General features: G+C 45.5%; 44 protein-coding genes and 1 tRNA gene (2 of these 45 running past the window's edge). 14 read left to right on the forward strand and 31 right to left on the reverse strand.

From position 1 onward, the window contains the following. The 7 genes from ACHKAR_RS07015 to ACHKAR_RS07045 form a co-directional block, all read right to left on the reverse strand. Window positions 1–376, reverse strand: partial view of a GNAT family N-acetyltransferase gene (locus ACHKAR_RS07015; protein ID WP_395416748.1) — the 5' portion only. It extends 212 nt beyond the left edge of the window; the window shows 376 of its 588 coding nt (coding positions 1–376); its start codon is at window positions 374–376; its stop codon lies beyond the left edge, outside the window. 11 nt (window positions 377–387) lie between these two features. After that, entirely contained in the window at window positions 388–1,554 is a 1,167-nt protein-coding gene (locus ACHKAR_RS07020; protein ID WP_395416749.1) for an AIR synthase related protein, read from the reverse strand. A gap of 28 nt (window positions 1,555–1,582) precedes the next feature. Next, window positions 1,583–2,734: an MFS transporter gene (locus ACHKAR_RS07025; protein WP_395416750.1), complete on the reverse strand. Its 1,152-nt coding sequence runs from the start codon at window positions 2,732–2,734 to the stop codon at window positions 1,583–1,585. Window positions 2,735–2,765: 31 nt separating this feature from the next. Continuing rightward, the gene (locus ACHKAR_RS07030) at window positions 2,766–4,754 is read right to left on the reverse strand and encodes an OmpA family protein (protein WP_395416751.1); all 1,989 of its coding nucleotides are present in this window, start codon (window positions 4,752–4,754) and stop codon (window positions 2,766–2,768) included. An 89-nt stretch (window positions 4,755–4,843) separates the two neighbouring features. After that, window positions 4,844–5,326: a hypothetical protein gene (locus ACHKAR_RS07035; RefSeq protein WP_159585493.1), complete on the reverse strand. Its 483-nt coding sequence runs from the start codon at window positions 5,324–5,326 to the stop codon at window positions 4,844–4,846. 12 nt (window positions 5,327–5,338) lie between these two features. Continuing rightward, window positions 5,339–6,139, reverse strand: coding sequence for a (Fe-S)-binding protein (locus ACHKAR_RS07040; RefSeq protein ID WP_395416752.1), 801 nt, complete (start codon window positions 6,137–6,139; stop codon window positions 5,339–5,341). A 30-nt stretch (window positions 6,140–6,169) separates the two neighbouring features. Further along, the gene (locus ACHKAR_RS07045) at window positions 6,170–7,495 is read right to left on the reverse strand and encodes a 4Fe-4S dicluster domain-containing protein (protein ID WP_395416753.1); all 1,326 of its coding nucleotides are present in this window, start codon (window positions 7,493–7,495) and stop codon (window positions 6,170–6,172) included. Window positions 7,496–7,576: 81 nt separating this feature from the next. Here ACHKAR_RS07045 and ACHKAR_RS07050 point away from each other — a divergent pair. From ACHKAR_RS07050 to ACHKAR_RS07065, 4 genes are all read left to right on the forward strand, one after another. Beyond that, window positions 7,577–7,649: transfer RNA gene (locus ACHKAR_RS07050), tRNA-Phe, on the forward strand. 254 nt (window positions 7,650–7,903) lie between these two features. Then, complete coding sequence (locus ACHKAR_RS07055) at window positions 7,904–11,938, forward strand: tetratricopeptide repeat protein (protein ID WP_395416754.1); 4,035 nt, start codon at window positions 7,904–7,906, stop codon at window positions 11,936–11,938. A gap of 13 nt (window positions 11,939–11,951) precedes the next feature. Next, complete coding sequence (locus tag ACHKAR_RS07060; protein WP_395416755.1) at window positions 11,952–14,075, forward strand: OmpA family protein; 2,124 nt, start codon at window positions 11,952–11,954, stop codon at window positions 14,073–14,075. An 11-nt stretch (window positions 14,076–14,086) separates the two neighbouring features. After that, complete coding sequence (locus ACHKAR_RS07065) at window positions 14,087–16,318, forward strand: hypothetical protein (RefSeq protein WP_395416756.1); 2,232 nt, start codon at window positions 14,087–14,089, stop codon at window positions 16,316–16,318. Window positions 16,319–16,331: 13 nt separating this feature from the next. Here the strand turns inward: ACHKAR_RS07065 and ACHKAR_RS07070 are convergent, their stop codons facing one another. The 3 genes from ACHKAR_RS07070 to ACHKAR_RS07080 are packed head-to-tail and all read right to left on the reverse strand — an operon-like array spanning window position 16,332 to window position 18,060. Beyond that, window positions 16,332–17,120, reverse strand: coding sequence for a pseudouridine synthase (locus ACHKAR_RS07070; protein WP_395416757.1), 789 nt, complete (start codon window positions 17,118–17,120; stop codon window positions 16,332–16,334). Then, the gene (gene scpB / locus ACHKAR_RS07075) at window positions 17,117–17,680 is read right to left on the reverse strand and encodes an SMC-Scp complex subunit ScpB (protein WP_159585479.1); all 564 of its coding nucleotides are present in this window, start codon (window positions 17,678–17,680) and stop codon (window positions 17,117–17,119) included. The genes ACHKAR_RS07070 and scpB overlap by 4 nt, the downstream gene beginning before the upstream one ends. Continuing rightward, window positions 17,680–18,060, reverse strand: coding sequence for a TraR/DksA family transcriptional regulator (locus ACHKAR_RS07080; protein WP_159585477.1), 381 nt, complete (start codon window positions 18,058–18,060; stop codon window positions 17,680–17,682). The genes scpB and ACHKAR_RS07080 overlap by 1 nt, the downstream gene beginning before the upstream one ends. Before the next feature lie 69 nt (window positions 18,061–18,129). On the opposite strand from ACHKAR_RS07080, the gene ACHKAR_RS07085 reads away from it, so the two are divergent. The 3 genes from ACHKAR_RS07085 (at window position 18,130) to ACHKAR_RS07095 (ending at window position 22,383) form a co-directional block, all read left to right on the forward strand. Beyond that, entirely contained in the window at window positions 18,130–19,140 is a 1,011-nt protein-coding gene (locus ACHKAR_RS07085; protein WP_395416758.1) for an isoaspartyl peptidase/L-asparaginase family protein, read from the forward strand. A gap of 48 nt (window positions 19,141–19,188) precedes the next feature. Then, complete coding sequence (locus ACHKAR_RS07090; RefSeq protein ID WP_395416759.1) at window positions 19,189–20,817, forward strand: hypothetical protein; 1,629 nt, start codon at window positions 19,189–19,191, stop codon at window positions 20,815–20,817. Window positions 20,818–20,907: 90 nt separating this feature from the next. Beyond that, complete coding sequence (locus tag ACHKAR_RS07095; protein WP_395416760.1) at window positions 20,908–22,383, forward strand: M28 family peptidase; 1,476 nt, start codon at window positions 20,908–20,910, stop codon at window positions 22,381–22,383. A 361-nt stretch (window positions 22,384–22,744) separates the two neighbouring features. On the opposite strand, the gene ACHKAR_RS07100 is transcribed toward ACHKAR_RS07095, so the two are convergent. Next, a complete protein-coding gene (locus tag ACHKAR_RS07100) occupies window positions 22,745–23,041 on the reverse strand; it encodes a GNAT family N-acetyltransferase (protein WP_159585469.1) in 297 nt (98 codons plus the stop codon). A 117-nt stretch (window positions 23,042–23,158) separates the two neighbouring features. Between ACHKAR_RS07100 and ACHKAR_RS07105 the strand changes: the two genes are divergently transcribed. Continuing rightward, window positions 23,159–24,049, forward strand: a complete 891-nt coding sequence (locus ACHKAR_RS07105) for a hypothetical protein (protein WP_395416761.1) — start codon at window positions 23,159–23,161, stop codon at window positions 24,047–24,049. Between the two features lie 9 nt (window positions 24,050–24,058). Continuing rightward, on the forward strand, window positions 24,059–24,457 hold the full coding sequence (locus ACHKAR_RS07110) for a hypothetical protein (RefSeq protein WP_395416762.1): 399 nt from the start codon (window positions 24,059–24,061) through the stop codon (window positions 24,455–24,457). Between the two features lie 16 nt (window positions 24,458–24,473). Here the strand turns inward: ACHKAR_RS07110 and ACHKAR_RS07115 are convergent, their stop codons facing one another. Next, entirely contained in the window at window positions 24,474–32,933 is an 8,460-nt protein-coding gene (locus ACHKAR_RS07115) for a lamin tail domain-containing protein (protein WP_395416763.1), read from the reverse strand. Between the two features lie 75 nt (window positions 32,934–33,008). Here ACHKAR_RS07115 and ACHKAR_RS07120 point away from each other — a divergent pair, with 75 nt between their 5' ends. Both ACHKAR_RS07120 and ACHKAR_RS07125 read left to right on the forward strand, forming a co-directional pair. Then, the gene (locus tag ACHKAR_RS07120) at window positions 33,009–34,001 is read left to right on the forward strand and encodes an aspartate-semialdehyde dehydrogenase (protein WP_395416764.1); all 993 of its coding nucleotides are present in this window, start codon (window positions 33,009–33,011) and stop codon (window positions 33,999–34,001) included. 80 nt (window positions 34,002–34,081) lie between these two features. Then, entirely contained in the window at window positions 34,082–35,266 is a 1,185-nt protein-coding gene (locus ACHKAR_RS07125) for a THUMP-like domain-containing protein (protein WP_395416765.1), read from the forward strand. Here ACHKAR_RS07125 and ACHKAR_RS07130 read toward each other — a convergent pair. The 12 genes from ACHKAR_RS07130 to ACHKAR_RS07185 are packed head-to-tail and all read right to left on the reverse strand — an operon-like array spanning window position 35,259 to window position 43,481. Further along, complete coding sequence (locus tag ACHKAR_RS07130) at window positions 35,259–35,864, reverse strand: class I SAM-dependent methyltransferase (protein WP_395416766.1); 606 nt, start codon at window positions 35,862–35,864, stop codon at window positions 35,259–35,261. The genes ACHKAR_RS07125 and ACHKAR_RS07130 overlap by 8 nt on opposite strands. Beyond that, on the reverse strand, window positions 35,861–36,664 hold the full coding sequence (locus ACHKAR_RS07135; RefSeq protein ID WP_395416767.1) for a hypothetical protein: 804 nt from the start codon (window positions 36,662–36,664) through the stop codon (window positions 35,861–35,863). The genes ACHKAR_RS07130 and ACHKAR_RS07135 overlap by 4 nt, the downstream gene beginning before the upstream one ends. 23 nt (window positions 36,665–36,687) lie before the next feature. Continuing rightward, complete coding sequence (gene atpG, locus ACHKAR_RS07140; protein ID WP_159585457.1) at window positions 36,688–37,581, reverse strand: ATP synthase F1 subunit gamma; 894 nt, start codon at window positions 37,579–37,581, stop codon at window positions 36,688–36,690. Between the two features lie 13 nt (window positions 37,582–37,594). Continuing rightward, complete coding sequence (gene atpA, locus ACHKAR_RS07145; protein WP_395416768.1) at window positions 37,595–39,172, reverse strand: F0F1 ATP synthase subunit alpha; 1,578 nt, start codon at window positions 39,170–39,172, stop codon at window positions 37,595–37,597. A gap of 37 nt (window positions 39,173–39,209) precedes the next feature. Next, complete coding sequence (atpH, locus tag ACHKAR_RS07150) at window positions 39,210–39,755, reverse strand: ATP synthase F1 subunit delta (protein ID WP_395416769.1); 546 nt, start codon at window positions 39,753–39,755, stop codon at window positions 39,210–39,212. Between the two features lies 1 nt (window position 39,756). After that, window positions 39,757–40,308 (reverse strand): F0F1 ATP synthase subunit B, encoded by a 552-nt coding sequence (gene atpF, locus ACHKAR_RS07155; protein WP_395416770.1) that lies wholly within the window; start codon window positions 40,306–40,308, stop codon window positions 39,757–39,759. Window positions 40,309–40,329: 21 nt separating this feature from the next. Then, a complete protein-coding gene (gene atpE / locus ACHKAR_RS07160; RefSeq protein ID WP_159585451.1) occupies window positions 40,330–40,530 on the reverse strand; it encodes an ATP synthase F0 subunit C in 201 nt (66 codons plus the stop codon). A 33-nt stretch (window positions 40,531–40,563) separates the two neighbouring features. Further along, window positions 40,564–41,604 carry a F0F1 ATP synthase subunit A gene (atpB, locus tag ACHKAR_RS07165; protein WP_159585449.1) on the reverse strand — a complete coding sequence of 347 codons (1,041 nt, stop codon included), beginning with the start codon at window positions 41,602–41,604 and terminating at the stop codon, window positions 40,564–40,566. A gap of 19 nt (window positions 41,605–41,623) precedes the next feature. Then, a complete protein-coding gene (locus tag ACHKAR_RS07170; protein WP_159585447.1) occupies window positions 41,624–41,992 on the reverse strand; it encodes a hypothetical protein in 369 nt (122 codons plus the stop codon). Beyond that, the gene (locus ACHKAR_RS07175; RefSeq protein WP_159585445.1) at window positions 41,989–42,222 is read right to left on the reverse strand and encodes an AtpZ/AtpI family protein; all 234 of its coding nucleotides are present in this window, start codon (window positions 42,220–42,222) and stop codon (window positions 41,989–41,991) included. The genes ACHKAR_RS07170 and ACHKAR_RS07175 overlap by 4 nt, the downstream gene beginning before the upstream one ends. Then, window positions 42,179–42,595: a bactofilin family protein gene (locus tag ACHKAR_RS07180; RefSeq protein ID WP_159585443.1), complete on the reverse strand. Its 417-nt coding sequence runs from the start codon at window positions 42,593–42,595 to the stop codon at window positions 42,179–42,181. The genes ACHKAR_RS07175 and ACHKAR_RS07180 overlap by 44 nt, the downstream gene beginning before the upstream one ends. A gap of 19 nt (window positions 42,596–42,614) precedes the next feature. After that, window positions 42,615–43,481, reverse strand: a complete 867-nt coding sequence (locus ACHKAR_RS07185) for a M23 family metallopeptidase (protein WP_255465623.1) — start codon at window positions 43,479–43,481, stop codon at window positions 42,615–42,617. A 97-nt stretch (window positions 43,482–43,578) separates the two neighbouring features. Between ACHKAR_RS07185 and porW the strand changes: the two genes are divergently transcribed. Genes porW through uvrC form a run of 3 tightly spaced genes read left to right on the forward strand, consistent with a single transcriptional unit; the run spans window position 43,579 to window position 50,221 of the window. Next, on the forward strand, window positions 43,579–46,137 hold the full coding sequence (gene porW, locus ACHKAR_RS07190; RefSeq protein WP_395416771.1) for a type IX secretion system periplasmic lipoprotein PorW/SprE: 2,559 nt from the start codon (window positions 43,579–43,581) through the stop codon (window positions 46,135–46,137). Continuing rightward, window positions 46,134–48,413: a transglycosylase domain-containing protein gene (locus tag ACHKAR_RS07195; RefSeq protein WP_395416773.1), complete on the forward strand. Its 2,280-nt coding sequence runs from the start codon at window positions 46,134–46,136 to the stop codon at window positions 48,411–48,413. The genes porW and ACHKAR_RS07195 overlap by 4 nt, the downstream gene beginning before the upstream one ends. 5 nt (window positions 48,414–48,418) lie before the next feature. Further along, window positions 48,419–50,221, forward strand: coding sequence for an excinuclease ABC subunit UvrC (uvrC, locus tag ACHKAR_RS07200; protein WP_395416774.1), 1,803 nt, complete (start codon window positions 48,419–48,421; stop codon window positions 50,219–50,221). A gap of 35 nt (window positions 50,222–50,256) precedes the next feature. Here the strand turns inward: uvrC and porN are convergent, their stop codons facing one another. The 7 genes from porN to ACHKAR_RS07235 all read right to left on the reverse strand — a co-directional run. Further along, window positions 50,257–51,093, reverse strand: coding sequence for a type IX secretion system ring subunit PorN/GldN (gene porN / locus ACHKAR_RS07205; protein WP_395416775.1), 837 nt, complete (start codon window positions 51,091–51,093; stop codon window positions 50,257–50,259). A 12-nt stretch (window positions 51,094–51,105) separates the two neighbouring features. After that, window positions 51,106–52,755 (reverse strand): type IX secretion system motor protein PorM/GldM, encoded by a 1,650-nt coding sequence (gene porM / locus ACHKAR_RS07210; protein WP_395416776.1) that lies wholly within the window; start codon window positions 52,753–52,755, stop codon window positions 51,106–51,108. 31 nt (window positions 52,756–52,786) lie between these two features. Next, window positions 52,787–53,599 carry a type IX secretion system motor protein PorL/GldL gene (gene porL / locus ACHKAR_RS07215; RefSeq protein ID WP_159585431.1) on the reverse strand — a complete coding sequence of 271 codons (813 nt, stop codon included), beginning with the start codon at window positions 53,597–53,599 and terminating at the stop codon, window positions 52,787–52,789. Between the two features lie 37 nt (window positions 53,600–53,636). Next, window positions 53,637–54,671, reverse strand: coding sequence for a T9SS ring complex lipoprotein PorK/GldK (gene porK / locus ACHKAR_RS07220; protein ID WP_159585429.1), 1,035 nt, complete (start codon window positions 54,669–54,671; stop codon window positions 53,637–53,639). A gap of 161 nt (window positions 54,672–54,832) precedes the next feature. Then, a complete protein-coding gene (locus tag ACHKAR_RS07225) occupies window positions 54,833–55,786 on the reverse strand; it encodes a PorP/SprF family type IX secretion system membrane protein (protein ID WP_395416777.1) in 954 nt (317 codons plus the stop codon). A 57-nt stretch (window positions 55,787–55,843) separates the two neighbouring features. After that, a complete protein-coding gene (locus ACHKAR_RS07230; RefSeq protein ID WP_159585425.1) occupies window positions 55,844–56,629 on the reverse strand; it encodes a uroporphyrinogen-III synthase in 786 nt (261 codons plus the stop codon). Between the two features lie 29 nt (window positions 56,630–56,658). Continuing rightward, a protein-coding gene (locus ACHKAR_RS07235) for a DUF4271 domain-containing protein (protein ID WP_395416778.1) crosses the window boundary here: on the reverse strand, window positions 56,659–57,671 show its 3' portion. The gene runs 70 nt beyond the window's last position; 1,013 of the gene's 1,083 nt are visible here — the last part of the coding sequence; its start codon lies off the right edge, out of view — the gene reads right to left on this strand; it ends in the stop codon at window positions 56,659–56,661.

Raw genomic sequence — 57,671 nt, forward strand, 5'->3', positions numbered from 1 at the left:
CCAGGGTTTCGAAAGCGTGGGTCATCATTAGAAGCTTGCAGTTGGGGTTTACCTCGGTACCATGAAATTCCGATCCATACCAGGTACCTCCCACTTCGATGACCTTGTTGGGTTCATCTATGCTGAGATAACAAGTCAGTCCTGCATATTTTCCGCTTGGCTTGTGATAGACTACATGCGGTAGCCACTTGCCCTCATTCATAAGGGTAATCCTGCTTTCCATCCAGCTTTCAAAGACAGATTCCTCAGCCAGATCATACGGAAAATAGGTCCAAAGTGAGGAGTCAGAAACCAGATGGGTTAACTTCTTCAAGTCTCCACTTTCAAGCGGGCTCAATCGGATTACATCATTTTCAAGGGTAGAAAGGGGTAACATCGATGACAAGTTTAGTGATATGTATAACTTCCTTCCGGGGATTGGATCAAAACTTCTTTCTGCTCAGCAGCCTCTACTCTTCCCACTATTTGTGCATCCACATGGAAAGACTTGGAGATGTCAATTACTTCCTGAGCATACTCCTGGGGGAGGTATACCTCATATCTGTGGCCCATGTTGAAAACCTGGTACATTTCTTTCCAGTCGGTGCCGCTTTCCTCCTGTATCAGTCTGAATAGTGGCGGAATTTCAAAGAGGGTGTCTTTGATAATTTTCAGCCCTTTCACAAAATGAAGTACCTTGGTCTGGGCTCCGCCGCTACAGTGTACCATGCCGTGTACTTTACCCGGTAGTTCGGTCAATATTTTCTTCACGATAGGGGCGTAGGTTCTGGTAGGGCTAAGCACCAGTTTCCCGGCATTCAATGGACTGCCCTCCACAGAATCAGTGAGTTTCTTACTTCCTGAAAATACAAGCTCCTGATCCACAGCGGGATCATATGCCTCACGGTACTTATCTCTGTAAACCTTATCAAAAACATCATGCCTGGCGGAAGTCAGGCCATTACTGCCCATCCCGCCATTGTATTCAGACTCATAACTCGCCTGACCATAGGACGACAAGCCTACGATCACGTCACCCGGTCGGATGCCGTCATTGCTGATGACTGCACTGCGTTTCATCCGGGCCGTAACTGTGCTGTCCACTATGATGGTACGCACCAAATCTCCTACATCTGCGGTTTCTCCACCGGTAGAAATAATATCGATCCCCTGGTCGCGGAGCATCTGGAGCACCTCCTCGGTACCATTGATGATCGCGGAAATGACCTCTCCGGGGATCAGGTTCTTATTACGCCCGATCGTGGATGAAAGCAGGATATTTTCCACACACCCGACGCAGAGCAGATCATCGGTATTCATGATCACAGCATCCTGAGCAATCCCCTTCCAAACCGAAAGGTCGCCGGTTTCCTTCCAGTACATATAGGCCAATGAAGATTTAGTACCTGCTCCGTCGGCATGCATGATGGCGCAGTAGTCTTCGTCTTTGGTGAGGAGATCCGGTACTATTTTGCAGAAAGCCTGAGGGAAAAGCCCCTTGTCTACATTTTTGATGGCCGCATGTACATCATCTTTGGTGGCAGAAACTCCCCTTTTAGCGTATCGATCAGACATGAAAATTTTTTTGGCAAAGAAAAACAAATCATCTGAACTTAATGGTAAGTGAAAGCAACGTTACCATCAAAGTACAAAAAAGCACGAACAACATCCCCACAGTAAGACTGTACGCTTCGGCCAGAAGGCCTATCAGCGGGGGGCCTACCAAGAACCCGGCATAACCCAGGGTAGTCACCGCTGCAATACCAGTACCAGCCGTATACCCTGGCTGATTGGCGCCTGAAATGAAAAGGACCGGCACTATGCAGGAGTACCCAAGCCCCGTAATGGAAAACCCGACAATCACCAAAACCTGCGACTCAAAAAAAATCGCAACGCAAAGGCCGATCACCGACAGAAGTGAACCATAAAACACTACGGACTTCTTTCCCAACCCGGGAATGATCGAATCCCCCGTTAACCGACCAATGGCCATCAGCATGGAGAATCCGGCATAAGCCATCCCCACGAGGTAAGCATCAGCCAGCACCACATCCCGCATGTATACCGCACTCCAGTCTGCTATGGCGCCTTCACTTAGTAGGATGCAAAACGCCATGAAAGCAAGCATCAAAAGTGGGCCTCTGGGCCAGGCAAACACCTTATCCCCTGCATTCCGGGATTCTTTCATATGGTATAAGGTGTCTGACAACAGCAGGATCATAACGAAAACAATACCTCCCACAAGCCCGAGATGCGGCAGAGTGCTTGTACCAAGCCCTGCAACAATGCTACCCACAGCAGCTCCGGCCATTCCACCCAGGCTCCACATTCCATGACAGGTAGACATAATGGCTCGTTTGTGCTTCCGCTCGATCACAGCAGCCGTTGCGTTCATGGAAATATCCATAATGGCATTGGTGAATCCAAAAAAGAACAGCGCAATGGCCAGCCCCCAAAACGAACCCGAAAGGGCCAGTAGTGGCAAAGAAATCACGTGTGCCAAGCCACTGATCACTAAGGTTCTGCCCAGGTCAAATCTGGCAATCACCCATCCGGATATGGGCATAATGCACATTGCCCCGATGGGTGCGCCCAACAACGCAAGGCCAAGCTCACCATCAGTAAGACCAATGGTATCCTTCATGTCAGGAATTCTGGTAATCCAATTACCAAATAGCAGGCTGTTGCAGGTAAAAATCAGTCCCAGATGAAGACTTTCCCGGGTAGCGAAAAAAAATCTGAGATGGCTCGACACAGAGCTAAATTAGAGGTTAAACCTTAAAATATCAGTCTCCTTCAGAATCATCAAAGAACCGATCATACTCATCCTGATTCTCTACAGGTGGCAGATTGTCCTCATTCTTCTTAGGATTATACCTCAAGACTTTGAACTCAGTCCTACGGTTTTGCTGATGCTGCTCTTCTGTGACAGCATTGGGGATGAGTAATTTGCTCTCACCATACCCCTTGGCCACTATCCGATCTGCAGATATTCCCTGCCGAATAATGTATTCCACAGCAGACTTTGCTCGCCTTTGCGACAAGTCCATATTGTAATCGTCCTCTGCCCTGGCATCCGTATGGGAGCCCAATTCTATGAAAATGTCAGGGTTATCATTCATTATCTGAACCAGGCTATCCAGCACCAGGGCAGCATCCGGTCGTATATTGGCCTTATCCAGGTCATAGTAGATGTTGTTGAGCACAATGGACTTTTCCAAAACAATTCGATCCATCATGATCTCCGTCTGAAAAGTCACATTGGTAATGAATTCCGTCAGAGAAGCCTTTTCCACCGATTTTCCCACCGTGGAAAATTCCTTCCTTGTGGTGAAATAATCCGTTTTTTCACCCAAAAGATTATAGCGCTCCTCAGCATATACCCGGAATTTGAACTTTCCATCCTCCCCTGTAAAGGCCTCACTGAGAAGCTCTCCATTTTCTGCCTGAAGTGCAACCTTGGTATTTGGAAGCACGATTTTATGCTTGCCATCATCATTGGTATAGGTAGTGCCTACGAGAAAATAATTCACGACCCTAAGGTCGGGATCCTCATTGATGAATGTGTAGATATCATCGTCACCTTTTCCGCCCGGCCTGTTGGATGAGAAAAACCCTCTGGTCAGGTCAAACTGGTGGAGGCCAAAGTCATCTGCAGCGGAGTTCATAGGTTCCCCAAGGTTTTCGATGGTAATATTTCCGCGAACTCTGGTTGCCACAAATAGGTCAAGGTTACCAAATCCGGGGTGCCCATTGGAAGAAAAGTAGAGTCTACCATCCTCTGACACAAACGGAAACATTTCATCCCCGGGAGTATTGATCGCGGGGCCGAGGTTTTGTACATCCACCCATCTACCGCGCCTGTTCAGCTGTGCCGAGTAGATGTCCGCCCCGCCAAATCCTCCAGGACGGGTACTTGAAAAATACAGTGTGGTGCCATCAGGAGTGAGTGCAGGGGTGGAATCCCAGGCATCCGGATCGTTGACGCTGATAGGTCTGGGCTCTGACCAGTTTGAGTTTCTGTACCTTGTGAAAAATAAGTTGACCTCCGTGTTTCCGGTGGCCTTGCCAGTATTCCCTTTGGCAAAGATGATGGAGGTTCCGTCTGATGAAATGGCAATGGATCCTTCATTGGTGTCTGAGTGATTGATCACCGGATCCAGGGCTTTCAAAGTCCTTATGTTAATGTTGGCGCCCTTGGATTGCACCCGATAGATGTCCGTAAAAGGAGTGCCTGTGGCCCCGTAGATCTTGCCGCCTTCCCTGTTGGAGGTGAAGTATAAAAAGCCATTGTGGTAGACCGGCGAGTACTCTGCAAACTTTGTATTGAGCTCATCCAGGTTTTTGATTCTGAAATAATTGGTCTCAGCTTGCAGGACGTCTATTTTCGTCAGATTATCCAACTCCACCTGCGCCAAGGCCTTAAAATTGGAATCACCTCCTGCTTTGGTCAAAAAATCACGAAGGATTTTCTCAGCTTCCTCATATTGCTTATTGGCCTTGAGAGACCTGGCCAGATAATAGGGCAATCCGGGCTCCCTGGACCCGGCCCTCCGAGCAGCAGAATAATAAGGCGCTGCTTCCTGAAGTCTGTTGGATTTGCGGTATGACTCACCCAGCATGAAATTTTGATGAGCATCCTGGGGATCAAGGCTCTTCTTGTAAAGCTCTATTGCCCGATCATAATATCCTTTTTCAAAACTCTTTTGAGCCACCCGCTGCGTACAGGACTGCGCCATTATAAGGAGGATCAATGCATAGAAAACTTGCTTCATACGTACACCACTTGGATCATTCGTTAAACTAACGAAAAATTTGCGCAAAATAATCTTTCCCCTCTACAACAAAGTATTTCGCCAAAGCCCTAAGAAAAATATCGACTCAACCAGGACGCCTGCGCAGGTACTGCCCACTGAGTCCTCCATTCGCTTGCGTTTTGTACCGTATTATTGAAAACAGTGGTTTCCTTTCGGATCTCGCCGGCCTCTACCGCCGCTTTCAGTTGATTAAAAGGTTTGATTTTTACCTTGCCTTCTTCCAGAAAAGCCACCTTGGTTCGGTCCAGCAGACTCAACCCTGTATGCTGTTCGATCTGCCGGATCACCTGCACTGAAGCATCTATACTACAGCCACTGGCCTGATTGTAAGACTCATCTACCGCTAGTACGATAAATTGATTGTGTTGTATCCCGTAAGTAGCCATCAGCTTGTTGCCATGGGCTGCCCATTGACCTGTGAAAGCTTCAAAACTCCTGTCAATCAATACCCGCTCTTCTTCACTAAATGGTCTGTCCGCCTGGTATACCCAGATCCTGGCGTGATCTGGCATCTCGTCTATTGCTATCATAATTCCACAAACTTAGCCATTTAAACCCTCTGCCTCTGCAATGAGTTCCGCCAAATCCTGAACTTTCACCTCAGACTCGCGCTCTTTGTCTTTCACTCCATCAGACATCATGGTCATACAAAACGGACAAGCTACGGCGATAGTAGTAGCTCCGGTTTCAAGCGCCTCCTCGGTTCGCTCTATATTGATCTCCTTTTTGCCTGGCTCGGCATCTTTAAACATTTGGGCACCCCCGGCTCCACAGCAGAGCCCTTTGGTTTTGCATCGCTTCATTTCTACCAGCTCGGCGTCCAGAGCCTCCAGCACTTTTCTGGGTGCTTCATAAACTTTATTGGCCCGGCCCAGAAAACAAGAATCATGGTAGGTGATTTTGCGGCCTTTAAACTCTCCGCCACCTTTTAGTGTGACCTTCCCACTATTGATCAGCTCCTGTAGGTATTGGGAATGATGAATGACGTCATAGTTTCCGCCAAGGTCGGGGTACTCATTCTTAAGGGTATTGAAGCAATGAGGGCAGGCCGTTACTATTTTCTTCACCTCATATCCATCCAGCACCTGAATGTTGGCCATGGCCTGCATCTGAAACAAAAACTCATTCCCGGCACGTCTGGCCGGATCTCCTGTGCAAGTCTCCTCAGGGCCCAAAACGGCAAATTTCACCCCTACTTTATTGAGAATCTTCACAAATGCCAGGGTGACGCTTTTGTACCGGTCGTCGAAGGAGCCGGCGCAGCCTACCCAAAAAAGCACTTCAGGAGATTCTCCCTTTGCGACCATCTCGGCCATTGTTGGTATGTTGATTTCTTCAGTCATTGGTCAATGTCAGTTATTCTTTCTGGTCGTTTATTTTTCTTTCAGGTCTTCAGCCCACTTAAACCGATCGGTTGGAGGAAATTTCCATGGCGCAAAATTGGTCTCCACATTTTGAAACATCATATTCCAGGACTGGGGTGCTCCGGATTCTTCCATGGCCACATACCTCCGCAATTGTAAAATGATGTCCAGTGGGTTAATGGTAATAGGACAAGCTTCCACGCAGGCATTGCAGTTGGTGCAGGCATTGATCTCTTCTTTAGTGATGTAGTCTCCCAGCAGGGATTTACCATCGTTCAGACCTTCACCTCCCTTTTGCAAAGACAAGCCCACATCCTCCAGGCGATCACGGGTATCCATCATGATTTTTCGGGGCGAGAGCTTCTTGCCGGTCAGATTGGCCGGACACTCTGAGGTACATCTGCCGCACTCTGTACAGGCATAGGCGTCCATCAGGCTCTTCCAGCTCAGGTCATTTACATCTTTGGCTCCAAATTTCATCCCCTCAGGTGGTGGGGCAGCCTCCGCTCCAGTACTCATGCCTAGCATGATTTTCACCTCGTTGGTGATCTCCTCCATGTTGTTCATCTTACCTTTTGCAGTGAGTTTGCTGTAGTAGGTATTGGGGAAGGCCATGAAAATGTGCAGATGCTTGGAGTAGGTCACATACACAGCAAAAGCCAGTATGCCCACAATATGGAACCACCAGGCTGATCGCTCCACCATGATCAGGCCGCCATCCGACAGTCCATCAAAAATGGGCATCATCATGCTACTCACTACAAAGGAGCCGGTGACGGTATAATGATCCACTCCCCGGGCCTGCAATACCTGATCGGCTGCATTCATAGATAAAATGGCCACCATAAGGACAACCTCAATGACCAAAATCAGGTTGGCATCCAATGTGGGCCACCCCTTCATTTCTATTTTGTGGAACCGATTGATTTTCAGAATATTTCTCCTGATCAGAAAAACCACACAGGCAAAGATCACGAGTACAGCGAGCACCTCGAAAAACGAAATCAAAAATGTATAAAAATCGCCGACAAACGGAGCAAACAATCGATGCGTCCCCAGGAGCCCATCTAAAATAATCTCCAGTACTTCAATATTGATAAGGATGAATCCTACATAAATGAGCAGGTGAAGGAACGCAGGAAGCAACCGCTTGAACATTTTCTTCTGGCCAAAGGCCACAAGGAGCAGGGTTTTCAGACGGGCGCCTTTTTGATCGTTTATTGTTTCCGGTCTGCCCAGAAGGATGTTTTTCCTGATTCGAGCTATGCGCCGAAACAGGAAAAATCCGAAGAATAAAAGGACAGCCACAAAGGCCAGTTGTGGAATCATTTGCATGGGGTTAAAATCTGTTGCTATTTAAATAAAAATATTTTTGCTCGTTTTAAAAGATTCTCTAGCTTTGCAGCTCTTTAAAGCGGTGCTGTAGCTCAGCTGGTAGAGCATCGGACTGAAAATCCGTGAGTCGGTGGTTCGAGCCCACTCAGCACCACTTAAAAACCCTGGCCTTCAAGTCAGGGTTTTTTTGTTTCCTCGAAGATAATAAAAGGTTCTTAATTTAGTATGCATGCATACTAAATTCTTTGATGCTTAGCCTACCGGCATCCTCTTTCACCGGTTTCGCCTTAAAATTCTCTTTTCTGATACCTCAAAGGAGGTATTTCACTAAATCATCTCCTCAATGACTCACCAGAAGACTTAGATTTTTCTATCTTCATACTGAGAATTACCAACCTGACTCCAATTTTGAAAAGACTATCCCTTGGCCTGATATTTTTTCTGACCACATCGCTGTGCTTTGCCCAAGACTGGGCGGCATCCTACCAGCAGTCTGTGGACTTTTACAACAACTACCAATCTGCTGAAGCACGTCTGGCTGCCGAAAGAGCTCTCGAGCAAATCAAATCCTCCGAAACCAAGGCTTCGAAAAACCAAACCGTCATTCTGCGGCAACTCTCAATCGTCTGTTATGACCTGGGAGAAGATGCAGCAGCCCTCTCATACGCCAAAGAAGAAGTGGAGTTGTTGATCGCGTTGGGAGAAAACAGGGATATGAATTATGCCAATGCTCTTCAAAACCTGGCAGTGATCCGTATGGCACGCAGTGAGTACGGAGCTGCGGACCCGCTGCTTTCAGAAGCTCTTGACCTCACCCTCGAATATAACAGCGAAGACAGCTACGAAGTAGCAGCTGCAAAGGGCAATCTGGCCATTGCCAAGTTTCAACTGAAGGAAGATGAAGCGGCAAGAACGCTTTTTGAAAGCTCACAGCGGGTCATGAATACTTATGAAGAAGTGGGACCGGAGTATTTCAACATCATTTACAACTATGGCTCATTGCTTTCAGAAAACGGAGAGTATGAAAAAGCCCTTGCACTCTTTGTGGAACTGGTGGACTATTACAATGAAGGCACCCCCAACTTCGAATATGGCAGTATGCTAATCAAAGTGGGAGATGCTCTGGACCAGCTCGGAAGATTCTCTGAGGCCGTTGGTCAGTACGAGTTGGCCATTGAGAATTTCACCGATCTGGGTGAACAAAATAGCGAGGAATACTCCATCGCACTCAATAACCTCACGATTGACCTTCAGAAAACCGGGCAGTTTGGTAGAGCTACAGAACTAATCGAGGAGCTGGTATTACAAAAAGAAGCGGAGCAGGAAACCAACCCGGCATCCTACGCCAGCACATTGACCAACTACAGCAACCTGCTCATCAGGAACGGCGAACTGGCCACGGCAAAGGAAAAACTCGAATTGGTCATGGAACTTTATACTTCTCGGCTGCCTGGTGACCTCACTTATGTAAATGCCCTGGAAAGCCTGAGTGGTCTTTTGCTCACAGATGGAGACATCACCGGAGCTACCCAAAAAATAGACCTGGCGCTGGAAGTAGCTCGCGAAAAGGGAATGAAAAGTCGTCTTTACGCCCTATATAACCAGAAGGCGAAAATCTTAACCTCAGAAGCAAAGTATACCGAAGCCCGAAACATCGCCGAAGAGGCTCTCCAGGAGAGCATTACACTTTTCGGGTCGGATGCCCTGCAAACGGCTTTTGTGAAAAACACGCTCGCAGGAGTATATACCCAGCTGGGAGCGTATCAGCAAGCAGGCAAACTCTATCTGGAAGTGCTCCCAATCTTCAGGCAGACCTATGGCGAGAGTCACCCCGAATATGCTACTGTAGCCGCCAACTATTCGTCCCTGCTCCAGCTTGAAGGCAGCTACTACACTGCAGAGTATTATCTGAAAATCGCCGAAGAGATCAAGCGCCAGGCCTATGGCAAGGAAAATAGGGACTATCTCACCACCTATGAAAACCTGGGGCTACTGTACCTCAATACTGCCCGATATACCGAAGCAGGACAGGTACTGAGTGAAATCAAGTCAATCAAAGAAAAAATTCTGCCTACAAGAGATCCTTCGCTGGCCTATACCCTGGCCAATCTGGGTACGGTGAAAAAACAACTGGCCGAATACGGTGACGCTGAAAAATACTTAAAGGAAGCCAGGAGTATTTATGAAACCAGCTATGGTACGCAACATATCTTCTATGCCTCTGTCATTAATAACCTTGCCCTGCTTTACCAGAAAATGGGCAACCTTGACGCAGCTAAGCCACTGTTTGAGCAATCTCTGGAAACCTACCAAACTCAAATAGGGAAGATGAATCCAGAGTATGCTACCGCTCTGGAGAATCTGGCAACCCTCTATCAGATGGAGGAAGACTATGACAGGGCCAAAGCTCTACTGGAAGAAGTACTCGTGATTGATGAAGCCATTTTGGGAACCAATCATCCTTTGTATTCCAAGACCCTGCACAACCTGGCCTCTATTTACAAGGAAAATGAGGAATATGACCAGGCCAAAACACTCTACCAAAAAGCATTGGATATAGATGAGAAGGTTTTCGGGACCAACCATCCGTCTTATGCCAGTACCCTTTATAACCTGGCCACGCTGGAGCAGGAACTGGAGCATTATGACCAGGCACTCACCTATTATCAGCAGGTAGTGGATATACGTCTGTCGATTCTCGGCCCCAATCATCCCGACTATGCCTACTCCCTGTATGGGCTGGCCTCCATAAAGCACAAAACCGGGGACTTTGAGGGGGCTCGGCCGCTCTATCTCCGGGTGACCGAACGGTATCTTGATTTTATCAATCAATACTTCCCCGCACTGAGCGAAAGTGAAAAGAGTGCTTTCTATGGGAAAATAAAGCCCGTATTTGATAGCTATCTGGACTATGCGGTGGAGTTCTGTCTGTTGAACAAAGGGACTCAAAGTGATCAGGACACCCTCATTGGCAGCATGTACAACCTTCAGCTTTCCACTAAAGCACTTCTGCTCAACGCCACCAATAAGGTGCGAAACACCATACTGTCCAGTGGAGATACTGACCTCATTACCCTGTTCAACGACTGGGTAGGTCTGAAAGAAAATATTGTCAAGGCTTACAGCATGAGTAAAGAAGAGCTTGAACTGAGCAATATCAAAATTGCGGACATGGAGGCGGAATCCAATGAAAAGGAAAAGCAGCTTTCACTCAAATCCTCCTCATTTGCGGGGGCCTTTGAAACAGAAGCTCCAACATGGAAGCGCATTCAGGAGCAACTATCATCAGACGAAGCTGCCATAGAGATGATCCGAATCAAGAAGAAGATGAAGCAAGACTCAGTGCTATACATCGGGCTAATTCTCCGCAGTGATGAGGGGGCCATCCCCGAGCTGGTGGTGAGTGCCAATGGCCTTCAAATGGAAGACAAAGGCTTCAAAACCTATAAGAATTCGATTATTTATAAAATACAGGATGAACGCTCTTATGCCACTTTCTGGAAACCCTTTGATGACAAAATAGACAGCTCCGTAAAAAGAGTCTTCCTCTCCGCTGATGGGGTGATCAATAAAGTAAACATTGCCACCCTGTACAATCCGGAAAAGAAAGAGTATCTCATAGACCGCTACAAGGTGCGCCTGCTCAGCAACACCCGTGAGCTGCTGGAAATGACCTCTACGGAGGGGACGAAGAATGATGCCGTCATGTTTGGTTTCCCAAAATATTACATTTCCAGTCAGGCCAAAAACAATAGTGGAGGCCTGCTCAGTCCTAAGGATATGGAGCGTAGCTTTGGATCCACTATCTCTGAACTCCCAGGCACGCTGAAGGAGATAGAGGAGATTGGCCAAATTGTGGAAACCAGCAGCTGGACTTTTGAATCTTTTTTGGCGGAAGCTGCCACCGAGGATCAAATCAAAAAAATATCGAGTCCCAAGATTTTACACATCGCTACACATGGTTTCTTTCTGGAGGACATTAAGGTGGATGACGAAGCGGGCGGGCTTACCAGCAGAAATGCCAAATTCAATCCGCTGCTCAGGTCGGGGTTGCTCCTGGCTGGAGCTCAAAACACGGTAAAAAATGAAGACCTGCCAGGCGAAGAAGATGGAATCCTGACGGCATATGAAGTGATGAACCTCAACCTGGACAACACCCAGCTGGTGGTAATGTCAGCCTGTGAGACAGGACTGGGCGAAGTGAAAAATGGTGAGGGTGTTTATGGCCTTCAACGGTCATTCATCGTAGCTGGTGCAGATAATCTGGTGATGAGCTTATGGAAAGTGAACGATCAGACTACCCAGCTTCTGATGAGTGCTTTCTATCGAAATTGGTTCGGAGGGCAGACCAAACTGGAGGCCTTCAATGCGGCAATAGCCGAAGTACGAAAAGAATTCAAAGAGCCTTACTATTGGGGCGCTTTTGTCATGTTAGGAAAATAAAAATGAAACAACTATGCTGAAGATAAGGCATTCATTATTTGTGCTGCTTTTGTTAATCACATGGGCTGCTCAGGCTCAAGTCCCTGACACGCTCAAGACCTATGCCGATACCATTAACTACTATAGGAGTACGGCAAAGGCCATTCCGGAACTGAACAGCAATAAAATAGAATATGCTCCCTCCATTTCGGCGGATGGGCGTACCATGATTTTGGAATCTAACCGAAGGGGGAAATATGAACTCTTCGACTCCCGGCTGGTCAATGGCAAATGGTCGGACCCAAAGCCCATAGATCCGATCAATAACTTTGGAGACTCCACTGACCTCATCGGTGGTCCCAGTATCTCCTTTGATGGAAACATGCTTTTCTTCTTTGCTTCATTCAGGGGTGGGTTCGGCAGTGAGGACATCTACTACTCTATTCGTGATGGGGAAACCTGGACCGAGCCAAAAAACATAGGTGAACCGATCAATTCCTCAGGGTATGAAGGTTTCCCCTCCATTTCTGCCGATGGAAAAACCATGTACTTTGTGCGACAAAATTATAATGTCTTACAAGACAAAGACCTGGCTAAGCTCTGGGAAAATAAAGCATGCTTCAGCCTCTACCTTTCCAAGAAAAAGAAGGATGGTACCTGGGGGCAGCCGGAACTCCTTCCTTACCCTATCAACAAAGACTGTGAGAAGGCCCCACGGATTATGGCTGACAACAAGACCCTGATCTTTGCCTCCAACCGACTCGGTGGACGCGGGGATTTTGACCTCTACCAGACTCAGCTCACTCCCATAGGTGACTGGAAACCTCCGGTGGCACTGGAGTTTGTAAATACCAAAGTAGCCGATCAGTTTTCTTCCATTTCAGCCCAGGGGGACCTGTTGTACTATGTGTATGATGCCAGTGAGATCAATTCTGTGGAAATACCACCACAGCTCAGGCAGTTCAAAAACATCATTATCCAGGGCTACATCACAGACGGAAAGAATGGTGCCGGTATAGCCGCGGAAATCGTGGTGTCGGATGCATTTACCTCCGGGGAGATCATGACCCTGTCCAACAACCCCAATGACGGGCGCTATACCGTAGTACTGGCCGTAGGCAGCAACTATAACATAGAAATCAAAAAGAAAGGCTACACCTCCAAGTCGCTGTTCTTTGACCTGAGCAACGAACATGAATACAAGGAAATTGATCAGGATATACAACTGTACAACACCGCCAACCTGAACCTCAATATTTATGATGGTGATCTTTTTGAACCCATTCAGGCCAACATCAAAGTAAAGGAACCAGGAGCAGCAAACTTCCTGATGCAGCTGGAAAATAACCCTGATGGCCGTATTACGCTGGATCTGCCACTTGGTAAGGTCTATGAAATCATTGTGGACAAAGAGAATTTTGACAGCAAATTTTTTACCCTCGATGTATCCGATCTGGTAGTCTACCCTGAGTTTATCAGAGATGTGGAGATGCTTCCGCACAAACGCAACATAGAAATCAACGTGGCAGACCTGGTCAACAATGGAAAGATACGCTCGAAAGTACGGATCAGAAACCGCAACCGGGATGAAGTGATCGAGGTGAGTGGTAATGAAACCGTGGCCCTCCGTGTGGGAGACAGGTATGAAATAGAGGCCACAAGCGATCAGGGCTATGCATTCAACAGTACGGTGATAGATGTGAAGCCCGGCGGAACAGAAATCTCCTCTGGAGATGATGCCGTAGGGGGCGTATCGGTGATCGGAGAAGGTGGCTCTGCCAAAATCCAAATGAACCTCCAGCCGCTATTGGTTGGCGCTAATCTCACACTAAAAGAAATACTTTTTGAGTCGAATTCTGATCAGCTCAATGAAGTCTCCTTTGCGGAACTGGAGCGGGTAGTAGAGCTCATGAAACAAAACCCCGGGATGAAAGTGGAAATAGCCGCACATACCGATGATGTGGGCTCGGCCGCTTATAACGCCGCCTTGTCCAACAGAAGGGCTCAGAGTGCCGTGAAGTTTCTGATAGAAAAGAATATCCCCAGCGATCGGTTTGTTGCCAAGGGCTACGGCGAAAGCCAGCCCATAGTGCCCAACGACACTGAGGAAAACAAAGCTCAAAACAGACGTTTAGTATTGAAAATCCTAGCCATATAATGAGAATGACCATGAAGAAATTAGCATTCATCCTCTTCCTAGCAGGTGCCGCCCTTCCGGGGCTTTCACAAAAACTGGAGAAATATGAAGAAGTACTCCCCAGAATATTAGCCCTGCCACCCAGTGGTGCACTGGCTCAGCTAAAAATCTATCTGGCCGAACAACCAGACAACTCAAGTATCTACCTCCAGATGGCTGTGATTTACGAGAAAAGATACAGGGAGAGTGATCCCATCAAGGACTTTGCCTATAAAGTAGGCAATGCCCGGGAGGCACTTAAGGCCTATCAGCGTACAGAACAGTTTATCAGTGAAAAAGAGGTCCGCAAGAATCAGGAGTACTTTTTCAACTTTGGCAAGCTCGATGACAAAGGGAGAGTCACAGTGGGTTTTGACACCATTAGTAACCATATGGCCAGGGTAAAAGTGGAACTTCAGTCCTTTATAGACAATGTGCCAGTCATCTATGACAAGTTTACGCGAAGCTTCAGTAGTTATGACCGGGCGCACAAAGCTTTTACCGGCATTTTAGGTAAATATCCCACCTTCAAAGACCTGTACCTCCTCTATGATGCTGAGGTAGACAAGACCTTCGGAGATATCAAAAAGGATTACCTGGAGTGTCTACAATACTGGGAGGAATACAAAGCCGCCACGGCCAGTTTTGATGTGGGGTATAATCAGACCATGACAGCCAAGCCCATCAAGGTCTATCGTCTGGATGGTTTGGAATCTAAAATCAACTTTCTGCAACCAAAAATTCAGGTTTGGGACTATGCCTCGTGGGTGGACACCACACGGGAGATTATTCATGCAGAAATAGACAAGCTCAGAGAAGACCTGATGGCTGAAAACCTCAGACTCAACAAACGAATCGAAGAGGCTAAACCAGACTTTATCAGGGAGGAATTTGAGCCCCTCAAAGTATCCAAAGAAGTGCTTTTTACCCTCAGGAAATACGACCTCTCCTCGGTGATCGAGCCCATCTTTATCTTCAAAGAAAAAAAGCATGACCTCATCTACCAGCAGCTGCTCAGCGAAAAACTCGGGGCGGACACGGAAGTGGATGTAGAGCGCAAGCTCTATCTCTACGGCCAAATGGTGAACAGAATTAAAGAAGCAGATAGTGTGCTCAGCGACATCAGAAGGACCAATACCGCTGCCTCTTTGAGTAAATACTCCGACTTTATCAAGACCAACTACAATGGTCCTTCGGGAATTACTCAGCTCATCACTACCGAGCGCCAAAACAATAAAAATGATGTGAGCAACTATGTGGCCAATATCCAAAACGAGCTCTATGCCATACTCAAAACGGATTCGGTGATCAAGAAAGTGAAGTACAAAAAATTGGACATCCCACTTTTCAGAAGCGTCCCGGTGGATAATGATCTTCTTACCGCGGCCCCTATCACCTCTCATCGCATAGAGAACTTTGATGGGTCCGCCTTTATAGCGGGAATCTTCAAGAACACTAAGGAAAATAAAACACAGGCCTTTGTGGCAGGCATCACCAAAGAGCAGACTGTAGGCTGGTACAATGACTATCTGTTAAAAATTGACAGTGCTGCCGGGTTAGATGCCAATACCCGCATAGGAGCCATCCAAAGCGTGCCCGGAGGACTGGCCGTGATCCTGAACGGCGTGGATACCAGCGGCATCCGGATCAACCACTTGCTGATGCTGGATGAGAAGGGAGTGATCACACACAGCCGAAGACTTATTCTCAATCAATTCCCGAGGACTATTTCTTACAATGAGCGTACCAACACCCTTTTTGTAACCTATAAAGGGAATGACTATCTGGACGACCCGTTGGTCGAATCCGAGATGATCATGGCCAACTACAGCATCTATGGAGATCTGCAATGGCAGCAGCGAATGTCCTACAAAGGGGACATCACTGATGTGGTGAGTGTGGATCAGGCCTATATCATCGTGGGCAACTACAACGAGATCAAGGGACTAGATGGACGTGTGAACAGAGCAGGAAAAAACAACACCGACACAAAAGCTTTTGCTGTGAAAATCAATTTGGCGGGAGAGCTATTGGACCTGAAGACCATCGACTATTCGTCATCTTACTTTGCCAACAAAACTTATAAAGTGAGTGATGACTGTATCAACTTCTTTGGGTCAATGGGCGCGTATACCAAAACGGTCATGCTCGATTCGAGACCCGAAAGCGCCGTGCATGTCATCATGAATAAAGATCTGGAAATACTGGCCTCTACCCTGAAATAAGGGTAGAGCCTTTTTATTTTCTTCCTCCGGAGAGGTTTTTGAGCTGAACCACCTCTCGGGGGTCAAGGTGGCGATATTTTCCACGGGTCAGGTTCTTTTTGGTCAGCGTACCGAACATTACCCGATCCAGCTTCACCACTTTATAGCCCTTGTGTTCGAAGATTCTCCTCACTATACGGTTTTTGCCAATGTGGATTTCTATACCCAGCACCATGCGATCATCAGTAACCACGGCCATCTCATCCGGCACCGCCAGTCCATCCTCCAGCTTCACCCCTTTCAGGATGTCATCAAAATCCTGATTGGTGATCGGTTTGTCCAGGGTCACCTGATAAATTTTCTTGATTTTATAAGACGGGTGGGTGAGTTTTTTGGCCAGATCACCGTCATTGGTAAACAGCAGTAAACCTGTAGTGGCCCGGTCGAGCCTTCCTACAGGATAGATTCGCTCATCACAGGCTCCTTTGAGCAGGCTCATCACGGTCTTTCTGTCGTGTGTATCGGTGACAGTGGTGATGTAATCATTAGGCTTATTCAGCAAAATGTACTGGAGTTTTTCCGTCTTCAGGGTTTTGCCTCCGTACACCACCTTGTCTGTAGACAGCACCTTTCGGCCCAGTTCGGTCACCACTTCACCATTCACTTTCACTTTGCCATCGGCTATGAGCTGATCTGCCTCCCGTCGTGAGCATACGCCCGCGTTGGCTATATACTTATTCAGTCGTATCTCCAATGGTGCGGAGCCCAATTCCTTCTTGACTGGCCCTCCGGTCTTTGGCTTTATTGGCTTTTTCCCTTTCATGCTTCTTCTTCCTTCCCTATAGTGTTTTCCTCCTGCACAAAATCCTTCGGTGTGGGCAGGTCCCTGAGTGAGTTAATACCGAAGTAGTCCATAAACTTATTGTTGGTGCCATAAAGCATCGGACGACCTATAGTCTCTGCTTTGCCTTTGATTTCGATGAGCTCCTTTTCCAGCAATTTATTGACTGCATAATCACAGTTTACTCCACGGATTTGTTCAATTTCCGTCTTGGTGACTGGCTGCTTATACGCAATGATGGCGAGTGTTTCCATGGCTGAGTTGGAGAGTCGCCGCTTCGATTGTTGCTTAAGCAAAATACTGATACTTGCCTGATAGGCCGGTTTGGTCAAAAACTGATATCCACCGCCACTTTGCACCAAACCAAAGGAAAACTGCTCATCTTCATATTTTTCACTAAGCTTTGCGATCCCGCCACTAATGTCCTCCATAGGCACATCTGCCTCGAACATTTCCTTCAGACAAGACTGAATCTCATCTTCTGTGATTGGTTTTGGGGAGCAAAAGACCAGTGCCTCAATATGATTGGCGAGGTAGTCCATTATTTCTTCACATTCAGCTTAGCCTCTATCGAATGCATGGTGTGTGGCACCGCTCTCAATCGCTCTTTGCTGATGAGCTTACCAGTATCCACACAAACCCCATAGGTGCCGTTTTTGATTCTGATCAGCGCATTTTCAAGGTTATTAATAAACTTCTGCTGCCGTCCGGCCAATGTACTCAATTGCTCTTTCTCTGCAGTATCCGCCCCATCTTCCAGGGTCTTCACAGCACCGTGGGTAGCATCCGTACCCTCATCGGTATCTCGTGTCAAAGAACCCTTCAAAATGTTCAGTTCTTCTCTCGCTTTTGCCAGCTTCTGATGAATCAACTCTTCGAATTCCTTTAATTCGTCCTCTGAATATTTCGTCTTCTCAGCCATATCTTCAATTCTGTTTATTTTACCTAAAAATAAGCGCTAAAGTAACACAACCCAAGTAGATAAAAAATTATGAACTCCCTCGTGAATTGCAAACTGAACTTATTTCTACTGATCGTAGTAGCCTGTCTTTCTGGATGTAACACCACACCTGCTGAAAATACTCCCAATGAGCCCGTTAAACGTAAAATTGCAGTTGTTATTCATGGTGGTGCTGGCACTGTAAGTAGAGAAAACATGGATTCTGTAACCGAAGTGGCCTATCGGGCCAAGCTCGACGAGGCGCTTCAGGCCGCCTATACCATTCTGGAAGATGGAGGATCAAGTTGTGACGCCATTCAGGCCGCCATTGTGGTGATGGAAAACTCGCCACTCTTCAATGCCGGCGTAGGAGCAGTCTTCACCGCCTCTGGAGAAAATGAACTTGATGCCAGTATCATGCGTGGGGATGACCTGAATGCCGGCGCTGTGGCCGGTGTAAAAACTGTCAAAAACCCCATTCTAGCGGCCTATCAGGTCATGATCAATTCACCACACGTGATGCTGGCCCGCGAAGGAGCGGAACAGTTTGCCAAAGAGCGTGGATTGGAACTGGTGGATCCCAGCTATTTCAGTACAGATCCACGCAAGGCACAACTGGACAAGGCTATCAAAAAAGTAGAGAAAGAGTACGGAACTGTTGGTGCCGTGGCAGTAGACCGGCAGGGAAATATCTGCGCGGCAACATCCACCGGCGGTATGACCAACAAAAAATGGGGCCGCATTGGGGACTCTCCCGTCATTGGAGCCGGCACCTATGCCAATAATAACACCTGCGGGTTTTCTGGCACAGGACATGGAGAGTATTATATCCGCACTGCCGCAGCGCACGACGTGTCGGCACTGATGGAATATAAAAACTTATCTGTGGAGGAAGCCGCTCAAACGGTGATGGACAAGATCACCAAAATGGACGCTCTGGGTGGCATGATCGCTATGGACAGGTTTGGTAATGTAGCCATGCCCTTCAACACCAGCGGAATGTACAGGGCCTACCGAAAAGAAGGGGAAGTGGCTGTGATCAAAATATTCCAGGGGGAGTAGTCCCTCTACTTAAATTTAACCAGACGGGCCGATTTCAGTTATACACTTATGCCTAAGGCCATTTCGCTTAGTACAAAAAGAATCTTCCTTATTTTAGGCGTTTTGGTGCTCCTGAGTGGCATTGCTTTTTTAGTAGAGGCTATAGCCAAAAGGGAACTCCCTAAGCTACTGGGCGAGCAGGTTACTTATGAAAGTGTAACGCTGAGCATCCTGAATGGGGAAATCACCTTCACAAAACCCAGGGTGCAGGTAGATAGTGCGGAGAATCAGGCTAACCTCAATATTCGGTCTGAGGCCCGTCAAATCTCAATTCATGGATTTAGTCTTTGGAACCTTCTACTCAGTCAAAAAATCAAAGTAGAAAAATTAAGCATAGACAGTCTTTTGCTCGGGATCGTGCTGCCCACCCTCCAGGCTTCCAGGACGGAGAAAAAGGAAATCAACCTCTTTGTGCGAGATCTTTTTAACCGGATAGAGGTGGAGCATTTCGAGATCAGCGCAGGTACGTTGGTCGTCCGGAAGAAGGGGAGTTTTGATACCCTTTTGGCTATGAAAAAGGTCCATCTGTCAGCGTTTGGCATTTTTGTAGACACCAGCACCGTCCATAATATCTTCCCGCTTGATTTTGATCAGTCTGAAACGAAAGTGAGCCAGCTCTATGTCAAGGCTGGTGAGGACTATACCCTGTCAGCGGAGAATCTTCATATCCGTGACACCTCATTTTCTATAGAAAATATCCACCTAAGGCCTGTAGACTCCAGATCCACTTTTGTGCAGAAGCACCCCTATGAGAAAGTGCGCGTTGAGTTGCTTGCTCAAAAACTGTCGGCAGAAAAACTACTTTGGGACTTTATGGAAGACAGAACACTCAAGGTGCGAGCCGAAAGCACCCTCCTTGAGGCCCTTCAAATCAATGTCTTCAAGGACAAAACCCCACCGGCACCACCGCCAGAGACCAAACCCCTGCTGGCAGGATTACTAAGAGATCTCTCGTTCATTTTCACCCTGGATACTCTCCGGCTTAAAAACAGCTATATTCAATATGAGCAACTCCCAGTAGTATTCCCCCATGCCGGCAAACTCTTCTTTGATAAGGTTTACATGTCGGGATATCACCTGACCAATGATCCTGAAGAAATCCAAAAGCAGGCCATCACCACTCTGGATATTCAATCTGATTTTATGGGAAAAGGCGCCCTCAAAACAACTATCTTATTGGATATGGGTTCGGACCGTCAAGAGTTTTCTGTCTCGGGAACACTCGGTGCCATGCCCATCACTTTTATCAATCAGACACTTGCCCCTCTCACAGGGGTGGAGGCTTCGGGGCAGCTCCATGGCATGACTTTCGATTTTCGAGGTGACGAGTACTCGGCCAAAGGAAAGATGATCATGGAGTATTCAGACCTCAAGGTCAAAGTCTATGACCAAAACAGGGACAAGGTTTGGTTGAAAAGCATCTTTGGCAACATGATCCTTAACAGCAACAACCACCCGGACGACACCATGGGCTATCAGGAGGGTGAAATCTATTTTGTGAGGTATCAAAACAAAGGATTCTTCAATATGCTTTGGAATAGCCTCAGGGTGGCCCTAATGGATGTAACCATGCCATTCCATACCAACCCCGATTATTCAACCACAACTGCGGCCCCCAAATATCTACTTGATGACTAAAGAAGAACCACTGACATAAAAACTCCTTGCGGGAGAAAGAGTGTTCTTCTAAATTGGGCGTTCATTATTTAAATCATAAAGCATTCATCTATGAGAAAAGTTTTATATCTGATCGTACTCTTGTCTTGCACCATGGCTTTTGGTCAAAAGGACAAAAAAATCACTGAGAAAACGGTGAGCAAAGCCAGCATCCAGGCACATCTCAAATTTATGTCTTCAGATGCCCTGAAAGGAAGGGATACCCCTTCTCCCGAGTTGGACATTGCGGCAGAGTACCTCAGAACACAACTGGAGCTTTATGGTGTAAAGCCGTTCGCAGAATTTCCAGATTATTTTCAGCCTGTGTCTATGAAGAAAATTAAAAAACCTCAGACTGGTACCATCACGCTGGATTCAGCTACCTTCACCATTGGTGTGGACTATCTGCTGATCAGTGGTGGGAATTTGGAATGGAATGGAGAGATTGCTTTTCTTGATTATGCCACCACAGAAGAGCTTGAAAAAGCTGATGTGAAAGGAAAGATAGTCGTTGCCAACACAGGTGATGGGGAAGAGCAGAGCCCACGAGCCTGGTTTGCCATGTCCAGAGAGAAGAGAGCCAACGCAAAAGAAGCCGGTGCTTTGGGGCTGATAGAGCTATACAATTCTCCCCAAATTCCCTGGCAGCTACTGGTCAATTATCTGAGCCGCGACCAGGTCATTCTGGATGATGGCATAGAGGATGAGCGCGATGAATTTGCAGGTATCTGGCTGAATAATGCCAATAGAGAAGCTTCCCCATCATTTGCGAATACCTCGAAACTGGATATCAAAATGGCAGGTGCTGGAGTGGAACGCTTTGTGTCACAAAATGTGGTGGGGTATGTAGAAGGCACGGACCCTGTGCTGAAAAAGGATTATGTCACTTTCAGTGCACATTACGACCATGTGGGTGTAGGTAGAGCGGATAGCACCGGGGACGACATCTACAATGGCACTCGCGACAATGCTGTGGGTACTGTAACTGTACTGGAAGCTGCCAAAAACCTAGCCATGTATCCGACCAAACGATCCTCGCTCTTTGTGATGTTTTGTGGCGAAGAGAAGGGGCTGCTGGGAAGTCAGTGGTTTGTAGACCACAGCCCACTACCACTCAGCGACATTGTTTTTTGCTTCAACAGCGACAATGGTGGATACAATAACACCTCCATGGCCACGGTGATCGGGCTGGACAGAACCACCGCGCAGGGGCTGCTGGTAACGGCCATAGAGTCCTACGGGCTCACGGCCGGAGATGATGCCAACTACAAAGAACAAGGGCTTTTTGACCGCTCTGATAACGTCAGCTTTGCTAAAAAAGGGATTCCCGCGCCAAGCTTTGGTATGGGAGTGGATGCTTTCGATGAGCAGGTGCTAAGAACTTATCATCAGCCTTCAGATGAATTTGACACCATCGACATGGATTACCTCTATACTTTCTACAGGGCTTATGTTTTTGCTGGCAGGAGCATCGGCAATATGAAAGAAACCCCGTTTTGGGTAGAGGGTGATAAATATTATGAAGTGGGTAAGGAGCTATACAAATAGATACCTGCACCCGTAGAAAAGGTCATTCTACTCAAATGGGATGACCTTTTTTATTGACCGAAAACCAAGGGGACGGTTGTGAGGTTCAGAAAAAACCGAGGGCTTTGAAACATAATGCTGAATATACAGACTCCCTCGGCTTTAGCAGGCACGCCTTGTGCCATCAGGAGTTAAAACAGCAATGATCCTCATATCCCTTATTGATCAAGGAGACTGGAAAGAGGTCAGACCAAAGGGCATAGAAAAAGCCGAGGGGTTTGAAACATAATGCGGTTAAACATAGTGACCCTCGGCTTTAAATCCTCAAGTGCCAAATCTAATGTTCTGTTTGGGAATTAAAAGCACTTTCTAAAAAAGAATTTTAAATAATTAAATCCTTGTACTCCGGATGTCTTTTCACATAGTCTGCGGCATATGAACAAGTGGTTTTCACCTTCATGTTTTGCTCACGTGCGAATATCAATCCAGCCTCCACAAGCTGACCGGCGATCCCCAGGTTTCTAAACTCTCTGGGTACTGAGGTGGCCGTAAAATCAAGGTACTGATCAGCATGACGCACATACCTTAGTTCGGCGTTACTATTTCTTAATTTGATATAGAAAAGTTTATGAAAAAGATCGTGGACGATTCTTAAATGACTTGCTGTTAATGTACTCATAGTAGGACAACAACGAAACCACGGGTTTATTGTTCACAAATGGGTCATTTAAACAGTTTAGAGGTATGTATAAATTATATTAATATTTATATTAGCCTGTCCTTCAATCATTTATCAATGAGAGCTTACGCCAACCTCCTCATCACAACCCTCTATGTTTTTTACATGTATTCATTCGAAATCTCAATTTTCTGTGGAGATAATGATGACTGCATTCCAAAAATATGGACTCCTATTTTTAATTATATGAGTTCGCACAAGCTTGAGGGAGGCATTATAGGAAGTATCATCTATCTCATTTTGATAGGAATAATCGATAGGAAGTCGTACAACAGAAAAAGACGGCTTATTAAAAAAATCCTACTGGACTTTATCAAATCAGATTCCGGTGGTCATAATGGTAACCACAGAGTAACAATTTATGTCAAAAGAAAAGGGTTTGTTTTCTTGCCCAAATTCCTTTTTTATACATTCACCCGCATGCGCTATCATATTAATAATAAATGTCTCATTTACAGGCTTTCATGCTTTCCTGTTCCATGGATGGACTATCTTGAAATCTTCACAAGAGTTGGACAGCCAAATACCAAAATAAGAGATACTTTTTTTATTGTTCCAACCTCCAAGGACAAAATAAACGGATTTGTCCCCTATGTATATTACAACGGAAAGGGAGAAACGGTTGTGTTGCCGCAATTGGATAAAAAAACATTGGCCAAAACACGAAAAATTGAAGATATAACCGATGTGGAGATTAGAAAAAATGTCAAAACCTATCTTACCAAGTCACATATCAATAATTATCACAAACTGAGAACCTTCCAAAGGATTTCAGAATGCATCGCAGCTTATCCTTTGTTTATAGACGATCAGAATTTAGAACTTCCATCTCATGTTCTCGTATTTGATGGTGTTGGGATTGATGAAAAAAAATTCAAAAGCATAACCTTCGAAAAAAAGGTAATCTTTTTATCAAAAAATATTGAAACAATAATTTCTAATTACTAAATTATCCACATGGAACTTCCTGTTTTTTCCGACGATCATACCCTAGATCACATAACAGTGAATAATTTAGGAGCCTCTCCTTCCGATATTCCTAATTATATTTCCATTGAACACCGTTTTGGTCAAAAAACCAATAGTATAAGAATTGATCTTACGTATGGCATTTGTGAGAAACAAAGCTCGATGCTTAATACACAAGTAGATGACAACTCCTTTTTGATTGGGAAAAAGACTGGTCGGCTGTACCGTGCTGAAATCAATCCCAAATCTGTAAAATTTGGCAAAAGCTTGGCTTTGTCAACAAGTGATAATAGAATAAGGGTTAAGAATAATTACAAACTGTTTGGGAAAATCATAGACAAATTAGTTAACGTCTACGTTGAGTCTCACGGCAGAAGTAGCAAGTAGTGAATAGCTCTTTGTATTACCTACCTACAACCACCGTTTCCTTGAGTATTTGCTTGCTCCCACTGCCATCATACAATTCGAAAAAGACCACATAATAACCCATCCGCACACGGTCCCCGGCACCGGTCGTACCATCCCATCGCACAAAACCGGAGGTACCCAACGAGGTGCCTCTTGCCAGCTCCGCTACCGGCTGGCCCATTTGATTATAAACAGTGATGTTAGCAAACTGACCTCCTTTATCAAACTGATAATTGATGGTGGTGAAGGACTGATGTGCGGGATTTGCACTCCCCGGCACAAATACCTTGGGATCTATCGTCACCCTGGCATTGGATGTCCGTGCCTCGAAGGCCTGGGAGTTGATGTAGCCTGGAGTGGCATAGCCGGCGGCTGATGACGCAGAGGTCCAGTTATTGGCATCCTGAGTAAGACCATCTGCTGAGATCCGCTCCAGTGACACCCCATCCACACTCTCCAAAAAACTCAGGTGAAAATCATCCTCGTATGAAAACTGATCCACAATTTCTCCAGTCGGGCTCGATAATACCACCGTGCCCGCATCATTCGGTAGAGTAGGCAAGGAACTAATCTGCAGGAATTGCTTATTTACGCCTTGAGGATACTGATTTTTCACAATCACTGAATCTGTAGTAATCGCCACAAATCCTCCCGGCTTCAAAATATATCGTTGACTTATCCATCTGGTCTGCAGATCTTCAGTTAATCTTCCAATGCCCCAGCCCTGCAGGTCGATGTACTTTTCTGAACGATTATGCACTTCCACAAAATCAACCCCCTCTGGCCTTGGATCAAATAAAATTTCGTTCAAAATCAACTCATCGGCGACAGCCTCATCTGGCAAAACCAGGCTGGCGGTGTTTTTCCTGATCTCATTTCCTTTACAGTCGGTCACACCCATGACGGTCAGGCCATAGGACTGATTCATCTTAAGCTCCCCATTCAAAGCCACCTTCACCTCAGTCCTGTCTGCATTGAGGATGGAAGTGTGATAGGAGAGTTCCGGGTCAAACGAGAGCTCAATGGACGCTGTAACATCTGGATCCAACCCCTCATCAAAAATCAAAAGCAGAGTGTCAGCAGCAATGGCGAATGCACCGGTCAGGTTAGGCCCAAAATTATCCGGCACGCTCTCCGCATTTGAATTCTCCCGTCCCGGAGTACCTCCGGCAGAGGCCATGCTACTTCCCCAATTGAGCGAACCGCCACATGGGTTGGAAAGATCTTTCATTTCCAGACTATAGCCACCACCTGACTTCTCATTGCTATCATGCCAGTCGTCACTGTAGGTAATCTGAAAAACAAGTTGACTATCATGCCAGAGTGACAATGACTCCCCTGTATTGTTAAGGGTGGTCCAGCCACTGACCGCAGACTGATTGGTCACCTCCCCATAGAGGCCTAGAGAAGACGAAGGAGTGAAGAACCAATAACCTCCGGGTGGGATCACCACAGCGGGTAATGTCACTGTACTGGTCGCATCGTGAAGCTCCACATCTTTTAGCGTAAGCAACCTGTCAGAGGCGTTATACAATTCAAAATATTCTGAATTGGGTAAGCCCGCCACCGGCTCCGGATCTGCCATGATCTCGGTGATCAAAAGATCGTTAAACCCTGGAATATCACCCAGCCCTACGACGAAAGTTCGGGCGGTCATAGGGTTTCCAGAGCAGTCAGAGGGGCCTGATAGCGCAACCTCTACGCTCACACCTTTCGGCAAAGGGCTACTGAGGAGTACTTCCAGCATAGTGAAATCTTGATCAACCAGCCGTGTCTCTGAAACGGATAACCCGGTGATACCCGCTCCAAGCAACGACTCGCTATCCATAGATTCACTGAATGTGAAGCGGATGGTCGTCTCATCCAGCACCTCCAATGAAATCACTTTTGGAGCCTCACTATCCGGCTCCAGGCTATACACCGAGTTTTGCCGACCAGGTGTTCCGCCGCTGGGATCATTGGTCTCTGACCAATTGGCTCCTCCAGGGCAAACCCCGAAAGGGTTAATGAGCTCCAAAGAGTAACCACCGTCAGATTTCTCTGAATTTTCATACCAGTCATTGGAATAGGTCACTGCCGCTATCGTCACATCTTTAAAGAGAGAAAGCTGTTCTCCAGTATTGTTAAGTGATGGCCAGCTAGTCACCCCCACAGTAAGACCATAAGGAGAAAAGGCCGCCACCTGCGTAGACGGGCAAAGAATAAAATAAGTACCCCCCGGCACATTTACATCCGGCAGGGTAGTAGAACTTGTGGCATCCCGCAAGCGAACTCCGCTCAGGCTAATCAGTTCGTCGGTGGCATTGTAGACTTCTATAAACTCGCTATTCGGCAGGCCTACCACCGGGTCGGGATCGGACATGATCTCTGTAATAATCAAGTCGCCCGGTGCAGGAGCCTTGCCAAACCCTACTTCGAAGGTCTCTGGCTCCATTGGGTTACCACTGCAATCTGATGCGCCTGAGATCGTGATCTCCACCAGTGAGCCCTTTGGAAGTGGATCCGACAAGGTGACTTCTAACTCATCAAAATCAGCTGTGGTCACCACTCTGGAGGAGAGGGTCACCCCTTCGACCGTTGCTCCCATGAGAGAGGCGCTATCCATGGGCTCACTGAAGGTGAAACGAATCGTGAGCTCATCAGGAGTACTATAAGACTTCAACACTGGCACTTCACTATCCGGTTCCAGGCTATGCACAGAATTTTGGCGACCAGGCGTTCCTCCGCTGGGATCATTAGACTCTGACCAATTGGCACCTCCAGGGCAAGAGCCTGTTGGATTGATGATTTCCAGTGAATAACCACCATCTGATTTTTCATCACTGCTATACCACTTATTTGAATAGGCAACGGCTTCTATCGTCACATCTTTATAGAGAGAAAGCGCTTCTCCGGTGTTGTTGAGTGATGGCCAACTAGTCACCCCCACAGTAAGACCATATGAAGAAAAGGCCGCTACCTGCGTAGACGGGCAAAGAATAAAATAAGTACCCCCCGGCACATTTACATCCGGCAGGGTAGTAGAACTTGTGGCATCCCGCAAGCGAACTCCGCTCAGACTGATCAGTTCGTCAGTGGCATTGTAGACTTCAATAAACTCGCTATTCGGCAAGCCTACCACCGGGTCGGGATCGGACATGATCTCTGTAATGATCAAGTCTCCAGATACTGGCGCTCTGCCAAAACCAACGCTTATTGTCTCTGGCTCCATTAGGTTGCCACTGCAATCAGATGCGCCACTTACCTCCAGCTCATAGGTTTCACCTAAAGCGACAGGGGTGGATAATGAGAACGTCAGTTCGGTGAAGTAGTCACCCCCTACAGTTCTTTCTTCGATTTCAAACCCGGCCATGGTGATGATCATGGTAAGAAGGGATGAGCTATCCATGGGCTCATCGAAACTGATCTGAAACTGGCTGGTAGAAAGGGCCATAAAGCCCTCGATCATCGGTAAACCTGCATCCGATCCGGTCCGATACACAGAATTTTCCTCTCCCGGGCTTCCTCCCAGCGAGTGGGTAGAAGCCTGCCAGTTGACCCCCTCCGGGCACATTCCCCAGGGATCAATGCGCTCTAGGCTATATCCTCCGTCATCTTTCAGTGGATCTCCATACCAGCTGGTTTCATAATTCACGTCATCCACCAAGTCCCCAAAAATGGTTTTTAGTAAAACATGGTCCCCGGTATTTCCCAAAGATGGAAAACCCGATATCCCCAAAATGTTAGACCCTGAAAATAATGACTTACTGGAAGTCGCCACTATTAGCACATAACTTTCGGGATCAAGGACATATGCGGGGAGAATGGTTTCTACAGATGGATCTCCAATTTTCAACCCTCTAAGGTCATAGGCTTGACTACTGGCATTGAAAAGTTCAATATACTCCACCTCAGGAAGACCTACCGCCGGGCTGGGATCAATCATCAGCTCATTAATCACAATATCGCCATACTCCGGAAACGCCGGAGGTTGGTAAGAAAAGGCAACCGTATCCTGCACACTGTAATTACCCGCAACATCCGAAATCGGAAGAATTAAAAGATCGTAACCTACCCCCACCTCCAGGCCATTGTCGAAATCAAGTAAGGCGGTATGATCATCGACCACTGTGATGGCTGCGGGATGACCTTTGCCCAACAACCGATAATTGCTGATGGCCTTGAGCGAAGACTCATCCATGGGCTCGGTAAAAGTCAGTGTCAATTTTCCCAGATACTCACTTTCCAAATCACTGACTTCCGGTTTTTGTGTATCCCTCTCTACAGACAATCGATAATCAGGCAAACGTCGGCCAAACTTATCGAAAATCCCGGCCCATTCAAGCATCAATGGCACATTGGGTTCCAGGGGTGTCGACAATAATACCCGTACAGAACCTGGCTCCTCAGGGTCAATATTCACCAAACTGATGCTATTCCCTTCTATGGTAAAGACTGTCTTACTTATGGAAGAAAACTCCGTATCAAACCTTACCCAAAGGGTTTGCTCATCCAGTAAATCATAGCCCTCAAAATAACTGGTGAACCGGGCGGAAACGAACGGACTCAGCACTAATTCATTGTTAGCTCCCTCGACCGTATCACTGGTGAGCTTCAGACTATCTCCCTCTGTAAATTCCTCATGCACGGTAAATACCGCGCTATAGTCATCTCGCTGACTTACTTCGGCAATGGTAAATCCATCCAGGGAATAGCTGCTCTTTTCAAAGGCAACAGGATTCATAGAGTGGCTATAGGTCAACACAAAAGAAGAATCCGTTTCAGGCACAAGACTCACCATGTTGGGATTCTGAGTATTGACCAAAATAGTGTCAGCATCAGAAATGTTCCCCACCTGATCTGATAGGCCAATAGCGATCAACTGTCCCTCTGGTTTACTCTCAATAGAAGAAAAAGTCAGGACCACCTTCGCTGAATCCGGACCTAAGAGTTCCGCGGCCAGAGGGTTTTCTCCTTCCATGGTATAGTTCGTTAGTGAGGTCGCAGAGCCTAAAGACACCTTTTCAGAAAAAGAAATTTTCAATCTCTGAGGATCAATGAGTCTCACCATATTGATAGAAGGAGGGCGTGGGTCATAGGTAAAATCCACATTCCGGGTGGTAGTAACCTCCACTCCGTAGCGGTCTTTCATGCCTCTTGCCGAAAGGCGCTTTTGTCCTTCAATTTCAAAGTGATTGGCAAAAGTGAGCTCATACTCCGTATCGCTCAGTTGGAGGATTTCAATGGGCTGCTCATCATCTTCCAATTCATAATACGATGAGGTAGTGGCGGTTTGCACCTCCATCGGCTCACTCCAGGTGATGATCAATTGGGAGTCATTTTTCACCAACAGGGAAGCGATGGTTGCGGCTCTGGTGTCATATTTAAAAGTATATGCTGGAGTGACTAAAGAACTATTGTCTATCGACTTTTTAATGTTTGAAATAAAAATTCTCAGGTCCTTATTCTCAGAGAAATTGGCTCCAAAGGCCAAATGGACCAACTTCGGGTCCGACTCACTCAGGGCAATTTCCACAGGTCGACTTTTGGCATCCTCAAGCCAGTAATTGACAAAACTAGTGGCCGAAGTGCTTTCCAAAGCTTCGGTAAACCTTAACGCCAGCAGGTTGGGAGCTACCACATAGGCCGTGTCTATTTGATCCTGGTATTCAAAAGAGGCGTTAGCGGTAACCAGAGCATTTCCAAGCGTATCCTCAAGCTGGCTATAAGTCAGTGAATAGTTCGCTTCTAGCTCAAACTCCTCATTGAAACTGACATGGACCCGGTGGGTCGCAGAGTCCTGCAACAGGGCCTGATCCACGGTATAGCCAGTGATCGAATAGTTGGCTTCATTTTCGGCTATGGCTTCGTTGAGTGGTTCAGAAAAAATCAAAGCAACCGTCTGGGAGGTCAATACCTGTACCCGACTAAATTGGGGCGGCCGTGCATCATGATAAAAGGAGATATTCTGATCAGTCAGAATGTTTCCACGGCAATCCGAGACATTGGAAACGGTCAGTGTATACGAACGCTCAGAAATCAGATCTGCGGAGAGCTGTAGTGAAAAGGTGGTGTAACTGACTGCTGACACCGTGGTAAAGGTATATCCCTCCAGATCAAACGATTCAGTGGTCACACTCGAAGCCTCCATGGGCTCAGAAAACACCACAGTCAATTGATTATCGCTGAGGGCAGTCACCGAAAGAATCTGTGGAGCGCTGGTGTCCTGGTCATCAAAAACAGAATTTTGTGCCCCAGGTGTACCACCATTCGAGTGCACTGAGGCTATCCAGTTTTGGGAGTCGGAGCAGGGTTGTAACGGGTCAATAAGCTCCAAGGCATATCCACCGTCATCTTTTGCGTCACTCCTATACCAACTCAGAGCATATGTGACACTGTCCAGAAGGTTGCCAAACTGATCCCGCAAGTACACCGTCTCACCAGAATTGGTAAGGGCATCAAAACTTGTAATGGCTATTCCATTGGTCACACCAAAAGCCGCGAGGTTGGAGTCATCCGTAAGCAAAGCGTAGGCCCCCGGCTGAAGGATAAAAGAATCCAGAGGTTCGTCGTTCAACTCAAACCCCTCCAAATTGATACTAAAAGAACCGGGGTTATAAATTTCCACATACTCGGCATCGGGCAGACCAACAACAGGAGTGGGATCAGCCATGATTTCTGTAATGAGCAGTTGACGATAGTCTGATGCTTTGGAGATGGCCAACTGAGCGGACAACTCTGATGGTTCGGAATTCTGGATCTGGTTTGAAATACCTGTTACGGAAACGATGTAGACACTGTTAAAGAGTTCATCCCATGTGAGAGTGACTTCTGACAGGTCTTCGGAGGAGCGAGATGCAAGAGTAGGACTCCCCATTTCAGACAAAGAATAATTTCCAACCATCTCAGCTGTGGACTCGTCCACCTCCTGATTAAATGTGATTCGCACAGATTCATCTCCAATCTGCGCTACGGAAGCAATGTCCAAATGAAGATACGAGAAACTGATGGTGCTGTTTTCCGCAATGACATTTCCATCCAAATCCTCCACATCATTGATCGTCAACACGTAATTATCATCTCCGAAATCCGCAGAAAAAGTCAATTCCACGGACTGGCTCTCATCCTGCAATGTGGCGCTTATCGGGTTTCCTAAACTACCACTCAGCGAATAATTAAGAACATCCTCTGCAATGGTCTCATTCAAAGGTTTATTAAACATAACCAGGACAGTGTTTTGACTCTGTGCAGCAGCACTATCTATCACGACAGGGATTACAAATGTGAAATCCTCGGTCCCTGCAAAAACGCTGTTCCCGATTTTATTTTCGATACCAGACAGTGTAAGCTCAAAAGTGGTCCCTTCGTATAATGAATTACTCAAAGTGAGTGTCACCTGAGAACGATCTTCATTCAAACTGACACCCGCTGGCTGCCCGATACCATTGTCAATGGTATAGTTGGTCAGGGTTTCTGCTGAAGTCTCCTCCAGATCATCATTAAAGGTGAGGAGCATCTCCGTCTCCGATAGGGTAAGTGCAGACTGTAACTGGAGCTGTGTATAAGAAAAGTCATATGTCGCATCACTATTCCTTGTCAGCGCAGAGGTTACGGTAAGTGTGTAATCTCCTGTGACCAATGGAGTACCACCATCGAGAGTGAGTGTGACAACCGAATCGCTTACTGAAGATTGGGTGGCTGAAGATACGGTATAGCCCGGCAACGTGTAGCTTCCAGTGGTCTCCGCATCCGTTTGGTCTATCGGCTGATTAAAATATACCACCACTTCCGTAGCAGAAAGAACCTCCACTGTGTCCATTTCCAATTGTGAAATCACCAGGTCATCAAACCCAAAATCATCATACCTTGAAGTGGTACTGTATTGAAAATAAACCCCAAAATAATTGGTTGAGGTATATGTGTTGTCCAAAACGGAGGCTTCGAGCTGGAAGTCCTGAGCTCCATTTGGGTCCGCATAGATTGTCCAGTTGCCCAATACGTCCCGAATCACCCTTATTCTCACTTCGCCTATAATGGAGCTGGAAAACCCCGTGGTTCCCTGAGCAATCTCCTGGACAGTGCCGGCATCATTCCGGAATAATTTGATAAAATCGGCGCTGGTTTGTCCCATTTGAATAAAATAGCCCGTGGGATTGTCCTCCAGATCAAGCTTATCAGAAGTGAGATAAATCCTGAAAAAATTAGAGGTGGTACCGTTGAAATTTAAATCCAAAAGAAACTCCCAAATAGTATAGTCCATTACCGAGCTGACCGTGGAAAGGTGGAGCACACTTGCCGCGTCACTGGGCCCGTTACTATTCAGCCTGTTATCCTCCGTAACTACAAAATAGGAGTCATCTCCACTCCAGGTCGGGTCATTGGTGAAGTCGCCATCGGAAAAATTATCCGTCACCTGAGTATATCCGTACACACTATTAATGAGGATAATAAGTAAAAGAGTGGTTCTTAATGCCATCTTATATTAAATTCGCCGTTTGTTAAAAATAGGAAAATAAAAACCTGAAATAGTTCAATATAATATAAAATCATTATGAAGATTGCTGTAGTGGGAGCCACTGGCCTGGTGGGTCAGGAGATGCTGAGGGTCATTGAACAGCGCGAGTTGCCGTTCGATGAATTGTTGTTAGTTGCTTCGGAGCGTTCCGTAGGTAAAGAGATGACCTTCAAGGGCAAGACCTACAAGGTGATTTCAATGCAGGATGCCATAGATCAAAAACCAGACGTAGCCCTATTCTCTGCTGGTGGTAGTACGTCCATCACCTGGGCACCTAAGTTTGCAGAAAATGGCACCATTGTGATCGATAATTCTTCGGCCTGGAGAATGGACCCTACCAAAAAACTTATCGTTCCGGAAATTAATGGAGGTGTGTTAAGGATCGACGATCGGATCATCGCCAACCCTAACTGCTCCACCATTCAGATGGTACTGGCCCTCGGGCCGCTGCATGAGCGTTATACCATCAAGCGTATCGTAGTGTCAACCTATCAGTCTGTGACCGGCACCGGAAAAGCCGCTGTAGATCAAATGATGAATGAGCGTGCCGGCAAGGAAGGCGATATGGTCTATCCGTATAAAATTGACATGAATGTGCTTCCTCACATCGATGTGTTCCTGGACAACGACTACACCAAGGAAGAAATGAAAATGGTGAATGAGACCAAAAAGATTTTTGGTGATGACACTGTACAGGTGACCGCCACGTGTGTGCGTATCCCTACCATGGGAGGTCACTCAGAGTCTGTAAATGTGGAATTTGAGGAGGAGTTTGATGTTGCTGAAGTAAAAGCACTTCTGAGCATAGCTCCCGGTGTAGTACTGGAGGATGATCCTAAAAACAATATCTACCCCATGCCAATCAATTCGCATGGAAAGGATGAAGTGTTTGTAGGAAGAATCCGAAGAGACGAGACTCAGGAAAAAACCCTGAACATGTGGATCGTGGCGGATAACCTGAGAAAAGGTGCGGCGACTAATGCTGTTCAGATTGCGGAATTCATGCTGGAAAACAGCCTGGTGTTCTAATTAAAAGAATAGCCTATAAATTAGCGGTCTGAGGGATTAACCTTCAGACCGCTTTTGTTTTGTACAATGGGGAGAAGTCTATGAATGATCTGGAATTTCTTGGTTCGGAAGATGTGCAGCAGTTCATGCTGGAAAATCAGCATTCGGATTTACAAAAACTGCTCCTCAATCCACCCACGCAGTTCAAAGATCAGGTGAAGCTGATAGTGGATCAAATCCTTAGTCGACGAAAGGCCAAGGGTAAGCTTCCAGATTGGCTTGATCAACCGGGAGTCATTTTCCCGCCTCCATTGTCTTTAGAACAATGCTCCAGTCCGGAAACTGCCGAATACAAGAGCCAATTGATGAGTGGGAAAATGCTGGTGGATCTCACGGGGGGTATGGGAGTAGATACCCTTGCCATGTCTCGGGAGTTTGACCATACCACCTATGTAGAGCATTCCGAATGGCTCTGTGACGTTTTCCAGCACAACCACCCTCTGCTGGGCAATGGGGCCATTGAAGTGATTAATGCCAGCGCAGAAGACTATCTCAGTCGGTTTGAAAGTAGAGGCCACTTTTTCATAGACCCTGCCCGACGGGATGTCTCCAAAAAGCAGGTTTTTCATTTTGAAAACTGTTCGCCAAACGTTTTGGAGCTACTCCCTCTCTTTCAGTCTAAAGCCGACCTCCTGCTCATCAAAGCTGCACCGATGATTGATATCACATTGGGCCTGAAACAACTGCAGCATGTTCATCAAATACATGTGGTGAGTATAAAGAATGAAGTCAAGGAAGTGCTTTTTCTCTTAGACTTTAAGGAAATTTCTGAGCCCCTCATTAAATGCGTCAACCTCAGAAGTGAACACCCGGCATTTAGCTTTACACTCAGTGGTGAAAAGGACCTGGAAGTCACATTTTCATCCGTAAAAAAATACCTCTACGATCCCAATAGCGCTATCCTCAAAGCCGGCGCATTCAAGTCCCTAACGAGTATATACGACGTGGACAAACTTGCTCCTAATACGCACCTCTATACCTCAGACCAGCTGATCGAGGGCTTTCCAGGGAGAGTCTTTGAGGTAGTAGCGTCAGATGTCGGTAAAAAAGAACTCGGCAGACACTTGCCCGAAATGAAAGCCAATGTGGTCAATAAAAATTATCCCATTAAACCAGAGGAGCTCAAAAAGAAACTCCGACTGAAGGACGGTGGTGATTGGTTTGTGATGGGCTACCGCGACCTCCATGAGGTTCCGAGGATAGCGCTTTCCAAAAGAATCACGTGATCCGGTTGGGTTGGTACACACTGTAAAAAATCCATTTGTCACAAAAAAAAGTCTGTGACTTCTGCCTGAACTGTGTATTTTGAATAGCACCATCTATCTTCAACAGCGCCTTCCCTTCAAGGCTCGAAAACAGTCTAAAAAACAAGTACATCACGCGGATCAGGGAATTCTTCCACCAGGAAGCTGGCTGAAAATCGATGACATGCAATTCTCCGTTCTCCGTCAAATGCGTCCGGGTCTTCAAGATGGCCCATTCCAACTTCTCTGTACCAAAACAATCAAGAAAAAAGGGCATCACGATGGCATCGAACTTCTCGCTGGTCTCCCATTCAAAGAAATCAGCATGTACATAATCAACCTGCAGGTGTGAGCCTCTATTTCTACTTCTGGTAATCATTTTCTCCGAAAGCTCTAAAAAGACAATTTTCTCAACATCCCGAAGTGCATCGAGCAAAAGACCCGTGCCTCCCCCAACAATCAACACTCGGCTCTTGCCTGCAAGATTACCGACTGGCGCCTGTTGCACCTGGCCCCATTGCGAACCAAACACCAAGCCGGCCAGCTGGTCATAAATCCACGCCACCCGATCAAAACTCATAGCAAGAGGAATAAACCGGCGAGATAGAAAACACCATCGCCCACCACCCGGAATCGCTCAGACCTGGAGAAATAAGTCGGTGATGAGTGGACCCACAGGAGCAAAGCAATCATGGACACAAATAAAAGCTGAATGGAATTTCCAGTATAAAAGTAGGTGCCTCCACAACTCAGGATCAAGCTCAGCACAGTTACCCAAACCACGACTTGCATCTTTTGATCCCCCAGTCGAATCACCAACGAATTAAACCCATCCTGGCGGTCGGCACTTTCATCATACGCTGAGAATACTACTAGGTTCAAAAAGGCTATGCCGGCTAGTTGGAGACACAAAATGAAATCGAGGAGCTCAATCTCCGTCATCGACAAGGGTGCCAAAAAAATTCCAGCTGCATAAGCCAACGCCACCAAAATTTCCTTCACCCAGAGCGATTTGAAAAAATACACGAGCATCAAATAGAGGATGCAGACCGCAGATAGCAGGGCACCATTTCTAATGATCACTACTTCCAGAAAGTGAATATTCACCAAGGAAAGCGAAAGAACAAATCCGCCAACAAGCACCAGAGTGGAAAAGTGCTTCTTATGAAACCGGTGGCGTTCACTCGAGGGGGTTGAGACTTTCCAGGCGTCTATCAGGTGATCTGTGGTATAGATCAACCAAATGGCCGAGCCAAGAGCAAGATAAACGTGCACCGAAAACTGAAGCGCATAGTATCGCTCCAGGTATAACAAAAAAAAGATGGCTCCCAGAACAATGTCCAATGAGAGCCATCTAAAATATTTATAGAGATGATCCATTTAACAGATCATTTGGTGTTCAATTATCCTCCCTGCGCGAGGGCTTCTGCTCCACCAACGATCTCCAAAATCTCTTTTGTAATCGCTGCCTGGCGGGTTCTGTTATAAGTCAACTTCAGCTCCTTAAGCAGCTCTCCGGCATTGTCAGTAGCCTGACCCATGGCAGTCATACGAGCGCCCTGCTCAGAGGCATTTGACTCCAGTAAAGTCTTATAAAACTGGATTTTCAATGATTTAGGAATGATTTCAGAAAAGATAAATTTCTGATTCGGCTCATAGATATAGTCAATTGTCTCAGCCGGAGCATCATCTTCAGCAGATACATTTTGTACTGGCAAGAACTGCTCATTTCTGACAATCTGAGTGGCTACATTTTTGAACTCATTGTAGATAATCTCCACTTTATCAAATTCACCTTCCAGGAATTCACTCATTACAAACTCTGCAGCTTCCAATGCGTGTGCAAAATCCAGGTTTGAAAAAAGATGATGATAATCCTCTATGACGTTATATCCACGCTTTTTGAAATGATCATATGCTTTTTTACCAATAGGCATGAGCATCAGATTACCTGCCGCTTCCACATCAGCATACTCCCTGGCCACCAAAGCTTTGGTGTGCTTGAAGATACTACTGTTGAAACCACCGCAAAGTCCTCTGTCAGAAGTCACGACTACCAACAACACCTTTCCGACTTCCTTTGCCTCAGCATATGGATTGTCCACCTGATCACTATCCACTCCAGCAGATACATTCTGAATGATGGCAGATAGCTTTTGAGAATAGGGGCGCATCTGAGTGATCCGATCCTGAGCTCTTCTCAGCTTTGCTGCTGCCACCATCTTCATAGCTTTGGTTATCTGCTGTGTCGATGTGACCGACTGAATTCTTCCTTTTACTTCCTTAAGGTTCGCCATTTCGGTTTATTGCTTAGATATATCGTGCTGCCAGATCCTTAGCCACCTGAGCCAGCACATCTGTAGATGAATCTTCCCACTTACCTGCTTTCAGGGCATCCAATACAGGTCTGTGTGCGTTGTTCAATATCGTCAGAAACTCCTTCTCAAAAGCTTTCACTTTATCCTCAGGCACTTTGTCCAGAAATCCTTTCGTAGAAGCATAAATGATGGCTATCTGCTCCTCTACTGGAGATGGAGAGTACTGAGCCTGCTTCAAAATTTCCTGGTTTCTTCTTCCTCTGTCGATCGTTCGCTTAGTAGAAGCATCCAGGTCTGAACCAAACTTGGCGAAAGCCTCCAACTCACGGAACTGAGCCTGATCCAGTTTCAGTGTACCTGCCACTTTCTTCATGGATTTGATCTGGGCATTACCTCCCACTCGGGATACCGAAATACCTACGTTGATCGCAGGACGGATACCTGAGTTGAAAAGATTGGTCTCAAGGAAGATCTGACCATCTGTAATGGAAATCACGTTGGTCGGAATATAGGCCGAAACGTCACCAGCCTGAGTTTCAATGATCGGAAGGGCAGTAAGTGACCCACCACCTTTTACTTTTCCTTTCAAGGATTCAGGAAGATCATTCATTTGAGCAGCGATGGCGTCATTGTTGATCACCTTAGCCGCACGCTCCAAAAGTCTTGAGTGAAGATAGAATACATCTCCAGGGTATGCTTCACGTCCCGGAGGTCTTCTTAGCAAGAGAGAAACCTCACGGTAAGAAACAGCCTGCTTAGAAAGGTCATCATATACCACAAGTGCCGGACGGCCAGTATCTCTGAAATACTCTCCTATGGCCGCTCCTGCGAAAGGTGCGAAGAACTGCATAGGAGCAGGGTCAGAAGCCGCTGCACTTACGATGGTAGTATAGGCCATTGCACCTGCCTTTTCCAAAGCCGCCTGAATACCTGCCACAGTAGAAGCCTTCTGTCCGATGGCCACATAGATACAGTAAACAGTTTCTCCTCTATCGTAAAATTCTTTTTGATTGATGATGGTATCGATAGCCACGGCAGTTTTACCTGTCTGGCGATCACCAATGATCAACTCACGCTGACCTCTACCTACAGGGATCATCGCGTCAATCGCCTTAATACCCGTCTGAAGAGGCTCACTTACAGGCTCCCGGTAGATTACACCAGGTGCCTTTCTTTCCAATGGCATCTCGTAAAGCTCGCCCTGTATAGCTCCTTTTCCATCAATTGGATTTCCAAGGGTATCCACCACACGACCACTCATGCCGTCGCCCACCTGGATAGAAGCAATTCTACCGGTTCTTTTCACGGTATCTCCTTCTTTCACACCACTTGATTCACCAAGAAGTACCGCTCCCACGTTATCCGCTTCCAGGTTCAATACCATCGCCCGCAGGCCATTGTTGAACTCCAAAAGCTCTCCGGCCTGGGCCTTCGTTAATCCATAGATACGAGCTACACCATCTCCTACTTGAAGCACGGTTCCGATTTCTTCCAGTTCAGCTTCTGTTTTTGAATGAGAGAGCTGTTCTCTTAAGATCGCTGAAACTTCATCAGGTCGAACATCTGCCATAATCTTATCCTTTTGTTGTCCTCTCGGACGGGTTTAATTAAATCGTTTCTTTTTGAAATTTAAGCTTCAGATCAGCCAGGTGGCCGCTCAAGCTTTCATCTATTTGCTGATCCCCCATTTGCAGGATATATCCTCCTACCAATTCTGGATTTACTTTTTCACCTAATAGAGGCTTCTTACCTGAAAGCTCTGTAACAAGCTTCTCAAAAGCCTTCTTCATATCCGCATCCAACTTCACGGTGGTAGTCACTGTAGCATTCTGATATCCCATTTTGAGATTATAGAGTACCATGAATTCCCTAGCAATCTCAGGGAGATATTTCTCTCTGTTCTTGCGAGTGACTATATCAAAAAAAGCAGCCGTTAGCGGGTTTACTTTTTTATCGAAAATCTGCTTCAAAATCTCAGCCTTTTTGAAGTTGGTGATGATGGGGCTCTTTAGCATGAGCACAAAGTCTCTATTGGACGCGCAGATGTCTGAAAAATTGACCAGGTCATTTTTCACTGCTTCCGTTACCTTCTTCTCATCGGCTAGCTCCAGTAGGGGCTTAGCGTATCTGGCTGCTATTCTGGTAATAGACATCTTAGTTTACTTTTACTTCTTTCAAAAATTTGTCGATGAGCGCTTTTTGCGACTTATCATCAGACAATTTCTCCCTGAGCAATTTCTCAGCAATCTCAACAGACAGACCTGCTACCAGGTTTTTCACCTCCGCAAGGGCAGCTCTCTTTTCTGTTTCAATACTGGCTTTTGCTTCAGCAATCAGCTTTTCGGCGATCGCAGAAGTTTCACTCTTGGCTTGCTCTTTGATTTGAATTGCAGTATCAGTAGCCTCCTTTAGTATCTTATCACGCTCAGCTCTCGCCTCCAGCAGAAGGTACTCATTGTCAGATTTGATCTGCTCCATCTCTTCTTTTGCAAGATCTGCAGCTTTCAAGGCATCGTCTATCTGGCTTTCTCTTGCCTTCAGCGCTCCTGCTATTGGTTTCCATACGAAAACAGCAAGAATGAGAAAGACAATGAGGAAAACGACCGTTTGCCAAAATATTAATCCTATACCCGGGGTTACTAGTTCCACGTCAGTTTCGTTAAATGTCTGAAATAAAAATCTGGTCTTGATGCCTAATGCAAACAAGACCAGATCAATTTTGATTAATTAGCTTCCGATAGACATAAATCCAATTACAGCTGCGAAAAGTGCAACACCTTCAATCAAGGCTGCTGCAATGATCATCGCAGTTTGGATTTTTCCAGCGGCTTCTGGTTGTCTAGCGATACCGTCTGTTGCTCCTTTACCGATCATACCGATACCAAGACCAGCACCTAGTACTGCTAAACCTGCTCCAATTGCTCCCATTACTTTGTTATTTATATGGTTTAAAAAAAATTCTTAATGATGATGTTCTTCTACTGCCTGACCAAAATACATGGAAGATAGTAGGGTAAATACATAAGCCTGCAACAGTGCCACAAACAACTCCAGCAGGTTCATAACTGCCGCGAAAAGTGTGGCCGCTACTCCCACTGCAAAACTCTGTGCAATGAACGTCAAGCTTAATATGCTCAATATGATGATGTGACCCGCCGTGATGTTGGCAAAAAGTCGAACCATCAATGAAAATGGTTTCGTGAAAATTCCGATAATCTCTATAGGCCACAAGATGAGGTAGAGTGGAAACTTTGCCAACCAACCCATGCTATTGCCCAAAGGATCCAGGATGTGCATCCAATAAGTTTTTCTTCCTGACGCCAGTGTAATCACCAAACTGGCTACCGCCAGTATCAACGTTACCGCAATGTTGCCCGTAAGGTTGGCGGCTGCTGGCAAAAGACCCAGAAGGTTACCAAACCAAATAAAGAAAAACAGGGTAAGCAGGTAAGGCAGGTATCGCTCATACTTTGGCCCAATGTTAGGCTTCACAATCTCGTCCCGTACATAAATAATGATGGGCTCAAAAAAGGACTGAATCCCTCTTGGTGCTCTGCCGGCATTCTTCTTATATCCCCTGGCCACTGCCATGAAGATCATGATCATTACCAATGCATTGATAAATAAGAAGAAAACATTTTTAGTAATGGAGAAATCCAAAACATGTGCTCCACTTTCCAATGCAATGTGCTCATGCTCCATCACATACCCGTTGAAAGGAACCACTTCGTGTTCTTCGTTGTAGAAGTTGCTGGAAGAAAAGATATCAAGTCCCTTCTCTTCACTGTAGATGATCACCGGAAGGTGCAAACTAAGGCCATGAAAAATCTCCCAGGAATGCGAATCCATGATGTGATGATTGATCATCTCACTGGGATCAAATGCTTCCCCTTCTACCGGATCTTTAGCATATCCAGTTTGGATTATTAAGAGTCCGAAAACGACTAGTAATAAACTGGATTTCAAAAACTTAGGAAAGGATGCGGTTTTCTCTTGACTCATTAGTAAAAGGGTTATCTCCTCAATTCCGCCGCAAGTTAGGTAATGCAGCAAATAATTCAAAGATTAAATAAACCAAATAGAGGACGATAAACTGAATCATGAGCGGCCGGATATTTTCCATTTTCATGATAAAAAGAATGGCCAAAAAGAAAAGACCTGTGAGAAACCTGAAAGTGATCCCGCCCAGCACATAAATTGGGGATTCCCAATTGGACTTTTCGCCCAATCGCAACATCCACCATACTGCCAGTGACTGTAGGTAAAAAAACAGAATCAGGGCAGGAAACTGCTGATGCAGGTAGGATTGAAACAGGGAATCGTTGAGAAAATAATAGATGAGAAGAAACGTCAGGGAGATCCCCGTTGAGATGATCAGGTATTTCTTCACGAGCTAAACTTTTTGATCAGGTAGACTATGGTTGCTGCTACTGAGAGAAATACTCCCAACAACAAAATCCATGGAAATACCGGGTCGGCCTTTTCATTGAGGTAATAACCACCCAGTATAAATCCCAGATTGATCGCCAGAAGCTCAAAGGTAATCCCTGAAATCCTGGCGTAGGTGTTGTCTACTTTAGGATTGTGCTTTGAGGAGGGATCCTTCTTCTGCTTTGCCAATTTTTATCTCTTTACTCTTCACACCCATCTTGCAACCACCGTTGAATACCGCGCCTGACTCTACGATCAGCTTATTGGTAATGATGTCTCCATCGATCACCGCAGTGGGTTTCAACACCAATACCTCTGTCACCTCTACTGTACCGGTAATATGTCCGGCTACTTCAGCGTTTTGCGCCAGCACACTCCCATCAACCTGAGAAGATTGACCAAAAGCTGCCTTCGACTTGGTTTTGATGTTCCCGATTACCTTCCCTTCTATTCTGATGTTCCCAAAAGTTTCAAGGCTTCCCTCGAGAATAGTCCCTTTGCCAATAATATTGCTCGAATTGCTCATTTCTTCCGCTACTTTCTGTTCCTGCTTGTTAAACATGGGTCTATGTTTTAGTTTTTTAAAAGGCCACGTATTCCTGGGGGTTCACCGGATTACCATTGTGCCACAGTTCAAAGTGTAAATGAGGCCCCGAAGTAAGTTCACCAGTATTGCCAATAATTGCAATAATTTCACCACCGCTGACAAAATTACCAACGTTTTTCAATAATTCCGAATTGTGCTTGTAAACAGAGATCAAATTGCCCCTGTGCTGAATTCCCAAAACGTAGCCACTATCCAGTGTCCATGAGGAAAAAATGACTACTCCGTCAGCCGCGCATTTTACCGGTTCGTTTTCTCTGGCTACTATATCTACCCCATAATGATCCTTTTTAGGGTTGAATCCATCGGTAATAATCCCCTCCATCGGAGTGAAAAGAAATAGCTCCCGAAACTCCTCCGAGCTGCTTGTTTCATAGGTCAGTACCCCAAGGTCCTGTTGCTCAAACTCCGCCCTAAATTGAGAGTCAATGGGAGGAATACTTTCCTGAAACCCAAGCTCACCTGGATTCATGGTGCTGTTTTCAGGGTCTTCCCCCATGGCCTGTAGGATATCTACGTCCCCGCCAATAATCATCCTGATGTTTTTCAGGTACTGATCCTTCACTGCCATTTCGTACTCCATGGAGTCTATCTTCATCGTGAGGTCCACCAGCTGTCTGTTAGATTGCATCATGGCATACCTGGGATCCAGCCATTGCTCCAGTACCACCGTGACCATATACATCGACACCACCAGGGTGATGATGAAAGCCACCGTTAAAATCAGGATCACCCTGGCGTAGTTGAAACTGATGGTCTTTTTCTCCGCGAAGTTCTCTTCATTTCTAATGATCAGAAGGTACCTGTTGGTAAGCCAGTTGGATAAAGTCTTTTTAGGAGCCAAATCAGCGAAATTTATGAAGTGTCAAATATATTGAAACCCTACTGTTTTATCTTTACAAGATTCTCTAGGGATATACGTTAATTTGCAAATATCTATTGTGCGCATTAATCTCATAACTTATTTCATTTTAATTACCCTGTTGGTAGCCGGCTGCTCCTACAGCAGCGGGCCTGTGAGCACAGCTTATCAAAATGTAACTGCGCATTACAATGCCTACTTCATCGCCAACGAACTGATGAATGAAATAGAGCAAAGTGTCTATGACAACTATCAGTGGAATTATAACAAGGTACTCCCAATCTACGTACCCATTGACTCTAATGATGCCAAGAGCCTGGAAGCACAGATAGAAGACTGCATAGAAAAAGCCTCTATTGCCATTCAAAGGCACCCCAATTCCCGCTGGGAGGACGACTCCTACATATTGGTGGGCAAAGCGAGGTACTACTCCCTGGAATTTGCAGATGCCATTGAGACCTTCAAGTTTGTAAATAAGCATAGTGAAAATGACGATGCCCGACATGCTGCGCTGATCGAGCTCATTAAATCCTTTGTAGACTTCAACGAAATTAATAATGCCATTGCTGTCTCTGATTATTTAAAAAAGGAGAAGCTCAACAATAAAAACAAGAAGGAACTGAGCATGGTACGAGCCTACTTGTTTCAGAAGCGCAAAGATTTGGATCAAATGGTACAGCACCTGGTAGCAGCTGAAGAACTTATGACCAAATACTCGGATAAAGCCAGAATTGATTTTATCATCGGGCAGGTATACCAGCAACTAGGATTTGAGGCCGAAGCCTATAATTATTATGAGAGCTGTCTGAAAAATAATCCTGTATACGAACTGGCCTTTTACACCAAGCTAAACATGGCACAGGTGACCCAGGTCACGAGTTCTGGAGACATCAAAAGGACCCAGAAATATTTCAAAAAACTCCTAAAAGACACTAAAAACACGGAGTATAAAGACAAAATCTACTACGAGATGGCCAATTTTGAAGTAAAGCAAGGCAACCTCGATCAGGCCATCGCTTACTACAAAGAATCAGTAAAATCCTCGGTAAAAAATAAACGCCAGAAGGCCTACTCGTATTTGAAACTCGGCCAGATCTACTATGACAGCCTCAAAAACTTTGTGTTAGCGCAGAATTATTACGACAGCACAGTCTCTACCATGCCCAGAGATGAGGAAAACTTCGAAAAAATCAAGCAACGACAGGAGATCCTTAATGATTTTGTCAAGCAAATTGTAACCATCCAAACCAACGACAGTCTGGTGAGTCTTTCTCAACTTCCTCAAGATTCTCTTTTGGCACTTGCTACTGCAGTGGCTACAGAACAGCATGAAAAGGAAGCAGCAAAAAAGAAAAAAGAGGCTAAACGCGCCAGCCAGCAAAGCACTGTATTTGACCAACAAGGGGGAGACCTGATAGGGGCAAACCTGGCACCTGGCGCCACCTGGTATTTCTACAATACCACAGCTGTAGGCAAAGGTGTTACGGAATTCAAACGCATCTGGGGTAGTCGACCTCTCGAAGATAACTGGAGGCGAAGCCTCAAGGCTGGTGGTGAGATTACCACCGGAGCTGAGGGAGAAGCATTAGCCAAAAAGAAGCCAAGTGCAGAAACTGAAGGCGACGATGCCATACAGACAATGGTGGACGAAATGCTCGCCTCCGTGCCTTCCAGTCAGGAAGAAATCAATAAACTCCTGGCTCAGGTAGAAGAGGCCCATTACAACCTCGGGAATATCTATGATTTCAAACTGGATGAAAATGCCAATGCCATTGAAACCTTTGAAACACTTATAGCGCGGTTCCCGCAAACTGAATATAAGGCAGAAGTCCTGTACCAGCTTTACCTCCTTTATAAGGGCTCCAACATTGAGCTGGCCACACTCAAGTCTGATGAACTCAAACGAGACTTCCCGGAGTCTATATATGCCAAACTTGTGGATAACCCCAACTACCGAGAAGAGAGCAAGGCCGCAACCGAGCAGCTCAAAATGGTGTACACCAAAGCTTACAAGCTCTACAAAAGCAAGGATTACCAGAAAAGTAAATACCTACTGGACAGTGCTTTCAACCTCTATCCTGAAAACTCATTCAGTGATAACATTGCACTACTCAATGTTCTGAACATGGGAGAGCTGGAGGGACAATTCAAATATCAGTATGAACTCAATAACTTCATTAAAACATATCCGGAAAGCGAATTAATCCCTTACGCGCAAAAACTGGTAAAGACCAGTGAAGACTATCAAATCAACCTCTACAACAGTGCTAAGGCCCGTTTTGTAGAATACTTTAAGCAGAAGCATTATTTGGTGGTCGTATATCCAAACAATGACCAACTCACCCAACAAATACCTTTGGAGGTAGAAGAATTCATTAAAGCCAAGAATTTTGGCCTGACCACCGGCAACCTCATTCTCAACCAGGATCATGCGCTCGTGCTAATCAATGAGTTTCCCGCTAAGGGAAGTGCCGAGAAGTTTCTCACCATGCTCAATGCCGAGCTTTCCCTTAAAGACTTACATAAAGGAGAAAAAATATACAGCTTTGTAATTACGGAGGACAATTTCGATATCTTCTATCAAACCAAAGATGTCAACGCCTATTTGAATTTCTTTGAAAAACACTATCCCCAATGAATAAACGAACGCTCAGAATCATCGTCATCGTACTGTGGGTTCTCTTTTTAGGAGCTGCCATCACCATACCATCCCTTTTTTACATGGTCAAACATGACACCAATGGATGGTTTGGAGACCTGCCAAGTCTGCAGGATCTTGAAAAGCCAGATCCGGATCTCTCCTCTGAGCTGATCAGTGCAGATGGTGTTTCGCTGGGTAAATACTACAGAAAAAATCGAACTCCTGTGACTTATGAAGAGCTGTCTCCAGAGCTGGTCAATACGCTCCTGGTCACGGAGGATATTCGTTTCAAAAAACACTCCGGTATCGATCTCAAAGGATTGTTAAGAGCCGTCATTGGAAAACTAACATTTCAATTCAACGGTGGTGGCTCTACCATCACCATGCAGCTGGCCGAAAACCTCTACAGCACCTCTTCAGCCAATCGTGGCTCACTTTACAAATACTCATCTGTTGGCCAAATCATTACTAAACTCAAAGAATGGATCATCTCTGTTCAGCTAGAACAGTCGTATACCAAGGAGGAAATACTTGCCATGTACCTCAACACCGTGGAGTATGGAAGCAACTCCTTCGGAATTAAAGTTGCTGCCAAAACTTTTTTTAACAAACTCCCATCACAGCTCAATTATAGCGAAGCGGCACTGCTTGTTGGGGCGATCAATGCGCCTACCCGATACAGCCCCATCATGAATCCTGACAATGCGATGGCCAAAAGAACAGAGGTGCTCTATAACCTTCATAAATACGGACTCTTAACAAGAGATACCTTCGACAGTCTCAAAACAACAGATTTCGGCCTCACTTATTTAGTCGATAATCACAACGAAGGTCTGGCCACCTACTTCCGGTTTGTCATCAGAAATTTTCTGCTCTCCTGGACGAAAGAGCATGGCTATGACCTCTTTGAGGATGGGCTCAAAATCTATACTACCATTGACAGTCGTATGCAGGAATACGCCGAGCAAGCCATGAAAGAGCACATGGATACTTTACAATCCATCTTTGATGATCATTGGTCCACTCTTAAAAGTAACCCCTGGATCGACGATAACGGAAATGAAATCGAGGGGTTCATTGAAAACGCAATGAAAAGGACACCACAGTATCGCGCGCTGGTTAGTAACTATGGAAAAGAATCAGACTCTGTAGAGATACTCCTGAATAAAAAGAAATCAATGACAGTTTTTAGTTGGGATGGTGAGATAGATACGGTGTTCAGTGCCTATGATTCCCTACGATATTACAAAAAGTTCCTGCAGGCAGGCTTCATGGCCATGGACCCCAAAAATGGCAACATTAAAGCTTGGGTAGGCGGTATCAATCACAAATACTTTAAATACGATCATGTCAGTCAGGGGAAAAGACAACCGGGATCCACCTTCAAGCCTTTTGTCTACACGGTGGCCATCGATAACGACTATTCTCCATGCTATCCGGTAGTGGATGCCCCGGTAACATTCGCCATGCCTGGACAGGATCCTCCCACTTATACTCCTGACAATGCCAGTGGCAAGTTTAGTGGAGAAGTCATGACCATCCGGCAAGCCATGGCTAGATCTGTCAACAGTATAACCGCCTTTGTGATGAAACAGGTGAAACCTGAGACTGTGATAGAATATGCCAGAAGACTGGGAATAGAGAGTCCACTAGCCCCTGTTCCTGCGCTGGCATTAGGTGCCGGTGGAGATGTTTCACTTCAGGAAATGCTCGCTGCGTACTCTACCTTTGTCAACAAAGGCATCTATACCAAACCCTTTTTCATTTCTCGAATAGAAGATGAAAATGGTAATGTGATACAGCAATTCGTTCCGGAAACGAGAGAGGCACTCAATGAAGAAACAGCTTACCTGATGCTTCACATGCTTAAAGGAACCACCGAAGAGACCGGAGGTACAGGTCTCTCTATCGATCGGGAACTCAGGATGGATAACGAAATAGCGGCCAAAACAGGTACCACTCAGAATGCATCGGATGGTTGGTTTATGGGGGTCACTAAGGACCTGGCAGCTGGCGCATGGGTAGGTGGAGACGATCGCTCCATTCACTTCAAATACTGGGCGATGGGACAAGGCGCCAGAACAGCCATGCCCATTTGGGAAAAATTCATGCTTAAGATATATGCCGATCCTACATTGGGGTACCAAAAGGGTCCATTTGACAAACCTTTGAAACCAATTAGTGTGGAGTTGGATTGTGATAAATACAATGATGTTCTCCAGCCTACAGATTCTCTTCGATTCGACCTGATAGACGAAGACGATATCATGTAACCTACATGGAATCTCACAAATTTTCTACCCAAGAATACGGCAAGCTCCCGCACCAGCCGGGTGTATACAAGTTCTACGACCGCACCAATACCATTATATATGTAGGTAAGGCCAAAGACCTTCTCAAGCGGGTATCAAGCTATTTCAACAAATCAAAGCAGGCCAGTAGAAAAACGGTCAAACTGGTTCGAGAAATTGAAAGCATTGAAGTCATCATTGTAAACAGTGAATTCGATGCGCTGCTATTGGAAAACAGCCTCATCAAGGAGAATCAACCAAAGTACAACATTCTTCTAAAAGATGACAAGACCTTCCCAAGCATCTGTGTCACCAATGAGCGTTTTCCCAGAATATACTCCACCCGAAGCATAGACTCCTCCAAGGGTACCTATTATGGCCCCTATACAAGCGTAAAAGCCATGAACGGAGTGCTGGATTTGCTAAGAAAACTCTACAAAATCAGAACGTGCAATTTCAACCTTTCAGAGCGAAACGTCAGCCAGGGAAAATTCAAAGTTTGCTTAGAATATCACATCGGCAATTGTCTGGGGCCCTGTGAAGGACTACAGGAAGAATCTGACTACATGGAGGACATCCAGAGCGCCCATCACATTCTGAAAGGCAACATATCCACGGTGAAAGCGGGCTATAAAGAGCTTATGCAAAATGCTGCCGAAGAGTTGAAATTTGAATCAGCTCAGGATTTTAAACAAAAACTGGATCACCTGGATAATTTTCAGTCGAAATCACTCATCGTCAATCCCAAAATCAGTGACCTGGACATCTTTGGAGTAATAGGTGATGGTAGCAAATACTACCTCAACTATATGAAAATTGAGCACGGTAGTATTAGAATGTCTGAGACCGTGGAGTCTAAAAGAAAACTGGACGAGCCAGAAGAAGAGCTGCTCCAGCTGATCCTGTTTAGTCTCAGAAATAAGTACAGTAGCTCAAGTACAGAAATCATTAGTAACCGCCCGATCAACGGCTGGGATGAAATAGAAATCACCCAACCCAAAATCGGTGATAAGAAAAAGCTTCTGGATCTTTCACTCAAAAATGCACTCTTTTTTAAGAATGATCGCCTGGTGAGGAGCGAGGGAAAGAAAACCAGCGGTGAAAAAATTCTTGAACAGTTGCAATCTGATTTGGGATTAAAGAGTTTACCCAGACACATCGAATGTTTTGACAACAGCAATATCCAGGGCACTAACCCTGTCTCCTCAATGGTTTGCTTCAAAAACGGTAAACCATCCAAGAAAGACTATCGCAAATACAACATCAAGACGGTGGTGGGGCCGGATGATTTTGCCAGCATGAGAGAGGTAGTAGGCAGAAGGTATAAGTACCTCACAGAAGAGAATCTCCCGCTCCCAGATTTGGTCATCATAGATGGAGGGAAAGGGCAGCTGAGCGCCGCCTGTGAACCCCTCAAAGAACTTGGTCTCTATGGAAGACTTCCAATAGTAGGAATCGCCAAGAGACTTGAGGAAATTTACTACCCGGAAGATTCAATCCCTTTGCACATAAGCAAGAAATCCCCAGCCTTGAAACTCCTCCAGCATTTAAGAGATGAGGCCCATCGGTTTGCCATCACTTTTCACAGGTCCAAAAGGAGCAAAGCCAGCATCCAATCCGAGCTCGATCATATCAAAGGTCTGGGGAGCATTACAAAGGAGAAATTGCTCCGTCATTTCAAAAGTATCAAACGAATTGAAATGGCGCAGGAGGAAGAACTCGCTGAAATAGTTGGCAAGTCGAAAGCCAACATACTGACAACCTATTTCCAACAAAAAAAGGGATCGTAAACGATCCCTTTCCCTCATATTATTTCAAGAAGTAATTAGTACTCCCACAACTCACTTTCATATTCCATCAGATCATATTCATATTTCTGCTGAAGCATTACAGCATCAAATGGATCTGAGGTAAGCTGCCTGATATCAAGGTTTTGTGCATTGGACATCTTAATGATTGGTGCAGAAAACAATCTAAGCTCAAGAGCGTCCCCATAGTTTCTATGTGCTGCCTGATTCTGGTTGTTATACCATATGGCTTTGTCTGCATAAGGCCCTCTGAACAACGCCACAACATCCTCATACTTAAAATGACAAACCTGGTTTTCAAACCCTGCAGGATTCCAGGTAGAACCTGCTCTTCCCGGTAGGGCAATTGTCAAGGCTCTGATGTACCAATACATCCTGGATCTGTTACGATCAAACATCACTTCCTCTCTGATATACATTACATCGAATACATCCTTCGGAATAGGATCCGACTGAGGTCCACTGGCTTGCGCCTGACTAGAGGATTCGTTACCGAAACCACCACCAAAACCGCCACCAAAACCGCCGCCAAAATCACCGCCACCTTGACGCTCAACTGTTGTTTTTGTCTTAAAAACACTATCCGGCATCAGGTTGAGGCATGAATCCGTCATATAAGGCTTCAATAACCCCGCTTCCACAGCATCAAGCAGAAGTCGGGATATTTCACCGTTTCTGGAGAAAAAGGGCTGATTTTGCTTTTCACGCAAATCCATTCTCCTCCAAACCATTCTCTGGAACATAATCTGAGACTCTTGAACCTCAGGTTTTATGATAGGAATCTTTACCTCCTGCGCATACAAAACAGGAATGGTCAGTAATCCAATCAACAGTGCATAACAAAATTTTTTCATAACCTATCTGAATTAATTTAGAGAGATGTTGATGAACCTATTATAATTATTAAAATCCTCAACCTCTTTTCTAAAGTTCTGTCTTTGTACTTTCCTTATTTCAATTGAAAGCTGGTCTCCTTTTCTGGCTTGCGATACAATGGCTGTAAGGTTAGCGGTTTCACCTACAGTAATGGTCGTTCTTCCGATACCCCCACTTACCAAGGTTATTTGTGCTTCAGCCACCCGGAACTTAGCATCCTCAGGAAGGAATTGCTGGAAACTCTCATCCGGAACTGCCTTAATATACAATCTTGGGGTCTTAGCAGATATACCAGTCTTCATATTCACCTCACCTTGGTCTGTATAAACTGTGATCGTTGGTGCAGGAATTCTGCGAACTCCAAATTCACGAGACCCAATGAGGTTTCCATTACTCGAAACTTTTAGAACAACCTGCTCCGTAGAAGTAGGTACAATGGTTACCTGTCCTTTTGCGCTTCCCTGATAAGTTTTTGCGTTAGTTGCTGAGAATGCTGGATTATAAGCTACACCAAGTTGTGGAACCTGTACGTCCAGATTGTTACCACATCTCAAATAAAGTGCGTTTACGGAAGTAGATTGAATCTGAATGGTCGGCTTCACCACAAAATACTCCACTACATCAGTAAAGGTAGTATCCCTACCGCCTGGTAGCGTAACAGTGATAGCCGCCTCGTAGGTCTTCTTCGCCAATCCTTCGGCATCAAATGTTGATGAATTGGCAGTGAATTCTACAAGACCCTGACCACTGGCATCCACTTCAATTTCGTTTCCATCATAAGTCATCGTAGGAGTCACTCCTGAAGACGATGCAGCGATGAACATTTTGGCGGTGTATTTGGTACCTGCAGCCACGTATCGAGACTCAGGCTTTACCATTGGTACAATAACATCAAACTTCAAATCACCAGCTCCTACTTTATCGGATAGGAAATCCAGCGCTCTTGTTTCATAGCTCAAAATTCTTGATTGAAACTCACTGATCGTAGCGATACCTGCCGGTGTTGGAGAATCACTAAATGCAAGATCAGCAAAAGCCTTACCTTTTTGATTAGGATCTTCTTTATAAACCGGATCTTCATCTGCATCTACAGCAATCTTCTTGTAAGCTGCCAGATCAGCTTCAGATGCTCCAATAGCACTCAGTTTCTCTTTCAATATCTCAGGAAATTTGTTGAGTCGTTCTTTCAACTCTATTCCATGACCCTGACCGCCATCCTCAAGTGGCATCATATAGTGCCCTACAGTGGAGTAATCAGTTTTACCGATCAGGTGCTTAGCATCACCAGGGTACTCGGGACTTTTCCCTTCCTCATAACCACCTGATTCTTCAACCAAAGCGATTTTAAGCTCAGTGAGCTCCTTCAGCATTTTGGAGGTTTCAGTTCTGATTTCCTGAGCCAACTCCGCTACCTTTACATCATCCTCTCTATTACCAGAATCATCAACCGTCTTTATAATACTTTCAACTATCTGACCATTTCGTTCCTCACTTTCGCGGTTAGCTTTTACTAACGAATCGTCAAGAAATACAAATTTGTCAATAATTGTAATGGAGACGTTCAATGCCAACAGAGCTGTTAGCACCAGGTACATCATCCCAATCAATTTTTGCCGCGGCGTTTCCTTTCCTCCAGACATATTATTTTTAGTTTAAGCTTGTGTTGGAAAATTACCCTTGTTTCATTGCGCTCAGCATATTACCATATACCTTATTGAGGGATGCAATATTGGTAGTAAGTGTATTAAGCTGAGCTTGAAATGCTGAAGTCTCCTTACCAGCTTCGCCCATGCTTTCCAAAGCCTGAGTCAGGTTAGAGTAGAACTTGTTCATTGACTTCACATGTCCTTGCGCATCTTTCAACTCCATTTCATACACAGCGTTCAAAGCACCTAAACTCTTAGTGACATTTTGCACCTGGCTGTGATACTCCTTCGTATCCTTAGAAGCCTCTGCCATTGCTGACATAGCCTGCATCGAAGTAGCATATGACTTATTCATTTCAACCAGAGAGTTAGAAGCGGCCTTAGCATTCTTGGCATACTCATTAGTTACCAAAGCGGCATCTCCCAACTGAGCCATTTTAGCAGCAGAATCAGCAAGATTTTTCATGCCATCACCTAAACTCTTAATAAGCTCAGGTCCCACCTTAGCATCTGCCAACATTTTATCCATACCAGCAGCAACTCCGGTGTTATTTCCACCACTTGTCACCTTTCTTGGTGCAGCAGCAGGACCATCGTAATCATCAGCCAGTTCAGGATACACCTTAGACCAATCTGGATCCTTGTGTGCAGGCTCGAAAGCACTAAGGAAGAAGATCACCGCTTCCACAGTAAGACCAATACCAAGCATAGGTCCGGACCCCGGAAGGTGAAGAATTTTAAACATAGCACCAACAATTACTATTGCCGCCCCGATACCATATATCTTAGGCATTATTGTGCTGAAAAGAAGCTCTACGAATCCGCCTTTTTTGCTCATTTTGTTGAAATATTTAGGTTAGTAATTTTTATCAAGTTTAAAATTCATATCCAGAAGACCTACCAAGATAAGTCATTGCACATCTAAACCCAATAGAGGATCTGGCTGTGTCTCTGTGCTCAAATGATCTTGTTCCTGTTTCAAGGTAGTAAGCTATATCCTTCCATGAACCACCGCGGACAATTTTAAAATCTATTCTCTCGTCATAATAGGTAGGGTTCAAATCCCAAACCAATGGCATAGCCGATGGATTATAGGCATCCTCGCACCACTCAGCTACGTTTCCTGACATGTCATACAGACCATAGTCATTGGAAAAATACGTGTTGATTGGAGAAGTGTAAGCAAAACCATCGTCAAAATAATTTCCTCTCCCTGGCTTGAAGTTAGCCAACAGACATCCTTTCTGATTTCTCACGTAAGGATTACCCCATGGATACTTCGCCATGTCTCTTCCTCCTCTGGCAGCATATTCCCACTCCGCCTCAGATGGCAGACGGAAAGCCGGCATAACGGGCATTCCCAGACTTTGTCTGTATTCATTTAAGTGTTGAGTTCTCCAAACGCAGAAATACTGAGCTGCATTCCAATCAACACCCACTACAGGGTAGTCATCAAAAGCTGGATGCGACCAATAATACACCACCAGTGGATCCCCCATATGATGGGTGAAATCTGAGGTCCATACTGTCGTATCTGGCATTAGGTCTGCGATGGAATAGCCCGCAGGTAAATCCACCTCGGATCCCTCCGTAATGGCCTGAGTAAACTGACGGTACTCATTGTTAGTGATCTCAGTGTCATCCATAAAGAACGCACCAATAGTCACCTGCTTATTAAAATTGATTTGAGTAGCCGCGACATCTTCATCTGCCTGGCCCATGTGAAAAGTACCGGAAGGTACTGCCACCATACCGAACGGCCGGGTCATCTCCCAGCCTTGCCGATCTAACACCCCGACAAGCTCTCCTCTGTCTGTAGATCCTCCACCAAAAAGACCACAGCTTTGTAGCAAAACACCAAGAGCTAGTACGGCTAAAGTAGAAAACTTTATAACACGCATATTATTCATAACACCTTATTTGAACTTGCAAGTATGTAAAATAAACAAACTTTAACAAAAATTATTGTCACTTAGTCAGCCTAAATATATAACCTTATCCTGTTTTAATACAAGTTTTAACATCAATTCTCCCCAAAATTCGACTAACAGTCAAACCTTATCGATACTTTCTAAAAAGTAAATCGAGGTGTTTTTACCGTTTTTCTTCCGCCAAAAACAAGGTCAGGAAGATCATACCTGATAAATATCTCGTGGGAGGTAGGGGCCTTTGCGGCCTGGTTTTGAAAAACGAAATCGAAAGAGTATCCAACTTTCAACCTGTTGTCTTCCAATAAACCATATCCCAAATAAATAATTGCCGACTCGTCTCTTCGGTAAGAAAGTCCGCCCCACATTTTGTCTCTCAGGGTAACGATTCCACCCAGATCAAAAGTAACGTTGGTCAGATTGGAGCGAATGAGGGCAGTGGGGGCTATTTTCAAATCATCATTAATCTTGAAAGAGTATCCTCCATGCATGGCTATGGAAAGCTCTTGCTTGTTACTCAGGCCTTCCTGACCAAAATCGAAACCCGGACGCATAAGGTTCACGGCACCTAGTCCCATGAACCAGCCATCATTTGACGAATAGAACAATCCGGCAGACAGGTTAAATTTTGTCTGAACCTCGCTCCCTCCCTGAATCAGGGGATCCGGTTCGTTGGGTCGGAGTTGATTAAATTTTTGTGTCTGTGAAAACACCCCAGGTGCCGCACCCAGATGTAACTGCCCTTTTCTAAGCTCAAGGGTATAGGTAAGCGGAAGCTGCACCTGAAAATTGGATTGAGGCCCCAGGTTGTCATTGGAAACATTAATGCCTACAGAGGAAATAACAAAGCCCCTGATGGGGACAATCCCCGTTAGCATTTGAGTATTCGGTGCTCCTCCAGTGCCATCAAAGCTACTGGAATAACCTACCCACTGGCTCCGGTGCTGAAATGCCACAAATGCCTGCTGTTCACTGCCACTCCAACCCGGATTGAGGTAAGACGGGTTAAACATATAGTGCCCAAAGAAAAAATTACTTTGGGCACGGCTGAGAAAAAAGCCGAGTACTAATATGCCTAGCAGCCACCACTTTTTCATAAAGGTATTTTACACTAATAACGCTTCAAACAAAAATACCCCTATTTTAAGGCTTTGCTAAAGATTATTGGCTTTTTTTATGTAGAGCTCCAGGGCACCGGTCATAGAAGGTGCATTGGGTAGTGGGGCCTGAATGTCCAAAATCAAACCAGCATCACGAACCGCTTTTGCCGTTGTAGGGCCAAAGGCCGCAATCCTCGTTTTGTTTTGCTTGAAATTCGGGAAATTATCAAAAAGTGATTTGATCCCTGAAGGGCTAAAAAATGCGATAATATCGTAGAAAATATCAGACAAATCAGACAAATCACTCGCCACGGTTCTGTATATGATCACTTCCGAAAAGTCGTAACCATTCTTTTCCATAAAATCAGGAATATCATCTTTTCTGATGTCTGAGCAAGGGAATATGAATTTCTCCTTTTTGTGCTTTTTCATCACCTCCAGCAGGTCCTGAGCGGTCCGCTCACCAGTGAAAATTTTGCGCTTTCTGATGACGATGTACTTCTGCAGATAGTTTGCAGTTTGCTCCGAAATACAGAAGTATTTCATATCCGTAGGAATTTCCACCTTATTTTCAGCCGCCAGCCTGAAAAAGTGATCCACCGCATTTCTGCTGGTAAAAATCACGGCCGTGTGGTCGAGAATATTAACCTTCTGCTTTCTAAACTCCTTAGCATCTACCGGATCGATCTCAATAAATTGTCTAAAATCAATCTTGAGGTCGTACTTTTCAGCGAGCTTCTGGTAAGGTGAATTTTGGTCTGTGGGTTCAGGCTGTGAAACGAGTATCGACGATACCCTGTTGAGCCTTTCTTTGTCTGTAACTAACAATTCTTCACTCATTCCTATCAAATACAATTAAGTATATCTGTCTATTGCAATTTGACTAACCAATAAATGATTAGAAAACCGGGCAAGAATTCGGTGGTGCAAAGGTAGACAATTATCATTAGTTTTCTATGCGAATGATATTTATCAAACTTGAAATATATCCAAAGCTGATAAAAGATGACAGCCAATACCAACAATAGGATTGCACCACTTTTCAAGGTTTGAGAGACAAAATCAAACAGGGTAAAATCTATAGCAGAAATCCCCAGACATACGGCCATTACCAGGATAAATAGACTCACAAAGTCCTGAGAATGAATATTTGACACGCCTTTAAAATCAAAAATAAGGCTTAATAGCCTGGACCAACCGTACTTCAAAAGAACAAACGCAAACACCAATAATGTAGAAAACAGCCATGTCCACAGGGAGCCTGCCAGAGAAACTGGCGCCTCCCGAAAGGGATAAACTCCGGAATAGGAAAAGAACGCCGACACCAATCCGCTGAAATATAACCCCGTGAAAAGATTGTCAATACTACCGAAGCTCATATAAGATTCCTCGGCAGAAAGACTCCTCATCTTAAAAGTGAGTGGTGTTTGGAAAGAATGACTAAAAGAAATCGGGAATAACCTGCGATACACTCCAGTAAACAATACCAGGATGGTAAGTATTATCAGGTAGGCATTGTGCTCAAACCCTTCCAAACGAGGATGCAACGGATCCACTGCGCCCTTTCCAGTCCTTATTTCAGCCATTTGCGTTACCAGGGTCTTTCCAATTCCTCCTTTCTGATAAATAGTAACTCTGATGGGGGAGCCAAAAGTCACCACCAGGGAGTCAGGAGTGTAGGTAACCAGTCCAGAGAAATTGTATTTTACCAGACGCTCATTCATCCAAATGTCCACAGGCTCATCGGATCCAATTAACAATTTCTCTGAGTCCGAACCTTTAGGAAGTTCAAAAAAAACTATGTCATTCTCATGCTTTACATATTCGGAAACTGCGCCCTTGCCGTCAAATGTTCTCCACGCCACCGCCAGGTCCCTCATCA

Origin of the sequence: Marinoscillum luteum, from assembly GCF_044005705.1 — a bacterium.
In the GTDB taxonomy this organism is placed as follows: domain Bacteria; phylum Bacteroidota; class Bacteroidia; order Cytophagales; family Cyclobacteriaceae; genus Marinoscillum; species Marinoscillum luteum.

Coding starts and splice junctions, on each gene's coding strand:
- ACHKAR_RS07225 (WP_395416777.1), bottom strand. CDS start 55,786: ATGAAAAAGTGGTGGCTGCTAGGCATATTAGTACTCGGCTTTTTTCTC.
- ACHKAR_RS07105 (WP_395416761.1), top strand. CDS start 23,159: ATGAGAGCTTACGCCAACCTCCTCATCACAACCCTCTATGTTTTTTAC.
- uvrC (WP_395416774.1), top strand. CDS start 48,419: ATGGAATCTCACAAATTTTCTACCCAAGAATACGGCAAGCTCCCGCAC.
- ACHKAR_RS07070 (WP_395416757.1), bottom strand. CDS start 17,120: ATGAAAGGGAAAAAGCCAATAAAGCCAAAGACCGGAGGGCCAGTCAAG.
- atpA (WP_395416768.1), bottom strand. CDS start 39,172: ATGGCAGATGTTCGACCTGATGAAGTTTCAGCGATCTTAAGAGAACAG.
- porN (WP_395416775.1), bottom strand. CDS start 51,093: ATGAAAAAATTTTGTTATGCACTGTTGATTGGATTACTGACCATTCCT.
- ACHKAR_RS07085 (WP_395416758.1), top strand. CDS start 18,130: ATGAACTCCCTCGTGAATTGCAAACTGAACTTATTTCTACTGATCGTA.
- ACHKAR_RS07195 (WP_395416773.1), top strand. CDS start 46,134: ATGAATAAACGAACGCTCAGAATCATCGTCATCGTACTGTGGGTTCTC.
- porM (WP_395416776.1), bottom strand. CDS start 52,755: ATGTCTGGAGGAAAGGAAACGCCGCGGCAAAAATTGATTGGGATGATG.
- ACHKAR_RS07100 (WP_159585469.1), bottom strand. CDS start 23,041: ATGAGTACATTAACAGCAAGTCATTTAAGAATCGTCCACGATCTTTTT.
- ACHKAR_RS07060 (WP_395416755.1), top strand. CDS start 11,952: ATGCTGAAGATAAGGCATTCATTATTTGTGCTGCTTTTGTTAATCACA.
- ACHKAR_RS07080 (WP_159585477.1), bottom strand. CDS start 18,060: ATGGCTGAGAAGACGAAATATTCAGAGGACGAATTAAAGGAATTCGAA.
- atpB (WP_159585449.1), bottom strand. CDS start 41,604: ATGAGTCAAGAGAAAACCGCATCCTTTCCTAAGTTTTTGAAATCCAGT.
- ACHKAR_RS07090 (WP_395416759.1), top strand. CDS start 19,189: ATGCCTAAGGCCATTTCGCTTAGTACAAAAAGAATCTTCCTTATTTTA.
- ACHKAR_RS07120 (WP_395416764.1), top strand. CDS start 33,009: ATGAAGATTGCTGTAGTGGGAGCCACTGGCCTGGTGGGTCAGGAGATG.
- porL (WP_159585431.1), bottom strand. CDS start 53,599: ATGAGCAAAAAAGGCGGATTCGTAGAGCTTCTTTTCAGCACAATAATG.
- ACHKAR_RS07030 (WP_395416751.1), bottom strand. CDS start 4,754: ATGAAGCAAGTTTTCTATGCATTGATCCTCCTTATAATGGCGCAGTCC.
- ACHKAR_RS07230 (WP_159585425.1), bottom strand. CDS start 56,629: ATGAGTGAAGAATTGTTAGTTACAGACAAAGAAAGGCTCAACAGGGTA.
- atpG (WP_159585457.1), bottom strand. CDS start 37,581: ATGGCGAACCTTAAGGAAGTAAAAGGAAGAATTCAGTCGGTCACATCG.
- ACHKAR_RS07125 (WP_395416765.1), top strand. CDS start 34,082: ATGAATGATCTGGAATTTCTTGGTTCGGAAGATGTGCAGCAGTTCATG.
- ACHKAR_RS07065 (WP_395416756.1), top strand. CDS start 14,087: ATGAAGAAATTAGCATTCATCCTCTTCCTAGCAGGTGCCGCCCTTCCG.
- ACHKAR_RS07035 (WP_159585493.1), bottom strand. CDS start 5,326: ATGATAGCAATAGACGAGATGCCAGATCACGCCAGGATCTGGGTATAC.
- ACHKAR_RS07180 (WP_159585443.1), bottom strand. CDS start 42,595: ATGTTTAACAAGCAGGAACAGAAAGTAGCGGAAGAAATGAGCAATTCG.
- atpE (WP_159585451.1), bottom strand. CDS start 40,530: ATGGGAGCAATTGGAGCAGGTTTAGCAGTACTAGGTGCTGGTCTTGGT.
- ACHKAR_RS07115 (WP_395416763.1), bottom strand. CDS start 32,933: ATGGCATTAAGAACCACTCTTTTACTTATTATCCTCATTAATAGTGTG.
- ACHKAR_RS07110 (WP_395416762.1), top strand. CDS start 24,059: ATGGAACTTCCTGTTTTTTCCGACGATCATACCCTAGATCACATAACA.
- ACHKAR_RS07045 (WP_395416753.1), bottom strand. CDS start 7,495: ATGCAAATGATTCCACAACTGGCCTTTGTGGCTGTCCTTTTATTCTTC.
- ACHKAR_RS07095 (WP_395416760.1), top strand. CDS start 20,908: ATGAGAAAAGTTTTATATCTGATCGTACTCTTGTCTTGCACCATGGCT.
- ACHKAR_RS07130 (WP_395416766.1), bottom strand. CDS start 35,864: ATGAGTTTTGATCGGGTGGCGTGGATTTATGACCAGCTGGCCGGCTTG.
- ACHKAR_RS07135 (WP_395416767.1), bottom strand. CDS start 36,664: ATGGATCATCTCTATAAATATTTTAGATGGCTCTCATTGGACATTGTT.
- scpB (WP_159585479.1), bottom strand. CDS start 17,680: ATGGACTACCTCGCCAATCATATTGAGGCACTGGTCTTTTGCTCCCCA.
- ACHKAR_RS07040 (WP_395416752.1), bottom strand. CDS start 6,139: ATGACTGAAGAAATCAACATACCAACAATGGCCGAGATGGTCGCAAAG.
- atpH (WP_395416769.1), bottom strand. CDS start 39,755: ATGTCTATTACCAGAATAGCAGCCAGATACGCTAAGCCCCTACTGGAG.
- porK (WP_159585429.1), bottom strand. CDS start 54,671: ATGAATAATATGCGTGTTATAAAGTTTTCTACTTTAGCCGTACTAGCT.
- ACHKAR_RS07020 (WP_395416749.1), bottom strand. CDS start 1,554: ATGTCTGATCGATACGCTAAAAGGGGAGTTTCTGCCACCAAAGATGAT.